This window comes from Novipirellula caenicola (assembly GCF_039545035.1).
GTDB lineage: Bacteria > Planctomycetota > Planctomycetia > Pirellulales > Pirellulaceae > Novipirellula > Novipirellula caenicola.
This window is the reverse complement of sequence record NZ_BAABRO010000003.1, coordinates 115,343-173,013: the sequence shown is the minus strand read 5'-3', so window position 1 is coordinate 173,013 and position 57,671 is coordinate 115,343. Positions and strand designations below refer to the sequence as shown.

General features: G+C 55.8%; 41 protein-coding genes (2 of these 41 running past the window's edge). 23 read left to right on the top strand and 18 right to left on the bottom strand.

The features are described from left to right. The 8 genes from ABEA92_RS08120 to ABEA92_RS08085 all read left to right on the top strand — a co-directional run. Nucleotides 1–174 carry the final stretch of an ABC transporter ATP-binding protein gene (locus tag ABEA92_RS08120; protein ID WP_345683321.1) on the top strand. The gene continues 1,110 nt to the left of window position 1, outside the view, so only the last 174 of its 1,284 coding nucleotides appear in the window; its start codon lies off the left edge, out of view; it ends in the stop codon at nucleotides 172–174. A gap of 41 nt (nucleotides 175–215) precedes the next feature. Then, the gene (locus tag ABEA92_RS08115; protein WP_345683320.1) at nucleotides 216–1,514 is read left to right on the top strand and encodes a glycosyltransferase family 4 protein; all 1,299 of its coding nucleotides are present in this window, start codon (nucleotides 216–218) and stop codon (nucleotides 1,512–1,514) included. 222 nt (nucleotides 1,515–1,736) lie between these two features. Beyond that, the gene (locus ABEA92_RS08110; protein ID WP_345683319.1) at nucleotides 1,737–2,999 is read left to right on the top strand and encodes a glycosyltransferase family 4 protein; all 1,263 of its coding nucleotides are present in this window, start codon (nucleotides 1,737–1,739) and stop codon (nucleotides 2,997–2,999) included. Nucleotides 3,000–3,049: 50 nt separating this feature from the next. Next, nucleotides 3,050–3,949, top strand: a complete 900-nt coding sequence (locus ABEA92_RS08105) for a hypothetical protein (protein WP_345683318.1) — start codon at nucleotides 3,050–3,052, stop codon at nucleotides 3,947–3,949. 12 nt (nucleotides 3,950–3,961) lie between these two features. Then, nucleotides 3,962–6,034, top strand: coding sequence for a hypothetical protein (locus ABEA92_RS08100; RefSeq protein ID WP_345683317.1), 2,073 nt, complete (start codon nucleotides 3,962–3,964; stop codon nucleotides 6,032–6,034). 60 nt (nucleotides 6,035–6,094) lie between these two features. Next, on the top strand, nucleotides 6,095–7,120 hold the full coding sequence (locus ABEA92_RS08095) for a glycosyltransferase family 2 protein (RefSeq protein WP_345683316.1): 1,026 nt from the start codon (nucleotides 6,095–6,097) through the stop codon (nucleotides 7,118–7,120). 166 nt (nucleotides 7,121–7,286) lie between these two features. Beyond that, entirely contained in the window at nucleotides 7,287–9,056 is a 1,770-nt protein-coding gene (locus ABEA92_RS08090; RefSeq protein WP_345683315.1) for an amino acid carrier protein, read from the top strand. Nucleotides 9,057–9,078: 22 nt separating this feature from the next. Continuing rightward, the gene (locus ABEA92_RS08085) at nucleotides 9,079–10,359 is read left to right on the top strand and encodes an alkaline phosphatase family protein (protein WP_345683314.1); all 1,281 of its coding nucleotides are present in this window, start codon (nucleotides 9,079–9,081) and stop codon (nucleotides 10,357–10,359) included. Between the two features lie 75 nt (nucleotides 10,360–10,434). Here ABEA92_RS08085 and dusB read toward each other — a convergent pair whose 3' ends face one another. The 3 genes from dusB to ABEA92_RS08070 all read right to left on the bottom strand — a co-directional run bounded on the left by dusB (nucleotide 10,435) and on the right by ABEA92_RS08070 (nucleotide 14,654). Beyond that, entirely contained in the window at nucleotides 10,435–11,448 is a 1,014-nt protein-coding gene (gene dusB, locus ABEA92_RS08080) for a tRNA dihydrouridine synthase DusB (RefSeq protein ID WP_345683313.1), read from the bottom strand. Between the two features lie 199 nt (nucleotides 11,449–11,647). Next, nucleotides 11,648–12,694, bottom strand: coding sequence for a transporter family protein (locus tag ABEA92_RS08075; protein ID WP_345683312.1), 1,047 nt, complete (start codon nucleotides 12,692–12,694; stop codon nucleotides 11,648–11,650). Between the two features lie 178 nt (nucleotides 12,695–12,872). Then, nucleotides 12,873–14,654: an ABC-F family ATP-binding cassette domain-containing protein gene (locus tag ABEA92_RS08070; protein ID WP_345683311.1), complete on the bottom strand. Its 1,782-nt coding sequence runs from the start codon at nucleotides 14,652–14,654 to the stop codon at nucleotides 12,873–12,875. A 375-nt stretch (nucleotides 14,655–15,029) separates the two neighbouring features. Here ABEA92_RS08070 and ABEA92_RS08065 point away from each other — a divergent pair, with 375 nt between their 5' ends. Beyond that, nucleotides 15,030–17,828, top strand: a complete 2,799-nt coding sequence (locus ABEA92_RS08065; protein ID WP_345683310.1) for a 2-oxoglutarate dehydrogenase E1 component — start codon at nucleotides 15,030–15,032, stop codon at nucleotides 17,826–17,828. A gap of 247 nt (nucleotides 17,829–18,075) precedes the next feature. On the opposite strand, the gene ABEA92_RS08060 is transcribed toward ABEA92_RS08065, so the two are convergent. Next, the gene (locus ABEA92_RS08060; protein ID WP_345683309.1) at nucleotides 18,076–19,740 is read right to left on the bottom strand and encodes a hypothetical protein; all 1,665 of its coding nucleotides are present in this window, start codon (nucleotides 19,738–19,740) and stop codon (nucleotides 18,076–18,078) included. Between the two features lie 104 nt (nucleotides 19,741–19,844). Here ABEA92_RS08060 and ABEA92_RS08055 point away from each other — a divergent pair, with 104 nt between their 5' ends. Further along, nucleotides 19,845–20,279 (top strand): thiol-disulfide oxidoreductase DCC family protein, encoded by a 435-nt coding sequence (locus tag ABEA92_RS08055; RefSeq protein ID WP_345683308.1) that lies wholly within the window; start codon nucleotides 19,845–19,847, stop codon nucleotides 20,277–20,279. 292 nt (nucleotides 20,280–20,571) lie between these two features. On the opposite strand, the gene ABEA92_RS08050 is transcribed toward ABEA92_RS08055, so the two are convergent. Beyond that, nucleotides 20,572–21,372 (bottom strand): phosphoribosylformylglycinamidine synthase subunit PurQ, encoded by an 801-nt coding sequence (locus ABEA92_RS08050; RefSeq protein ID WP_345683307.1) that lies wholly within the window; start codon nucleotides 21,370–21,372, stop codon nucleotides 20,572–20,574. A gap of 362 nt (nucleotides 21,373–21,734) precedes the next feature. On the opposite strand from ABEA92_RS08050, the gene ABEA92_RS08045 reads away from it, so the two are divergent. From ABEA92_RS08045 to ABEA92_RS08025, 5 genes are all read left to right on the top strand, one after another. After that, nucleotides 21,735–22,874, top strand: a complete 1,140-nt coding sequence (locus ABEA92_RS08045; RefSeq protein ID WP_345683306.1) for a DNA alkylation repair protein — start codon at nucleotides 21,735–21,737, stop codon at nucleotides 22,872–22,874. Nucleotides 22,875–23,116: 242 nt separating this feature from the next. Beyond that, entirely contained in the window at nucleotides 23,117–23,788 is a 672-nt protein-coding gene (locus ABEA92_RS08040) for an outer membrane protein assembly factor BamB family protein (RefSeq protein WP_345683305.1), read from the top strand. Continuing rightward, the gene (locus ABEA92_RS08035) at nucleotides 23,758–24,327 is read left to right on the top strand and encodes an outer membrane protein assembly factor BamB family protein (RefSeq protein ID WP_345683304.1); all 570 of its coding nucleotides are present in this window, start codon (nucleotides 23,758–23,760) and stop codon (nucleotides 24,325–24,327) included. The genes ABEA92_RS08040 and ABEA92_RS08035 overlap by 31 nt, the downstream gene beginning before the upstream one ends. A 368-nt stretch (nucleotides 24,328–24,695) precedes the next feature. Beyond that, complete coding sequence (locus ABEA92_RS08030; RefSeq protein ID WP_345683303.1) at nucleotides 24,696–27,800, top strand: PSD1 and planctomycete cytochrome C domain-containing protein; 3,105 nt, start codon at nucleotides 24,696–24,698, stop codon at nucleotides 27,798–27,800. A gap of 36 nt (nucleotides 27,801–27,836) precedes the next feature. Further along, nucleotides 27,837–29,231, top strand: coding sequence for a DUF1501 domain-containing protein (locus tag ABEA92_RS08025; RefSeq protein WP_345683302.1), 1,395 nt, complete (start codon nucleotides 27,837–27,839; stop codon nucleotides 29,229–29,231). 22 nt (nucleotides 29,232–29,253) lie between these two features. On the opposite strand, the gene aat is transcribed toward ABEA92_RS08025, so the two are convergent. The 4 genes from aat to ABEA92_RS08005 form a co-directional block, all read right to left on the bottom strand. After that, entirely contained in the window at nucleotides 29,254–29,913 is a 660-nt protein-coding gene (gene aat / locus ABEA92_RS08020; RefSeq protein WP_345683301.1) for a leucyl/phenylalanyl-tRNA--protein transferase, read from the bottom strand. Nucleotides 29,914–30,136: 223 nt separating this feature from the next. After that, complete coding sequence (locus ABEA92_RS08015) at nucleotides 30,137–31,417, bottom strand: twin-arginine translocation signal domain-containing protein (RefSeq protein ID WP_345683300.1); 1,281 nt, start codon at nucleotides 31,415–31,417, stop codon at nucleotides 30,137–30,139. A 142-nt stretch (nucleotides 31,418–31,559) separates the two neighbouring features. Continuing rightward, nucleotides 31,560–32,648, bottom strand: a complete 1,089-nt coding sequence (locus ABEA92_RS08010) for a lactonase family protein (protein WP_345683299.1) — start codon at nucleotides 32,646–32,648, stop codon at nucleotides 31,560–31,562. 286 nt (nucleotides 32,649–32,934) lie between these two features. Then, nucleotides 32,935–34,494: a sulfatase-like hydrolase/transferase gene (locus tag ABEA92_RS08005; RefSeq protein WP_345683298.1), complete on the bottom strand. Its 1,560-nt coding sequence runs from the start codon at nucleotides 34,492–34,494 to the stop codon at nucleotides 32,935–32,937. A 187-nt stretch (nucleotides 34,495–34,681) separates the two neighbouring features. Here ABEA92_RS08005 and ABEA92_RS08000 point away from each other — a divergent pair, with 187 nt between their 5' ends. Together ABEA92_RS08000 and ABEA92_RS07995 are read left to right on the top strand one after the other, a co-directional pair. Beyond that, entirely contained in the window at nucleotides 34,682–36,601 is a 1,920-nt protein-coding gene (locus ABEA92_RS08000; protein WP_345683297.1) for an OPT family oligopeptide transporter, read from the top strand. A gap of 317 nt (nucleotides 36,602–36,918) precedes the next feature. Next, nucleotides 36,919–38,013: a fatty acid desaturase family protein gene (locus ABEA92_RS07995; protein WP_345683296.1), complete on the top strand. Its 1,095-nt coding sequence runs from the start codon at nucleotides 36,919–36,921 to the stop codon at nucleotides 38,011–38,013. A gap of 160 nt (nucleotides 38,014–38,173) precedes the next feature. Here the strand turns inward: ABEA92_RS07995 and ABEA92_RS07990 are convergent, their stop codons facing one another. The 4 genes from ABEA92_RS07990 to ABEA92_RS07975 form a co-directional block, all read right to left on the bottom strand. Further along, nucleotides 38,174–39,571: a DUF1501 domain-containing protein gene (locus ABEA92_RS07990; protein ID WP_345683295.1), complete on the bottom strand. Its 1,398-nt coding sequence runs from the start codon at nucleotides 39,569–39,571 to the stop codon at nucleotides 38,174–38,176. A gap of 124 nt (nucleotides 39,572–39,695) precedes the next feature. After that, a complete protein-coding gene (locus ABEA92_RS07985; RefSeq protein ID WP_345683294.1) occupies nucleotides 39,696–42,560 on the bottom strand; it encodes a DUF1553 domain-containing protein in 2,865 nt (954 codons plus the stop codon). A gap of 8 nt (nucleotides 42,561–42,568) precedes the next feature. After that, complete coding sequence (locus ABEA92_RS07980; RefSeq protein WP_345683293.1) at nucleotides 42,569–44,287, bottom strand: LamG-like jellyroll fold domain-containing protein; 1,719 nt, start codon at nucleotides 44,285–44,287, stop codon at nucleotides 42,569–42,571. Further along, a complete protein-coding gene (locus ABEA92_RS07975) occupies nucleotides 44,284–44,910 on the bottom strand; it encodes a sigma-70 family RNA polymerase sigma factor (RefSeq protein ID WP_345683292.1) in 627 nt (208 codons plus the stop codon). The genes ABEA92_RS07980 and ABEA92_RS07975 overlap by 4 nt, the downstream gene beginning before the upstream one ends. A gap of 1,048 nt (nucleotides 44,911–45,958) precedes the next feature. Between ABEA92_RS07975 and ABEA92_RS07970 the strand changes: the two genes are divergently transcribed. The 3 genes from ABEA92_RS07970 to ABEA92_RS07960 are packed head-to-tail and all read left to right on the top strand — an operon-like array spanning nucleotide 45,959 to nucleotide 48,781. Further along, nucleotides 45,959–47,011, top strand: a complete 1,053-nt coding sequence (locus ABEA92_RS07970; RefSeq protein ID WP_345683291.1) for a DUF1559 family PulG-like putative transporter — start codon at nucleotides 45,959–45,961, stop codon at nucleotides 47,009–47,011. Next, complete coding sequence (locus ABEA92_RS07965) at nucleotides 47,008–47,424, top strand: hypothetical protein (protein ID WP_345683290.1); 417 nt, start codon at nucleotides 47,008–47,010, stop codon at nucleotides 47,422–47,424. The genes ABEA92_RS07970 and ABEA92_RS07965 overlap by 4 nt, the downstream gene beginning before the upstream one ends. Before the next feature lie 16 nt (nucleotides 47,425–47,440). Next, nucleotides 47,441–48,781 carry a hypothetical protein gene (locus tag ABEA92_RS07960; RefSeq protein WP_345683289.1) on the top strand — a complete coding sequence of 447 codons (1,341 nt, stop codon included), beginning with the start codon at nucleotides 47,441–47,443 and terminating at the stop codon, nucleotides 48,779–48,781. 275 nt (nucleotides 48,782–49,056) lie between these two features. Here the strand turns inward: ABEA92_RS07960 and ABEA92_RS07955 are convergent, their stop codons facing one another. Continuing rightward, on the bottom strand, nucleotides 49,057–50,280 hold the full coding sequence (locus tag ABEA92_RS07955) for a vWA domain-containing protein (protein ID WP_345683288.1): 1,224 nt from the start codon (nucleotides 50,278–50,280) through the stop codon (nucleotides 49,057–49,059). An 838-nt stretch (nucleotides 50,281–51,118) separates the two neighbouring features. On the opposite strand from ABEA92_RS07955, the gene ABEA92_RS07950 reads away from it, so the two are divergent. Beyond that, a complete protein-coding gene (locus ABEA92_RS07950; protein WP_345683287.1) occupies nucleotides 51,119–52,213 on the top strand; it encodes a DUF1559 family PulG-like putative transporter in 1,095 nt (364 codons plus the stop codon). Nucleotides 52,214–52,244: 31 nt separating this feature from the next. On the opposite strand, the gene ABEA92_RS07945 is transcribed toward ABEA92_RS07950, so the two are convergent. Together ABEA92_RS07945 and ABEA92_RS07940 are read right to left on the bottom strand one after the other, a co-directional pair. Then, complete coding sequence (locus tag ABEA92_RS07945; protein WP_345683286.1) at nucleotides 52,245–53,621, bottom strand: sporulation protein; 1,377 nt, start codon at nucleotides 53,619–53,621, stop codon at nucleotides 52,245–52,247. Beyond that, nucleotides 53,596–54,285 (bottom strand): hypothetical protein, encoded by a 690-nt coding sequence (locus ABEA92_RS07940; RefSeq protein ID WP_345683285.1) that lies wholly within the window; start codon nucleotides 54,283–54,285, stop codon nucleotides 53,596–53,598. The genes ABEA92_RS07945 and ABEA92_RS07940 overlap by 26 nt, the downstream gene beginning before the upstream one ends. Nucleotides 54,286–54,485: 200 nt before the next feature. Between ABEA92_RS07940 and ABEA92_RS07935 the strand changes: the two genes are divergently transcribed. Continuing rightward, a complete protein-coding gene (locus tag ABEA92_RS07935; protein ID WP_345683284.1) occupies nucleotides 54,486–54,923 on the top strand; it encodes a PH domain-containing protein in 438 nt (145 codons plus the stop codon). 7 nt (nucleotides 54,924–54,930) lie between these two features. Here the strand turns inward: ABEA92_RS07935 and ABEA92_RS07930 are convergent, their stop codons facing one another. Both ABEA92_RS07930 and ABEA92_RS07925 read right to left on the bottom strand, forming a co-directional pair. After that, on the bottom strand, nucleotides 54,931–56,070 hold the full coding sequence (locus ABEA92_RS07930) for a glycosyltransferase (RefSeq protein ID WP_345683283.1): 1,140 nt from the start codon (nucleotides 56,068–56,070) through the stop codon (nucleotides 54,931–54,933). Next, on the bottom strand, nucleotides 56,070–57,257 hold the full coding sequence (locus ABEA92_RS07925) for an endonuclease/exonuclease/phosphatase family protein (protein WP_345683282.1): 1,188 nt from the start codon (nucleotides 57,255–57,257) through the stop codon (nucleotides 56,070–56,072). Before ABEA92_RS07925 ends, ABEA92_RS07930 begins: the two co-directional genes overlap by 1 nt. 97 nt (nucleotides 57,258–57,354) lie before the next feature. On the opposite strand from ABEA92_RS07925, the gene treZ reads away from it, so the two are divergent. Then, on the top strand, nucleotides 57,355–57,671 hold the beginning of the coding sequence (gene treZ, locus ABEA92_RS07920; RefSeq protein WP_345683281.1) for a malto-oligosyltrehalose trehalohydrolase. Its footprint extends 1,528 nt past the window's final position; the window shows 317 of its 1,845 coding nt (coding positions 1–317); the start codon lies at nucleotides 57,355–57,357; its stop codon lies beyond the right edge, outside the window.

The following is a 57,671-nucleotide window of genomic DNA, read 5'->3' as shown; positions in this document are numbered from 1 at the left end:
ACCGTCGATCTAGGAGTGGACTGCGTACCGACCCATATCGAAGCCTTCCAAGACGAAGAGTGCATTCGATTCGATGTATCGGATGTCGAGGGACACGGCATCACCGCAGAACCGCTGCCGGGCGTGGTACGGCCTAAACTGAAATGGACCGTCGAAGAATGGGCTGGCTTCTGACCGAGCCAATCGCACTTGGACAAACCCTCAAAGGCATCTTTGTGACACCTCTACCATCGCCACCGCTCGCTCATGAACAGGATCGCAAACTGCGAGTCCTGTATGACTTGTCGGTGATGGGAGCGGCGAGAGTCACCAACAAGAGCAGAACCGGCGTCTTTCGTGTGGTCGAGCAAGTGGCCAAATACCTTCTTGGCCGGCAAGACATTGATGTTGCCTGGACCGCCTACGGCAACATCAACCACCTTGATGACGTCATCGAAATTGCCAGATCCGACCCCGAGTTTCACCGCGACGTCATCTCGATGCCGTTTGCACGGCACACGGTCGAGACCCTTTCTAAACCAATTCGCTACCTCGCCGCGACTCATGCATACCCGCTGGTCCGCCCCGCCCTGCCGTTGATCGAACGCTTACGCAATCAAACGACGTTTAACTCGAAACTTGCCAATGGATTCGACATCCTACACAGCCCGTTTAACGCTTTACCCGATCTGCCCCCACAACGCTCGCTCACTCGATTTTTAACCGTCTATGACCTGATCGCCATCAAATTCCCCCAGTTCTTTGAACCTGACGCGTGTGAACGCTTCCAACACACCATCAACGCCATTCGCAGCGAAGACTGGGTCCTATGCATCTCGGAATGGACACGAAACGATCTGCTCAACTACCGTCCTGATTTAGATCCCGAACAGGTCCGGGTGACGCCACTGGCCGCAGCGAACAACTTCTCGCGTTGTCACGATGCCGAGCAAATCGAAGCAACCAAACTCGCATTGGGAATCCCCCAACAAGCTCGATATTTCTTAAGCGTCAGCACTCTCGAGCCACGAAAAAACCTGCGACACCTCGTGTCTGTCTTTCAGCAAGTCCACCGTGAACTCGATGACCAAACCTACCTTGTCCTGGTGGGCACGAAAGGCTGGCACATCGAAGAATTCCTTAATGACATTGCCGCCGACACGTTAGGAAAAATCATCGTCACCGGCTATGTGGACGACGCCCAACTCGCCCCGCTGTACAGCGGAGCGATGGCATTTGTATACCCCTCGCTTTACGAAGGATTTGGCTTGCCGCCGCTTGAAGCGATGCAGTGCGGCACTCCAGTGATCACGTCGGACAACTCGTCGCTTCCCGAGGTCGTCGGAGACGCAGGAATCCTCGTTCCGGCGGAATCGACAGAAAGCCTGGCGAACGCGTTGATTCAACTTTTCCACGATGCTGACTTGCGGGACCGCCTGAGTGAAAAAGGGATCGCCCGAGCAGAAAAGTTTACCTGGCAACGATGCGGCGAATTGACAGTCCAGGCCTACAAGGACGCCATCAACAACCGCTGACCATGAAACCACCGTGCGTTGGCTATGAAAGACGTTGGCAACTCGAATTTATTTGCGGCAGTGTGTTTCTCTTCAAAAATATCGCGACATGAACATCCAAGTGCGACTCGGCGGCGTGGAAGGAAAACACTGGTCTGATCAATCACCCAAACAACCTGCCCATCCGCTACTAGCCCCTGCTAAACAAGTCGGCCCCTCATTTGAACGTCGCGTGATCTCGCAATGAAACTTCGTGTCCTTTTTGACATCTCCGTTCTCGGAGCCGCTCATGCACACCCGCATTCACGCACGGGAGTGTTTCGCTACGTCGATCGGCTCGCTCGCTTTCTGATCGAACAACCCGATCTCGATCTTCGCTGGACCCCCTATGGCAACACGGATCATACATGGGATGTATTGGACGCTCTCCGTAGTGACCCGGCACTGCAACGACCGATGACTGCATCACTAACGAAGCGACGATGCGTCGATTTCATTGCACGCCCCATCCATTACCTTGCCTCGACGCATGCATACCCTTTGGTACGTCCCTTCATCGACCCGTGCAAGAAGATGCAAGCACGTGCAACATTCTCGCAACACAACCTAAAAAACGCAGACATCATCCATAGCCCGTTTCATTCCTTTCCCACACTTGATTACTCGCGACCGCGGCCTGTTCGCTTTCTAACCGTACATGACCTGATTCCGCTCAAATTCCCCGAGCTGTTTGATCCCGCCATTGCGCTGACCCAGCAACAGACGTTGGCACAATTAACGACGCGTGACTGGATCATCTGCAACTCACAAAACACTCGCGACGACCTGCTCGATTTCTGCGAAACCGTCAATCCCGATCACGTTGTGGTCACCCCGTTGGCGGCCGCCGAACATTTCACTCGCTGCACCGACGCCCAGCAAATCGAGCAAGTCCGCCAAAAACTGCACATTCCGGGCGATGCCAAATACTTCCTCAGTGTCTGCACGCTCGAACCGCGAAAAAACCTTCGGCATCTGGTTTCGGTCTTTGAACAAATCCTCGACCGACTCGACAAGGACACCTACCTCGTATTAGTAGGAGCCAAGGGCTGGAAAATCGATTCGCTGATCCAATACCTCGCAAAATCGGGGAACCAGAACATTCTGACGCCGGGAAAAGTAGACGACGAAGACTTGGCTCCGCTGTATAGCGACGCGATCGCGTTCGTTTATCCGTCGCTCTACGAAGGCTTTGGGCTTCCGCCGCTAGAAGCCATGCAGTGCGGCACTCCAGTCATCTGTTCGGATAACTCGTCGCTGCCCGAGGTGGTTGGCGATGCCGGCATCCTGGTGGATGCCGAGCAACCTGACGAACTGGGTGATGCCATGACACGCGTTTACGCCGACCAACCCTTACGTCGTGCTCTATCCGCTGCGGGGATGGAACGGGCACAACGCTTTAGTTGGCAACAGTGTGGGCAGATGACGGTAAATGCCTATCAACGTGCGATCGAGTCGATAGAATAGCCCGATCCCTTTTGCGACCTCGATGCAAGACGCCCCTTGGTGAAACGATCATGAGAAATATTCTCGGAAAAATTGCAATTCGCCTGCCAGGCCTGCGGCACCAAATCCTGGCCTACGAGGCGCTCCGCGAAATCTCAGGAGTCCTGCAGGACATTCGCCAGGAGGTCGCATCGATGCGAAAAACCGAAGCCATTCGATGCATTGAGAACGAATGGTCTTCGAACGAGCGTTTCCGAGATCCCAAACGTCTGCTGAGTTTTGCGGCCCAAGTCAACTCGCAGAACGGCGAAGACGGGATGATCGCTGAAATCTTTCGGCGAATTGGCAGCGAATCGAAATGCTTTGTCGAGATCGGACTGCAGGACGGCCGCGAGAGCAACACCGCATTCTTAGTCGCCTGCGGATGGACCGGCTACTGGATCGATGGCGGCACCGCGATGCAACAAACCATCGAGCATCGTGATGACATCACCGACGATGACTTAAAAACGATCACCGCGATGGTAACGCGAGAGAACGTGACGGAGGTGTTCGCCGACGCAGGCATCCCAACCGAATTCGATTTTCTATCTCTCGACATTGACCAAAACACCTACTATGTGTGGGAGGGGCTTGCAACCTATCGTCCACGTGTGGTTGCAATTGAATACAACGCAACCGTCCCCCCCTACATCGATTGGAAAGCGAACTACTCGCCAACAAGGTCATGGGACGGAACGCAAAATTACGGCGCCAGCTTGAAGGCGCTCGAATTATTGGGGCATCAGCATGGATACCGATTGGTTGGCTGCGACTTCACAGGAACCAACGCCTTTTTCGTCCGCGAAGATCTCGTCGGTGACCACTTCCATCCTCCCTATACCGCGGAAAATCATTACGAGCCCTCACGCTACCCACTCATTCACCACAGGTCTCATCGCCGAGAAATTCTCGACCGGCCTGCGAATTGATTCGGTGACAACATGAGTGAGCTTCGCGCAAACATCGATTCACCGTGCTACCCGTCCTATTGGCGATGCTTTCTCTGCTGCTTCCTGCTGTCCGCTGCGATCCTGACCGTCACGGGATTCCGACACTACTTCGTCATCCCGCTGTTCGAAGATGGAGATTTCGCAGCCAATAGCCTTCAAATCGCGGACGCGATGAGGCTGGATGAGATCTACGGCAACTATTCACGCTGGGAATTTTCTCACCCCGGGCCAGCCTTCTTTTATGTTTATGCGATCGGCCAGCTTATTTTCCATTACACGCTGGGCATCTGTCCCGAGGAACACAATGCGCAGCTGTTCACGGGAATGTTGCTTCAGACCGCGTTTTGGTCACTCGCGATTTGCGTGATCTACGCCCATGCACGTCGCTGGAAACCGATCTTGATTATCGCCAGCCTAAGCTTCGTCCACTTCCAACTTTGCGAACAAGCATTCATTAGCATCTGGCCACCTCATCAATTGCTAATGCCATTCACATGCTTGCTGCTGTCGACCGCATCGATCGTGGCAGGAAGTCGACAATGGCTATGGTTGTTTGTTCTTTCGGCATGCTTTTGCATTCACGGACATGTTGCACAGCCGCTTTTTGTTCTTCCTTTAACCGCGGTCGCGATTGCCGCCGTCATCTATTGGCAGCGTCAGAACCGCTTGTCAAAAACAACAACCCGTTGGGCCCGAGTTCGCGATGCACTGTGGCAACGAGACGTCGGCGTGAGCGTCTTGATTACGATTCCCTTTCTCATTCCCTTGTTCGCCGACTGGCTGAAATTACGCGACAGCAATCTCGCTCGCATTCTCTTACACATTCGCTCTCACGATGAACCGGACCACTCCCTCGAACAATCGCTGAACTACTACTTGCAATTTTATCGATACTGGGACTTCCACGACGCACCTGAGTCCGCTGAGCTTGTCGATTTGCTGAGCTCGTTTCCGTGGATTTATAGCGGTTGGTTAGCCGTCATGCTGCTGACGCTTTTCGGACTTGGTTGGGCATGGAAACGTCGAACCGCGTCGCTGCGATGGCTACGATGGACCAGCAGCTTGCTATTGATTTCCATCCTTGCCCAAATCTTGACGCTCAAGTGGGGATGCATGATGGATGGCGAGATGTTCGCATTCAACGCATTCATTAATTATGCGTTGGTCTTTCTCAACATCTGCCTGTTCACAAGCGTTCTGCGATGCTTTCTGAACCAAACGACGCAGTGGATCGTTGCGATTGCCTGCTGCGTCGCCTTGCTAGTCGTGGCCGCCAAACCCATTCACGATGACCGCTGGATCTCGGATACCGGCTATCGCCCGATGCAGGGCCGCGATCTGGATTTGCAAAATGGCCACGTCCATTTGCCTGTCGACAGTTGGATCCATTTTCAATCGCCGCACCCTGCGGACGACTGGATCCTGATGACGGGGCAAGCCAATCAGTGGCGGAAAGATCAACTCAATGTCGTGGTGCCCGACAACCTAAGCATCTTCTTTGGCAACGAACGCACCATTCAATATTTCCTCGATCGAGAGCCCCCCCAACGACTGACGAATATTGAAGTCGACTCGAAGCCACACCTGGATTCAAGCCAAACATTCGACGGCAGCTTCAAGCAGACATCGCCGGTCGAGCTTAACGACGGCGAGTACACCCTTGCTCTGGAAACGCTGGCAACGATGCACTCTGGCGCATCGGTGCAAACGGATCCTCAGGCGGGGCCGTTTGTCCAAATGGGCGGCGCCCCGATGGTAGCGGTGATCCCCCTTCGCCCCACACAACAAGCCATAACGCTGAAGGTCGAACTGAGCCCTCCCACGAACGACTCGTTTTGGTTGACCCTTGACGTCGGAGAAACAGAGGCGGCACATCAAGTTGTCAAGCAACGCCAAACACTTAATCTGTCCCTTCAACCTGAATGGGTGAACCAGTCGATATCGGATTACGGATCACTGGTCATTCGTATCAAGCTTAGCACCCAGTCGACTCCTGCCACGTGGCTGTCCAAAAGGGCAACCATGGGATTTCGGATCCACCATTTTTCGTTAAGCACGGATTAGCGATTCCTCATACGCGTGCTTGCGACGCTGACAACTTCCTCTGTCGATGTTATTTCCACTGTGAATTTACCACCTACGAATCATCATGGCTGGCCTTGGCAGCCGGACTGCGAGTCGCAGCCCTCTCCACTGGCGACCGATCCACCGCGGATTACCGTTGTCACGCCGAGTTACAACCAGGGCGATTTTCTGGAGCAAACGATCCGCTCGGTACTGCTGCAAAACTATCCGAATCTGCAGTACATCGTGGTCGATGGGGGCAGCACCGACCAAAGTCACGCCATCCTAGATAAGTACCGCGACCATCTCTCGGTGCTCATTCGCGAACCCGATGAAGGACAATCCGACGCGATCGCGAAGGGACTCGCTCTCGCCGATGGGGAATTCTTTAACTGGATCAACTCGGATGACCTGCTGATGCCCGGCACGCTTTGGGAAGTGGCCTCACGCTGCCCCCCCGCCGCTGATCTTTACACGCTCTCGGTCGAAGTGTTTGGCGACGATGTGCAACCCTACCTGATGCACAACCGCAACTTGTCTGCCACGGCGATGCTGCGGGCGGACCGCTACTCCTTTAGCCAACCCGGGCTTTGGTTTCGCACAAAGTATATTCAAGATTGCGGAGGAATTGACCGTAACTTGAACTATGGCTTTGATTGGGACCTACTGGTTCGCTATCTCGCCAAGCACCCTCGCGTCCATTATTCGGCGAGCGTCGGCGCCCGTTTTCGGCTCCACGACGAGTCAAAAACAGTCGTCGAGTTCGGCAAGGATGACGAGGATGCCAATCGCTTCCTGCTAGAATCCGGACGGATCCGCGACAAATTGGAAGCGTCACTTAGCACTTCGCTGGCGAACGCGTCGCGATTGGGACGATTGCGAGCCCCGTGGAACGATTGGCTCGTCAAAAAACTTGACGACCGAGATTCGTCTCCTTTGGTTGCCGCCAGCAAAATTGGTTGGCGTGCCCTCAAGCAACCTCGCGTGACGTTCACTTGGCGAACCGCGGGAACGATCCTTCGCTTGCTGTCGCGTTACGTTCGTCCGAAATCCTCAATCGGACAACGCGCTAAGACACACCACTAACCCAGGCGACTGTCGTTCCGAGCCTCAGGCTGCGTCGCGGCCAAAATCACAAAGCCTCAAAATTTGTTACGATGTCGCTCGCGGTGCGATACATCGAGCGTTCGACGACGCTTGGTACGGTACGCCTTCGCGCCCCTCGCTTACGTTTTTCCACGAGTCACTATCGATGCCAAAAACAACTCTCGCTTTGCTCAGCACCCCCTTCGCTCGCTCGGTCCGACTCCTCCCCCTGCTTGCCTGTATCGCGGTTGCGTTAAGCGTACTCAGTTGCCCCTATGCTGCGATGGGGCAAGATTCCACCACCGCACAACAACAGACGCTCGCGGATACCGCTGCCGAGAACAGTGCTGGCGAAGACAACGCTTCCGAAGACACCGATAGCGAGAACGAGGTTACCGAGGACAACGATGCAGAGCCGACCGAGGCTGCGACGCAAAGCGAGGTCGCCGAGGAACCATCCACCGACGCAGACGAGCTGACGTGGATGCAGAAAATCGACGCGACGTTTGGCAAATACGTCGTCGCCAACGCTGCATACGTGATTTTTTATGATTTTGGCACGAAAGACCGATTTGGCGTCAGCATCCCGTTTGTCGTCGTGTGGCTGCTTTGCGGCGGAATTTTCCTGACGCTGCGAATGGGCTTTATCAACCTGCGAGCGTTTCGGCATGCGATCGACCTGACGCGAGGCATTTATGATACGCCCAATGAACCCGGCGAAGTCACACACTTTCAAGCCCTTGCTGCGGCCCTTTCGGCCACCGTCGGACTGGGCAACATCGCGGGTGTCGCGATCGCAATCGGAACCGGGGGACCCGGAGCGACGGTTTGGATCATCTTGGTGGGCTTTCTAGGAATGACCGCCAAATTTACCGAGTGCACACTGGGGCAACTCTACCGCGTCACCGATGATGACGGCCATGTCTTGGGTGGCCCGATGCGTTACCTGCGTTACGGACTAAAAGACATTGGATTTCCACGCTTGGGCCGCGTCTTGGCCGTGGTGTTCGCGTTACTTTGTATCGGAGCGAGCTTCGGAGGCGGCAATGCGTTTCAGGTAGGACAATCACTCGAAGCGATTCGCGGTGACGTCGCTATCTTGCAAAGCTATCCCTGGGTCTACGGACTGATCATGGCAGTCGCTGTCGGCGTGGTCATCATCGGGGGTATCCGCAGCATCGCAGCGGTCGCAGGAAGAATCGTCCCATTTATGTGCGTCGCCTATGTGATCGCCGCACTCTATATCCTGGGCACCAACGCCTCGGAGGTTCCCGCAGCGGCAGTCAAGATTGTCACCGAAGCGTTTTCGCTCAAAGCCGGCTGGGGCGCCTTCCTTGGCATCCTGGTGATTGGCATCAAACGAGCCGTGTTCAGTAACGAAGCGGGTGTGGGGTCAGCCGCGATCGCACACTCGGCGGCCAAGACCGACGAACCGATCAGCGAAGGTATCGTGGCACTGCTGGAACCGTTCATCGACACCGTGGTGGTTTGTACCATTACCGCGTTGGTGGTGGTGGTCACAGGGGTCTACGAGATGCCGGAAATGGAAGAGGTGATCGCCAACAACGAGGGCGCCCGTTTGACGCTCGAGGCCTTCGTGGTCGGCGGGCATGATTGGTTTCGCTACGTATTGTTCGCGGCGGTCGTGATGTTCGCCTACTCGACGTGCATCAGTTGGTCGTACTATGGCGAACGCAGCTGGGTTCAATTGTTTGGGGTTCGCAGCTCGATCATCTATAAATGTCTGTTCCTATCCTTTACGGTCCTCGGATCGATCATCACCCGAGGCAATATCCTCGACTTCAGCGACCTGATGATCTTGGGGATGAGCTTCCCTAACCTGCTGGGCGTCTTTTTGCTTAGCGGTGTCGTGAAACGGCAACTCGATTCGTATTGGAAGAAGTACCAAAACGGCGAGTTCCCGAGAATGAAATAATCGGATTGCGGAAGGATCGCTGATGAATCGCGTTTGCATTATCAACGTCGTCGGATTGACGCCCGAACTGCTGCCGCACGCTCCGAACGTCGCGGCCATCGGAACGGCATCGGCATGGAAAAGTCCGCTGCCCGCGGTCACGGCGACCTCGCAAGCGACGATGTTGACGGGCCTTGCTCCGCGTGACCATGGCATCGTCGGCAACGGCTGGTATTTCCGAGACACCCAAGAAGTACGTTTTTGGCAACAAGCCAACTCGTTGGTCCAAGGTCCGAAGTGTTACGACGGCGTCGAAACCGCCAAGATGTTTTGGTGGTTCAACCAGTCCTCGGGGGTTCGCTACAGCGCGACTCCGAAACCGCACTACGGTTGCGACGGATCGAAGGTCTTTGACATCCTGGACCATACCGATTGCGATCTGACGGCAAAACTCGGTCCGTTCCCGTTCTTTACTTTCTGGGGCCCCAACGCAGGACTGCCCTGCTCTCGCTGGATTGCCGACGCCACAGCGCTGGTGATGCGAGAGAAGCAGCCCGAGTTGACGATGGTCTACCTGCCGCATCTGGATTACGATTTCCAGCGGTACCCAGATCACGACGTGCAACGCGTTCGCGAAGTCGATGCCTGTGCAAAAACGGTCATCGACGCCGCCGCCGCGATCGACGCACAAGTGGTGGTCGTTTCCGAGTACGGATTGGTGCCGGTCGACCAACCGGTGATGATCAATCGCGAATTACGATCCGAGGGCTGGCTGGGCATTCGCAACGGACCATTCGGCGAAATGATGATCCCCGGCGAATGTGATGCGTTTGCGGTCTGCGACCATCAATTGGCTCACGTCTACGTCGCACGCCCTGAATTGATCCCCGAAGTCAAAGCCAAATTGGAATCGGTCGCGGGGATCGATCGCGTCGTCGACCCAGCAGAGATTGAACTCGATCACCCCCGCAGCGGCGAGTTGATCGCATTGGCGAAACCGAACGCTTGGTTTGCGTATTATTACTGGCTCGATGACCAGCAGGCACCCGACTTTGCTCGCACCGTCGACATTCATCGCAAACCAGGCTACGACCCTTGCGAATTGTTCATGACCAGCAAGTTTCGTGCGATCCGAAAGGTGCTGCGAAAGAAGCTGGGCTTTCGCTACTCGATGGACGTGATCCCGCTGGACGCGACACTGGTGCGTGGCAGCCATGGTCTGCATCCGCCCGCAGAGAAAGGCCCGCTGATCATCGGGCCTGGGGAATTACCAAACGACATGCGGATGTTTTCAAGCTATGTCAAGCAGCTGCGTCAGGGATAGGTAACGCAGCGTTCGCTATCGCCGCAGTGCCGGACCTTCGAATGTTCCGACCTACAAAAAAGGGCCGGCAAACAGCTATGCCGTCGGCGCCTCGACAGGGAAATGCTCATCGACGATCCGGTAAAACTCTTCGGGCGTTGACACGTTGGCAACTCCCGAGCGGAAATGACGAGCCCCCGGTTTGCCTTGGGCGTAACAACAGGCGTACTTTCGCATCAGCACCGTCCCCTTTTCTTCGCCGAACCGATCGACCACCAATTGATAGTGCTTCAGCATCACATCACGCTGCTGGGTCATCGTCGGCTCAGCCGGAATCGGATCGCCCCGCAGCGCCGCGGCAGCTTGCGAAAACAACCAAGGTCGCCCGAGACAAGCCCGCGCGATCATCACGCCGTCGACATTGTATTTTTCAAATGCCGCCACGACCTTTTCAGCCGAATCCAGATCCCCGTTTCCGATTAGCGGAATTGATTTCAGGCGACTTTTGATCTCGCTGATCTTGCCCCAATCGGCATTGCCGCGGAACATGTCTTGCGCGGTTCGCCCGTGCACGGTCAGTGCGGCCGCCCCGGCTTCCTCCACCACCTTGGCGACATCGTTGCAGTTGACGTTGTCGCGAGTGCAACCCAGCCGAATCTTCGCCGTGACCGGCGTCGGACTGCAGGCCTTCACCAGTTGGCTGATGATATCAAACATGCGTTTGGGATCACGCAGCAAGTAGCTACCGCTGTGCGCCTTCTGTGTCACTTGGCGAACGGGACAGCCAAAGTTGATATCGACGATGCTGACTCGGTACTCTTCGGCCAAACGCTTGCCGACCTTGGCCATCGTTTCGGGGTCGTTGTCCCAGATTTGGACGGCTAACGGACGAGGCTCTTCGGCCACCCCCCACAGGCGGTCGGGATGCTCGGCTTCGTTTTCATCCATCCACACGAATCCGCGAGCGTTGACCATTTCGGTGGCCAACAGCCCTGCACCGCCAAAATCGCGGACGATTTGGCGAAACGCGGCATTCGTGAATCCCGCCATTGGAGCTTGCAGAATGGGCGGATCGATGACGAGATCACCGATTTTTAACGGAGCAACCATAAACGTCGAGCGATGAGGAAAGGGAGTCGCGAAATCGAGCAAGGACGCAATGCCCTCGCTCTCTCAACCTCCACTTTACAAAGATATCGCCGCGAAGCGAATCGCCCCGTGCAAATCGGCTGAGCGTGAGGGGGGGGGGGCAGCCGAACTCTCATCCCTCAACTTGCCGAGCCTGCTACTTGCTGAGCCTGCTCGCCCTTTAGAACGATTTGGACCAGCTGGCGATAAAGGCGTAATCGGTTTCCAGCTGGATTCCGTTTAGGTCTTGGCTAATCGTGGGCACAAATTCCGCATTGAAATAGTGGCCATGAAACAGATACTGAGCTCCTAGACCGAGGTTGTACCAATAGCCGCCACGAAACTGCTCGACATTGGTGCTGATCAACGTGCCATTGGCGGCTGGATCCTGCCCATCGTATTCGGTCCGCCACAGGTGCTCGCCCCGTAGCGAGACCGACAAGTTATCGGTCAACAGCACGCTGGTCCAACTGTTGAAGCGGAATTCGTCACCAACGCTGTAGCCGCGATAGTTCTTTCCGATCGGCAAATCGGTTTGAAATTGAGCTCCCCAGCTGTACCAGTCGTGAAAGCGACGGTAAGTCAGCCCGGGACGTGCGTTGAACGTACCACTGCCTAAACGCATTGGGTACGGAAATGCGGTCGGCGATCCGGTCGGAGTCGAGGTTTCGCGAAAGATATCGCCGGTGGGAACCGAGCAACCGAGATTAAAAATCCAATCTTGGCATTCGTCGCTGTAGACTCGCAGCAACGCTCCGAAGGCCGTGTCGCCGAAACCGCTGTTATGAGTGGTAAAATCGGTATAGTTTGCCCGCGTGTGGTCCATCGTGATGCTCGGCAACATCGCCATCGTGTACAGCGTGACGTTTTCGGACGCACCGTACATGATGTGAGCCATGTGCATTTCCATGGTCATTTGGGTCGGAGTCGCACCTCGATTGGTGGTGACGCCGTCGACCGTGATGCCGGGCCCCGGGGGCCCGACGGGGGTAGCGGTTCCAAGAGCCGTCGCATCAGAAACTTTGTTTTCGCCAATTTGATTGTCTTCCATGTACATGTTCATGTACTTGTACTCGACCATCCACTCGCCTTTGTCATGAAGGTGAGCCCCCATGATCCCGGCCGGAGCATGCTTGTCGGCGAGCGCACGGCGATCAAAATTATCGGCCATCGAAACCGACGCCAAACACCCCAACGAGCAACAAGCGAGAGCAAAACGCAGTAACATCCGATGCACTTCCTGGCGAGTGAAATCATTTCAACAACCGACAATCACGGTTGCTAATGATTCCATCGGTATCTGCGCTCACCCGTGTCCGCTTGGACGATCGAAGTCGATACAAGCGACAACACTGCTACAACCCGCCCTTTGCCGCAGTGGCGAGATTGACACGAAGGCCGCTTCGCTACCATTCCTGGTCGGCACTGAGTTCGACCCAGCGTTCTTCGGCCTCGGAGAGCTCGACTTCCAATGCCTTGACCTGATTGTGCAGTTTGACTGCCGCATCGGGATCCGTTTCGGTTAACAGTTGATCGTTGAGCTTTCGCTTTTCGTCATCCAGACGGGCAATCTTCTTTTCGACGTTCTTGAGTTCTTTCTCGGCCTTGCGTTGATCGCGTTGCCCTTGCCGGCCACCGCCGCCCCCTTTGCTGGGTTTGCCATCTTTCGGCAATGGCGTTTTTCCACGCGCCAATTCGCTGTCGTCGACCTCTTTTTCGATCGCGGCTAGGTAGCTGTCGTAATCACCGAAGTGATTTTTTACGCTGCCATCCCGCACCTCGATCACACAAGTCGCCACACGCCGCATGAAGTGACGATCGTGGCTGGTAAAGATCACCGTGCCCTGATACTGCTCCAGCGCCCCGGCAAGCGCCTCGACCGTTTCGACATCCAAGTGGTTGCCTGGTTCGTCAAGCACCAGCACATTGGAGTTACTCAGCAGCAATCCGGCCATACAGAGCCTCGCTCGCTCGCCCCCGCTGAGCACTTTGACCTTCTTTTGAATTTGGTCATCACGGAACAACAGCGCCCCGGCCATCGCCAACAATTCTTGCCGCGTGGTACCGGGAAGCGAGTTGTATTCGAGATGCTCGATAACGGTCATCCGCTCATCCAAACTCGTATAGACGTGTTGCGCATAGGTACCAATCTCGGTCCCATGGCCCCACTTCATCTGTCCCGCCAACGGTTCGAGCGAATTGACCAACGTCCTCAGCAGTGTCGTTTTTCCTTGACCGTTGTCCCCCACGATCGCCGCGCGTTGACCATGCTCGATTTCCAGCGTGATGCCGTCGGCCACCGTGTGATCAGGATACCCGATCGCCAACTCGGTACAGCGGAACACGGTGCCTTGTCGGGGATCAACCCGAGGGGCCCGCATGTGCACGGTCGGTTCATCGCGTTCGATCTCGGTGGTCTGCAGCCGCTCGAGCTGCTTCGCCTTGCTCTTAGCTTGGCTGGCGGTCGATGCGTTAGCACGGTTCTTTTCGATAAACCGTTGCAACTGTTTTTGCTTTGCAATCACCGTCGCATTGACACGGCGGTCATGTTCGCGGCGTTCTTCGCGGTATTCGAGGTAGGCATCAATTTTGCCAGTGAACATCGTCAACTTGCCCCGCGAAAGCTCAAGCGTTTGCGAGCAGGTGGCCTTTAGAAACTCGCGATCATGGCTGACGATCAACGCCGCTTTGTTGAAGGCACGCAAAAAGTGCTCGAGCAGAATTTGAGTACGAAGGTCCAAAAAGTTCGTCGGCTCGTCGAGCATCAAGAGGTTCGGGTCGTGCAGCAGCAGTGCGGCCAACTTGACGCGTGTTTGCCAACCGCCGGAGAGCGCTTTGACCGGCCCCTCCAAATAGGCCCCCTTGAGTTCGAATTCGCCTGCGACTTCGCCACACCGCCATTCGGGTTGCCCGCTGTCCCGCATCAAGAAATCGAGTGCGGATTCACCAGGCTGAAAAGGGTCATGTTGGCGGAGGTAGCCAATACGGAGCGTCGGATGGGTGATGATTTCGCCTCGCTCGAGCTCTTCTTCCCCCAACAGCACTCGCATCAGTGTCGATTTGCCCGCTCCATTTCGGCCGATAAAACCGACCTTCACGTCATCGACCAACGAGACATCGGCCCCATCAAGGACGACTTGATCGCCGAATCGCTTGTGAGCATCACGGAGTTGGAGCAGTACAGCCATGTTGAAAAAAAATTTTTGGAGCGACAACGGAGGGACGATTGCGAGCAAATCGCATCAAATTCAAATTTGCTCGCGGCAACGAAAATCGGCGACTCGATAATCGCCGTAGGAGAGGGAATTTATCAGTCCAGCGGCAAATCCCAAAGTAGGAGGGAGCAAAGACGCAGGGATCGTGATCCGCGCCATCGAGGCCGACAATGGATGCCACAGGTCGACTTTGGCAACAACTCACTTACAACCACTAGGAACCTAGCGGACGATATTCTAAATTCTGAAGGTTAGAGACAATCATGGATTTCGGTAGGATCGAGGCGGTGAAACGGCCCTCCCCTACCCTCCCCTGCCCTCCAGCAACCAGACGGCGAATTTGCCGATATGAATAGCTACAGCTTGGACTACATTGACGACTTGTATGTCCAGTACGTTCGGGACCCTTCGAGTGTCTCGGATACTTGGCGTCAATATTTTGAGCAATTTCTTGTCGTATCGAACAAGAGCTCATTCACAAAGAACGGGGAAGTCACCGCAGCGTCCCCCGCGGCGGACGGAGCCACCGCCCCGCTGGATCGCCGAGGCTCCTCTGGCAACGAAGCCACCGATCAAGCGATCTGGATGTCGCGGATTCAAGACCGCGTCAACCAATTGGTGCGGGAATACCGAGTCCGCGGCCACTTGGCTGCCAAACTCGATCCGCTGGGGATCCTGAAATCGGATTCGCCGGAATTGAGCCCCCAGCTTTATGGGATTTCCGACCAAGACCTTGAGCGACCGCTCGACAGCACGGCGCTTGAGAACGTCAGCGGCAGCACCCTGCACGCCATTTTGACCAAGCTGCAGAACACGTACTGCCGCAGCATCGGCGCTCAATTCATGCACATCGACAATCGCAACATCCGCGATTGGCTGCAGAAACGGATGGAGACCACCGAAAACCGGCTCGAATTATCACACCAAGTGCAACGACGAATCTACGCTCGGCTCGCCGACGCGTCGATTTTCGAAGAATTTGTACGCCGCAAATTTGTCGGCGCGAAAACGTTCTCGCTCGAAGGCGCCGAAAGCCTGATTCCGATGTTGGACTTGGCGCTCGAGAAAGCGGGCCAACACCAAGTCAAAGAGGTGGTGATGGGGATGGCCCATCGCGGTCGCTTGAACGTGATGGCGAACATCCTGAAAAAACGGGCGATGAATATTTTCTGGTCGTTCGACGATCCCGACCCCGAACTCAGTCGCGGTGGCGGTGACGTCCGCTACCACCTCGGCTATAGCAGCGATTGGATCACCGCCACCGGCGACAAGATCCATATCTCGTTGTGCTTTAACCCCAGCCACCTGGAATATGTCAACACCGTCGCCCTGGGACGATGTCGCTGCAAACAGGACTATCGCAAAGACACCAAACGGTCCGAAGTGATGACGATCTTGATCCACGGTGACGCCGCATTCGCGGGTGAAGGCGTGGTCCAGGAAACGCTGAACCTGAGCGAATTGGAAGGCTATCGCACCGGCGGTACGCTGCATATCGTCATCAACAACCAAGTCGGTTTCACCACCGAACCACGCCAAGGCCGCAGCACGACCTATGCGACCGACATCGCAAAAATGCTGCAAATTCCGATCTTCCACGTCAACGGCGAAGACCCCGAAGCGGTTGCGCAAGTCGTCTCGCTGGCGATGGATTTTCGCAAAGAATTCCATCGAGACGTCGTCATCGACCTGTACGCCTATCGCCGTTGGGGGCACAACGAAGGGGACGAGCCTCGATTCACTCAACCGCGGATGTACGCCGAAATCGACCGTCGCGCCAGCGTGCGAGAGCAGTACCTCAACCGCTTGGTCGAAATTGGTGAGATCAGCGTCGAAGAAGGCGAAGAGATCCAAAAGAAGCGAACCGAGAAACTCGAAAGCGAGTTCGAGGCGAGCAAGAACGAACCCTTCGTTCCCGACACCCAAACGCTGGCAGCGAATTGGTCGGTTTACTACGGCGGCCTGGAACCCTCGGAGGTGACCGACACAACCGTCGACCAAGCCAAGCTCAGCGAACTGCTCGATTCGCTGACGCGATTGCCTGAAGGGTTTGCGGCCAACAAAAAACTGAAACGCCCGATGGCGCTTCGCCGCGAGATGGCACAAGGCAAGAAACCGCTCGATTGGGCGAGCGCCGAAGCCGCCGCGTTTGCAACCTTGTTGACCGAGGGATATCCGATTCGGATGACGGGCCAAGATGTCCAGCGGGGTACGTTCAGCCATCGCCACGCGGTGTTGCACGACACCAAGAACGGCGAAACCTACATGCCGCTGGCCAACCTTAGCCCGGACCAAGCGAGTGTGGAACTTTACAACAGCCCGCTAAGCGAGGCTGGTGTGCTTGGATTCGAGTACGGCTATTCGCTCGACCGCCCCGATGGGTTGTGCGCTTGGGAAGCTCAATTCGGTGACTTTTGGAATTGCGCCCAAGTCATCGTCGACCAATTTATCGCCAGCGCCGAAGACAAATGGAACCGGCTCAGCGGATTGGTAATGTTGTTGCCGCATGGTTTCGAAGGCCAAGGCCCCGAGCACTGCAGCGCTCGAATCGAACGCTTCCTCGCAATGAGTGCCGAACACAACATCCAAGTGGTCCAGCCTACGACGCCAGCTCAGCTTTTCCACCTTTTGCGACGCCAAGTGCTTCGCAAATGGCGAAAACCACTGATCCTGCTGTCGCCTAAGAGTTTGCTTCGCCACCCGTTGGTTGTCAGCCCGATCGAAGAGGTCGCTGGTGGCCAATTCCACAAAATCCTCGGCGACGACCAGATTCCGTTGGCAACATGCAAGCGATTGCTGATTTGCACAGGCAAGATCTACTACGACCTGCTGGAAACGCGAGAGGCCCGCGAGATCAAGGATGTGGCGATCATGCGGATCGAGCAGCTTTACCCGCTGCAAGCTGAAACGCTCACCGCGGCGCTCGAAGGATTGCCGGCCGGAACCGACATTCGCTGGGTGCAAGACGAACCGACGAACATGGGCGCGTGGCCCTACATCAAACTGAACTTCGGCGACATGGTTGCTGAAAAATACAAGTTCTCGGTGGTCTCGCGAGACGAATCGGCAAGCCCAAGCACCGGCAGCATGGCGGCTCACAAGATCGAGCAAGCCGAGTTGATCGACGCCGCGTTCGCGGATCGATAAGGCGGCATCCGCTTGAGAACGCCCGGAACAATAAATGCCGGGCGGTAGTGGACGAGGCAACGAGTCCTGCGGCTTCACTGAGCCAAAAAGGACTCGTCGCTTCGTCCACTATGGAAGTCGCCGCCAGCTGCTCTTCCGATGGTCCTTAGTGGCGTTGGTGGCGTGAGGCCAATGCGATCTACTTTGGCCCTAACCGAGTGGTTTTTATCGCGGAGCGGCGCGAGCCGCCCGGTAAATTTCGAACGTTTTACTCGCCATCGCGAAGACGGTCAAAGTACTGCTGAGCGTGCTCACGTTCGGATCGCGGCAACGTCTGGTTCTCCGACGGATCACTCTCTTTCGAAAGCGCCGCCTCGATCGATTGCTTGACGTCCTCTTGCGTAACCCCCTTGCGATTGGGGCCATCAGCGAACCCGGCAATGATCGCCTTGCCCTTTTTCACCTTGCCGCGGACCTGAGTTTCGTAGGTGTTGGTATCCACTTCGTCTTCGGGCCGATCGCCGGACCCACTGCCTTTTCCTGAACCATCGCCCTGCCCCTGCCCCTGCCCGTCGCCCATGCCCCCCATACCGCCGCCTTGACATTTTTCGCAGCCCGCACCTCCACAACCTTCACATCGCATTTGGTTCTTCGATTGCGATAGATCCTCTAGCGCCGACTGCAAATCTTCGAGCTCGGACATCTCCTGCTGCATCTCGCCCAACTGATCGGCCATCTGCTCCATCGCGTCGGCGGCTTGACCCGCGTCTCCCTGCTGCATCGCCTGTTGGGCCTGGCTCATCGCTTCGGCCATTTTTTGCATCTGCTGCATTTGAGCATCCTTTTGGCTCATCTCGTTCATCTTTTGCTGCATCTTCGCAGCATCCTCGCCACGCCCTTCCTTGCGAGCTTGGTCGATCTTTTGCTGCAATTCTTGCTTCTTCTTCTCGTGCTCTTTGACCGCTTTTTCCAGCTGCTCCTTCATCTGAGAAACCTGCTTCTTCAGCTGCGATTTCTCTTCCTCGCTCAGCTTTCCATCACGCATTTTGTTGGCCAACTGCTTGACCAAATCTTTGGCGTTGCCGAATTCACCCTTCTCGATCGACTTGGCGATCTTGTCGGCCGGCCCCGACTCGAGTCCTTTCATTTGCGACATTGCACGCCGCATTTGATCTGGGGAACCGAGTTGTTCACGGCGTTCTTCGAGTTGCTTTTTCAGATCGTTCAGCGCGATCATCGCTTCTTTGCGATCCATGCTTTCGCGTTTGGCAATCTTATCGAGATCCGCTTCCATCTTTTCAAACAACTCTTCCGCCTCCTTTAGCCCTTCGGCCGAAGCTTTGCGTTTTTGTTGTTGAATCCGTTTTTTTAGCTGAGTCGCCGCCGCCTTCACTTGCGTGACTTCGGCAATATCGATTTTGGGAGTGCTGTCTGCGTTCGTTTGGGTTGCCGGCTCGAGCAACGCCAACACGATCACCAAGACAGGAATCAGCGAGATCGGCAGCCAACCCAATCGCGTCGGCTGCAGCGAGAACTTTTCAGCCAGCTCGATCTTAGCTGCCTTTTTCTCGGCATCGTCGACCAGCGCCAATCCAAAATCGCTGTTACGCGAGCTGGCGTCCAAACTAATCGAGCTGCTCAAGCGTTCGCGAAGCCCAAAGCGACGGTCCACTTCGGCAGCAACCGCTTGTTTTGACGGTGCGGTGACGATCGCGTGCACGGCCGCCGCGATGACTGCCACCACACCGACTGCGATCATCCACCCATTGGTCCACAGCGAGTAATCGACATCCATCACTTGTATCGCAGGCACCGCGATTGCGATGACCGCCACCAAGATGGCGGCAAACAACGTCCAACATAGATTACGGCCAAATTGGGCCAAAATCAGACGTCGGCGGGCACTCACGACTCGCGATTCGATTTGGTTCATTACATATTTCCTGCGTTGAAAGAGGCTCTCCCCCTTAGTATAGCGCATCGGGCTGCCTAAAATGAGAGCGAACCCGTGCATTCCGCTTTCCACCTAGGGCTCAAGTGCCTAAAAACTCGCCAAAACTGCCTGATCCAGACGAAAATCCCGATGCTGATGTCGTGATCTACGATGGGCAGTGCAATTTCTGCACGTCACAAGTGTCCAATTTGCGGCGACTCGATTGGGGTGGTTCGCGATTGACCTACCTGTCACTGCACGACAAACGGGTGGCCGAGCGGTACCCGGACCTAAAGTACGACGATTTGATGAAGCAGATGTACGTCGTCGACCAAGATGGCGGCCGCCATGGTGGCGCCGATGCGGTCCGTTATCTGACGCGGCGACTGCCCACGATTTGGATCGCCGCGCCGATTCTGCATATTCCCGGATCAGCGGGGCTGTGGCGTTGGATGTACAACCAAGTCGCCAAACGACGCTACAAGATCGCCGGAAAATCGTGTGAAAACGATGCCTGCGAGATTCATTTCAAACAGTGACCCTCGCTGCAAACGACACTGGCAGGGCCCCTTCGCAACGATTTCGGACGCCACCGAACTCAAGCGAGAGTTCAACACTCAAGCGAGAGTTTCCAACCTGACCGGCCATTCACGAAAGCCGTTGACGGGCTGTTGATCTAGTGAAGATTCCTGCAGCGAGGGGTGCGTGATGGACTTCCTAGTCCGTCAATGATGTATTCGACGGACTAGGAAGTCCATCGTACGACTAAATCAACAGCCCGTTGACGACTTCCGCTACGAGTCCTCTCGCCACCTGAAGCTCACACGGTTCTTAAGCAAACCACTCGACGGCATTCTTGAACATCGGCATCCCGTCACCAAATTCGGGCTGCTCGTCACGACGCGTCCAAAACGGATGCTGAGTCGCTTCGATGTGTCGCTCGGGGTGTGGCATCAAACCAAAGACACGGCCTGTGGCGTCACACACTCCGGCGACATTGGCGTCGGCGCCGTTGGGATTGGCAGGAAACGGCAGCACGTCGCCTTGGATTCCGCCAGCTTCGCCGTCGGCGTAGCGAATCGCCAGCCGTCCTTCGGCTTGCATTGTCTGCAACACTTCGTCGCTGGCCGCTACAAATTTGCCTTCGGCGTGGGCCATCGGCAGGTACATCCGCTCGATGCCTTTCAAGAAAACGCAAGGCGTCTTGTCGACGACAAGGTGCACCCAGCGGTCTTCGAATCGGCCATGGTCATTCCAAGTCAGCGTCGCTGGAGCATCGACCGGCGAGGAAAGGCCTTCGGTCAAAACGCCCAATCGCATCAAGACTTGCATGCCATTGCAAATCCCCAGCACCAAACGATCCCCTTTACCATGCACAAAGGAATCGACCAGATCCGACAGGTGCTGACGCAGCTTCGTTGCCAAAATCCGGCCGGCGGCGATATCGTCGCCGTAGCTGAAACCGCCTGGCAAACACAAAATTTGGTAGCGGTCTTTCAGTGCTGGATTCTCGATCAAACGGTTCACGTGCACGCGTTCCGCAACCGCCCCCGCCTGCTCAAACGCAAACGCAGTTTCTTCATCACAATTGGTACCGGGAGCACGGAGGACCAAAACGCGAGGTTGAGGCATGATCGATTCAGGGGTAAAACGGCGAAAAAACAGCCAAAGGACATACGGATATTGCGAAGTTTAGACACCCAGACCGAAATTGAGAACCACGTCAAATCCCTTCGACTGCCCCACGATGTCTCCGGATTCCATTACTTTTACAGCCTCACGGCTAAAGCCCGCCGCTGGCGGCCAAACCGGCATCATTCCTGAGACCGCTGAACCATCCCCGCCTAACGCGAAGTATGAGTTTTGAGGCTGCGCCATTAGCGTGTTTCCCAGCAAATCCCAACCCGACGCGTCGGCCCCCGCGTTTAGCGACCACGTTGCCCCCATCCGCAAAGATTCCCGGAAAACCCCGCCGCAAAGGAAACCGCCCCATCATGGCTACCCCGCAGAAAGGCACCGGCTTCAGTTTGAAGGACCAACTGTTCAACCAGGACCGCGTCTCGTATCTCGCGTCCTGCTTCGAAACCGCGGACGCGCGGTTTGACGCGACCGGATTCGTCGCCGAGACGATGAAGGACTTGAAAAAGCTGGAACTCAAAGAGCGAATCGTTCATATCGCCAGCACGCTGGAGCGATACTTGGCATCGGATTACAAGGTGGCAGCAAAGCAAATCGCCGCCGCGCTGCCACCGCCGCTGGATCCAACCAAACGCGATGACGATTTTGGCGACTTTATTTTCGCACCGCTGGGAGAGTACGTCGTTCGCAATGGACTCGAAAAACGACACCTAAAACTGTCGCTCAGGACGATCAAGGCAATCACGCAGCGGTTTTCGATGGAGGACGCAATACGCGCATTCATCAACACGCACCCGACCGAAACGCTAAGCACGCTGGAAAAATGGTCAACCGATCGAAACTATCATGTACGGCGTCTGGTCAGCGAAGGCACCCGACCGCGGCTTCCGTGGTCCGGCCGACTGTCGATCGATACAACCACCGCAATTCCGCTGCTGAACACATTGCATGCTGACCCCACTCGCTATGTCACTCGATCGGTTTCCAATCATCTCAATGACATTGCCAAGACGCACCCCGATTTGGTTTTGGAAACGCTGAAGCAGTGGCAACAGATTGGGCAGCAAGACGCATCGGAGCTTCAATGGATGTGCAAACACGCGCTGCGAACCTTGGTCAAACAAGGGGATCGCAAAGCCTTGGCACTTCTCGGATTCAGCCCCAACCCCAAGATTACGGTGACGGATTTTGCCATCCACACGCCTCAGGTTCGTCCAGGCGACGCGATCGAATTCACGTTTGAGATAACGGGCCGCAAAAACGAATCGTTGCTGATCGACTATGTGATCGATTTCGTCAAAGCCAATGGAAGCACGTCGCCTAAAGTCCACAAGATCAAACAGCTTCAGATCAAGAAGGGCGAGACAATCTCGTTGAAAAAGCGTCATGTGTTACGAGACGCCGCCACGACGTATTCCCTTTACCCAGGCATTCACTACGTCACGCTGCAGATCAATGGCCAATCCTTCGGGACTCAGTCCTTTGACTTGCAATAAATCTCCACGTACGCACGTGCCCCATCGGCTGACGCCCATGGCTACAGCATGTCGCCACTTCGTGGCTGTTCGGCGACGCAGCGTGATACACCGAGCATGTCGTCGCTTCCCTCGGGCTTGCCCCGGCGGGAGCGCCGATTTCTCCATTGACCGCGAACCTTGATAGAATCATGGCATCGCGTTTGGGTTGTCCCCCCTGCCCTACCCTTTCCGCCTCTCTCACCTATCGGTACCGAGCAACCATGATTCGCATCACCGTTTCCTGGATTTTCCTGTACTGTTTCGCATTTCATGCCACCGCCGCCGAATCGTCGTGGACTCAGTGGCTGGGCGATGGCCGTGACGGCGTCTCAGAGGAATCCGGCTGGTCGGTCGATTGGCCCAAATCGGGACTTTCGGTTGCTTGGCAACGCGAGATCGGCATCGGTTTTAGTAGCGTGTCGATCGCCAACGGTCGGCTGTTCACGATGGGGCACAACGACGGCGAGGAAACGGTTTATTGTCTGAACCAAACCAGCGGCGAAACGATCTGGAGCCACAGCTACCCGTCCGCATTGGTCGACAACCTCTACGAAGGCGGCCCCGGAGCAACGCCGACGATTGATGGCGACCACGTCTATACGCTTGGCAAAGAGGGACAACTGTTCTGCTTAGACGCGGACGACGGCTCCGTCCTCTGGCAGCGAGAACTCCAAAAGGACCTCGACGTCGAATTGCCCGAGTGGGGTTTCAACAGTTCGCCCACCCTTGTGAACAACCAAGTCATCGTGCAGGGCGGACGAGTTGCATCGTATAACAAAACCAACGGCGAACTGATCTGGAAGTCGCCCAAACACACCGCAGGTTATGGATGTGCCGAAGTTTTTAACAAGACGGCAAAACAATGCTCGCGACGCTGGATTCGGATGGGTTGAGAATCCTCGACGCCAGCAACGGAAAACAAATCGACGCCTTCCCCTGGCCTTCGCCGTTTCGCACCAATTCAACCACGCCGATCGTCCAGGACGACACGATCTATATCTCGACCGGCTATGGCGTTGGCTGCGGCAAATTTCGGCTGACCGATGGCAAGCTGGAATTGATTTACGACAACCGCGAGATGCGAAATCACTTCAACAACAGCATCCTGTATCAAGGCAATCTGTACGGATTCGATGGCAATTCGAATCTCGGGCGTGTCGTGCAACTGATTTGCATGGACCATGAGACGGGCGACGTGCTTTGGCAGCAGCGTGGACTCGGTTGCGGTTCGCTGATGGTCGCCGATGGAAAATTGGTAGTACTCAGCGAGGATGGCCAACTGGTGATCGCCGAGGCGACGGGCAAGGAATACAAAGAACTCGCGCGAGCCGAGATTCTTGATGGCCGCTGCTGGACCGTCCCTGTCCTGCTTGACGGCCACGTTTACGCCCGCAACGCCCAAGGTCGGCTTGTCGCCGTGACGCTTCCGTAGGTCATGCCGCAGATTCGTCTTAGGCCTGCTAAACCGCGCACACCCGAGCGTTTTCTGAAACAACCACACGCCATCGACGCAGCGCGATGGCGTTTTCGATTTCGGTACCGCGAGAGCTGCAAAACCGCCCGATTTCCTCGACCCGCCACATTATTCGCCCTCGGTAGAGTGCGAATGCGATACAATCACGAAGATGTATAGAGTAGGTCCAGGCGGCTGAGCGACTGTTTTTAAGGAAGCAGGTCACTCTCTGCCCTCGAACCATCGACTTGCCGCCCCCGGCAAGTTGCCCACCAAGTGCGTCGCCCAACCTTCCCCCGCCATCGGCGCACGCCCCTGCCAAACCGTTACGAAGAAAGTGGATAGAGATGCAATCAATCCATCAACAGCGTCGACGTAACCGAGCGTTTGTCCGTTTCGCTTGTGGGATGATTGGATGGGCGTTTCTTTGCTTACCGCAGCCCACGGCGAGTCATGCGGACGACTTCTTTGAATCCCAGATCCGTCCGCTGCTGGTCACTCACTGCATTGAATGCCACGGCCCAAAGAAACAAGAATCAGGACTCAGGCTCGATTCACGCGACGGATGGCTTCGCGGCGGAGACAGTGGCGCAGCGATCATCCCCGGCGATCCCGACAACAGTCTGCTGATCCAGGCGGTTAACGATTCGGGTGACGCGGCGCAGATGCCGCCCGACGGAGACAAACTCACCTCGGCTCAGATTGCCAACCTAGTCAGCTGGGTCAAACAAGGCGCCATCGATCCGCGTGTCGAGACACCCGACAGTGGATCCGCGACCGACGCGATGGATCTCGAATCGGCAAAACAGTTCTGGTCGTTTCAACCGTTGTCAAAGCCATCATGCCCCAAGGTCAACGACACACGCTGGATGGCCAATCCGGTCGATGCCTTCGTTCGAGCGGAACTTGATAAACAAGCGTTAACTTCAGTTGGCGAAGCGGACAAACGCACCTTGATCCGTCGCGCCACATTCGATTTGACCGGGTTACCGCCGACGCCGACGGAGATCCAGCAATTCTTGAACGATTCGTCGCCCGACGCGTTCGCATCGCTGGTGGACCGACTGCTGCAGTCGCCCGCTTATGGTGAACGTTGGGGACGGCATTGGTTGGATGTCGCGCGTTACGCGGACACCGCGGGCGATGGCGCGGACTATCCAGTTCGAGAAGCAGGCAAGTATCGTGATTGGGTGGTCAATGCGATGAACCGCGACCAACCGTTTGACGAGTTTATTCGCGAACAAATTGCGGGCGACATTTTGGCCTCTGCCGGCCCTGCGGACCGCTACGCCGAACGAGTCACCGCGACCGGTTTTCTTGCCATCGGAAAACGTTACGGGTACGCCCCCGAGCCTGATTATCAATACCTCGATTTTGCCGACGTGATCGATTCGGTGGGACGCTCGATCTTGGGGTTATCACTGGGCTGTGCCCGCTGTCACGATCACAAATTTGATCCAGTGTCGGCAGAGGATTACTATGCGTTGTACGGCATTTTTGAGAGCACAAAATGGGCATTTCCCGGCGGCGAGGTCCACAAGCGGCCCGCCCACTTTCCTCCCTTGGTGCCCGCCGCCGAGGCCGCGCGGCTTGATAAAGCCAAGGCCGACAAACTCGCACGTTTGGATGAGGAAATCGCGAGGGGAAAGCAAGACCGAGCGGCGCTCGATGGCAAATCGTTTGCTGGCGGCGTCGACCTCGGGTTCGAGGAACAGCCGCTTGGAAAACCACCCGCCAAGTCCTGGCTCTCCTCTGGGCCGAACACCATTCACGCCGATGCCCAAAGTCCCTTCACTCACATTCACCCGGTAGGCACACGTGGTGTCCGTGTGGGAACAAGTCGATCTCACGATGGTATCCGCTACGTTTTTGATCAGGCCTTGCGTGCGAAACCGGGAAAACACATTCACTTTACGATCGACTTTCGCACCGCGGCGGACGCGACACAACAAGCCGCCTATCGCTTCTTTCTGGGACGCGGCGTGGTCCAATCGTTGGCCGTCGAGTGCAGTGTGACCGCCACCGAGTTTGCGATTCGCAGTGGTGGACAGTGGGATGTCATTCGCACGCTCGAACCAGGAACCTGGTACACGTTGCGAATCACCTTGGACCATGAAAAGAAAACCTATGCGGGCATCGTCGGCACGATCGACGACCTTAGTGAATTCGACGACAAACCACTCAGCCCCAATTGGGATGGGATCGTCGATACATTCATTTGTGATGGGATCGGGCATGTCAGCGGCCCCGCACCGACGCGTGACATTGACAACCTTGGGCTGCAAGAGACCGCATTTGGGATCCCGGGCAGCGGTCCTGTGGTGATCCCCGAACCGGCCCCAGGCACGGAACAGCGATTGGCGGAACTGGATGCTCAATTGGCAGCAGCGACCAAACAACGCGACACGATTGCCGCGACACCCGCGTACGCCGTCGCTTACGGTGTCAGCGAGGGCACACCAACCAACACACGGATACAACAACGTGGTGAACCTGAGCGACTCGGCGACGAAGTCCCACGACGTTTTTTAAAGGTCCTGGGCGGCGACGCGCTGCCGCCCGATGCGTCTGGCAGCGGACGGTTGGAACTAGCCAATTGGTTGACTCGCCCTTCGAACCCACTCACCGCACGCGTGTTTGTAAACCGGGTTTGGCAATGGCACTTTGGCCAAGGCTTGGTGACCACGCCAAGCGACTTTGGGGCTCGTGGCGAACGCCCGAGTCATCCCGAATTACTCGACTGGTTGACGTCAGAGTTCATTGAATCGGGTTGGTCGATCAAGTCACTGCATCGCCAGATCATGAATTCACGCACCTACATGCTTGCGAGTGACGATCACGCCAAAAACTTTACGGCCGACCCAAACAATCGTTGGCTATGGCGTTACTCGCGACGACCGCTTGACGCGGAATCGATTCGCGACGCGATGCTCGCCATCAGCGGCCAACTTGACCGCACCGTTCCACAATCCCATCCGTTTCCCCCGGTCGATCATTGGGCCTTTACCATCCACCGGCCGTTTCATGCGGTTTATGAATCCAATCACCGCAGTATTTACCTGATGGTCCAGCGAAACCGACGTCATCCATTCCTGGCGATGTTTGACGCAGCCGATCCGAACACCAGCGTGGCGAAACGGTTGCCGACAACGACACCGACTCAGTCATTGTTCCTGATGAACTCAGCATTCGTCCACGAACAATCCGAGGCATTTGCCAAGCGGCTGATAGCCACCCCAGGCGACGATGCTTCGCGAATCCGTCTTGCCTACGAAAGCGTGCTAGGCCGCGAGGCGACCGACGCCGAGGTCAACGAGACGCTGTCGTTTCTGGATATCTACCACCGCAAACTGGCAACAGCCGACAGTTCAGAACCAGCAAATTCGATCGTCGCCTGGGCCGCGTTTGCACGCGTGTTGTTATCCAGCAATGAATTCCTGTACGTGGACTAGCCAGCGAACTCGGCTCCCTTTTTCCCAAGAACCGCAATGAACCTTCCTCTGCAAACGAATCGTCGCGAATTTTTACACCGCGCCTCGGGCGGCTTTGGTGCGTTAGCGTTGGCGGGAATGTGGAACGAAATCCAAGCCGCAGCGATCGACCCGCTGGCTGCCAAACCAGGTCATTTCCGCGCCACCGCTGATCGTGTGATCTTCATTTTCTCGACCGGCGGTGTCTCTCATGTCGACACCCTGGATTACAAACCTCGGCTGACCGCCGACCATGGCAAGTCGATCACCGCATCGCGGTGGCTGAACAAAACGGGCCAATTTGAAAGGTTCTTGATCAAACCACGATGGGGTTTCAAACGATACGGTCAAAGCGGCACCTGGGTCAGCGACCTGTTCCCACACTTGGGGTCGGTGATCGACGACGTGTGCGTGCTGAACGCCATGCACTGCGAGAGCGACGGTCACGACAAAGCAACGCTGGCGGCTCATACGGGATCAGCCCAATTCGCCAGACCGAGTGCCGGGGCGTGGGTCAGCTATGGATTGGGGACCGAGAACCAAAACCTGCCATCGTTCATGGTGCTTGCTCCTGCGGCTCCCTATGCGGGTGCACAAACCTGGGGCAGCGATTTTCTGCCTGCCTGTCACCAGGGAACGCACGTCATGCCGGGCGACCAACCGCTTCCAAACATTCACGCCAAAGTTCCTGCTGAACTGCAGCAGATGGAACTTGCGATGCTAGAAAAATTGAATCGTGCGCATTTGCAACAACGCGAAGCCGATCAGGCTCTTGATGCACGCATCCGCTCGTTTGAAACCGCCTTCGGGATGCAGCGTGAAGCCCCCGAAGCATTCGATCTGTCGGGCGAATCCGAAGCGACGATGAAGATGTATGGTTTGCAACGAGGCGCCACCAGCGGATTTGGATGGCAATGCCTGGTTGCTCGTCGATTGGCTGAACGCGGCGTGCGTTTTTTGGAGTTGATTGATGTTGGGTCGAGTTCGAACTGGGATTCGCACGGCAACATGGGCGACCATCAGCGGTTGGCCAAAGCGATCGACCAACCGATTGCCGGATTGCTAACCGATCTGAAACAACGAGGCATGCTCGACCGGACGCTGGTGGTGTGGACTACAGAGTTTGGCCGCACGCCGTTTCACCAGAAAGCGGACCATCCCGGCCGTGAACATCACAACCACTGCTTCTCGTCCTGGATGGCCGGCGGCGGAGTGAAGGGAGGGATGGTGCACGGTGCGTCGGATGAACACGGCATCATGACGGCCGAAGGAGCGGTCCATACGCACGATCTGCATGCCACGATCCTGCATCTACTGGGCATCGACCACGAGCGATTGACCTATCGTTACGCCGGTCGCGACTTTCGCTTGACCGACGTGCACGGACGCGTGCCAAAGGAAATTCTAGCGTGAATGGTGAAATCCGATTCACTGCTCACTTGCCCAGCGCCGACTTTACCAATCGCACAAACGCATCGCGAGAAATCATTTCGGCCCCCATCGACAACAAATGCTCACTCGGGAATTGGCAATCAATCACATCGAACCGTTCGTTCTGAGCGACCGAGATCAGCGCCAACTTGGACGCATTGGCTTGACGATGAAACATGGACTCGCCGCAAAAGACGTTGCCGATCGTGACGCCGTAAATGCCGCCGACTAATTCTTCGCCGCTCCAGATCTCGCACGATTGGGCGTCCCCGCTGAGATGCAATTGCTGATACGCTTGGATCATTTCCGGCAGGATCCAGGTGCCGGGATTACCGTCGCGAGGCATCGCACATTGGCGAATGACTTGTTCGAACGCTTGGTTCCAAGTCACGCGAAGCGTTTGCCGACGGATCAGCCGGGCCATACTCTTTGAGACATGGATCGCGTCGGCAAAGATCACCGCACGTGGATCGGGCGACCACCACAGGATCGGCCCCTGTTCGTCATACCAAGGAAAGATGGCGTTGCGGTACGCACTGAGCAAACGATCGCTACTAAGATCGCCTCCGACGGCCAGCAACCCATCGACCCCGTCAGCGCAAACTGCAGCCTCCAAAGGGGGAAACCAACTCGGGTCATCGTTTCGCAGGGCAGCAATCTCCATCTGCCCATGCTATCCCGGCAAGGACTCCGGAATCAACCGGCCAATCCAAACGCCTCCACCTCGGCCGCATTGGTCCTAAATCTCAAACCGTTCCCTCTTTTAACCGATTGTATTTCCGTACTTTTCACGCAAGTGGTTTCGTTGCCAAGCAAGGTTACGGATGAGGTACGAAGTGGAGGTTAAAAAATGGCGGGTTAGAAAATGAGAAAGACAGACCGATTACTCACGGTTTGGGTTTGATGAACAGCACTTCGCCTCGCTCGATCCATCCCTTTCGCAGATCGACTCGGAACCATCCATCGCTGTTCTTTTTGTGAAATCGGGTGGGGGATCGTTTGCCGAATTCTTTCAAGTCGTATTGAGCCCACGTCTTGCCCATGTCCGTTGAAATGATAAAGCCCGTGTCATAAGGCGAAGCGGGGGCGTAATGCGCCGACAAAATCACGTCGTCTTCGATGATCATGTTCGCCGACTCGTATTTCGGATTGAACATCATCGTGTGTTTTTCCACATTAGCCAGATCGGCAGGATCGCAGTGGAAAAGCCCGCGGTCGTGTGGCATCGTGCCGTTTTGGCCATTGGCATCAGCAGCCCAGTAGAGTCGGCCGTCGACGAAGTTGATGCCGCCCGATTTGAAACGCGAGTTGGAATTGACCGACACCAATACTTTCCAATCCCATCGATCACTCCGAGCGTCATAGGTGCCACGCAACCAATGGCACTCGTGCACATCGTCGCGGTCGTGGTCGCCGGTGCAGGCGTAAAATGCGTTCTCGGCTGGGTTGTAGGCGACCGAGTGGATGTGCCGGGCCACCACCGGATTATCCGGGTTGCCCAATCGATCACCTTCTTTGGATCCCGGTTGTTGGAACGTTGGGTTCTTCCCAAACGCGTAGGCAATTTTGACAGTTTCACCTTGGTCGGTCGAGTAGTAAATATTGACTGGAACCGCGCCGCCAAGCACGTTGCAGTAGTTGCCCCAAACCAACATTTCCGTACCGTTCACGTCCCAGGCATGCTCGCCATCGAGCGGATGGAAGTACCACCCTGGGGCGTTTGGGTCCAGTGGCGTGTGCGGTAGGTAATCGCTGCCATCAATATCTTTGACGATGATTTGCTTGTGTGTCTTCAGATTATCGGTGCTGAGATAGAGCTTCGTCCGCGTGGCAAAGACGACGTTTCCATTACCAAGAATGCAGCTAAACGTGATGTTGTCGGCATTGCGAAACACTGCCTCATGTGGCCACGTTTTCCCGTTGTCCTCAGACAAATAGATTTTGCCTAACCCGAATCCAAACGCCTTATTTTCCCGCTGCGAATCGATGTAAGGATGCTCCGGCGCAAGCCGATACCAGAAATGGTCGGTTTCACCAACCTCCGACCCAGCCGCGTAAAGCGGACGGCTAGGTAAGAACAAACCGCCAGCAGTAGCGGCGGTGGCGGTGGCAAGAAATTGTCTGCGAGTTGCAGCAGACGGCAAGCCCGATTTGGCTTTAGAATTCATTGCTTGGATACTCATCTTTAGATGTCGTTGAGGACGCTGGGACAGGCCATTCGGTAAATGCATTGATTCACGGTTCTGATAACTCGACGCATCCGTTTTGAGGTTGTGATTATCCATCACTTTCAACTGCGTGTTGAACGGTTTAGGTTGCCGGCAACCAACACAGACAGGAGGGCATGGAGACCGAAACCGGATCACCAACGGCGGTCAATCCACCGTTCGTTGAATCGATTCGAAACACCCTCACGTTGTTGCCGGTCATGTTCGCGCAGAGCAACCAGCGGCCATCGGGCGTGATCAACAAATTCTGTGGGCCGCCCCCCAAACTCGACTTGATCCCAACCCGACTCAACCGGCCGTCGGAACCGATGCGATAGATCGCGATGCTGTCGTGACCACGATTGGTACCGTACAAAAACTGGCCATCCGGCGTGATCTTCAAATCCGCACAATGGCTCGTACCAGAGAAACCTTCAGGCAAGGTCGAGATCGTTTGCTGAAGGGTTAGCCTGCCCGAGTCCGCGGCATAGGAGAAGTAGGTCACCGTGTTTTTCAGCTCGTTAATGACGTACACTCGGTTGCCGCTCGGATCGAAGGTCAAGTGGCGAGGTCCCGAACCGGGTGGCAAGCTGGCGAAGGGCTGCACGTCGTTTACGACCAGGTTGCCGGTAGCCGCATCGAGTCGATAGATCAGCACTTTGTCGAGCCCCAAGTCGGCCGCCAGTGCAAAGCGGTTGTCCGGACTGATCACGATGCTATGTGCGAACGGCCCCTGCTGACGTTTGGGATCCATGCTGGATCCTTCGTGTTGGATAAACGAGGCGGCTTCTTTGAGTGATCCATCCTCGCGTACCGGTAGTGCTGCCACGCTGCCGGAAGCATAGTTCGCAACCAGCACCGATTTTCCGCTGGCGTCCACATCGAGATAGCACGACGCGGTACCGCGCGCCGATTGTCGGTTCAAGCGAGTTAACTTTCCCGTCTCGGCTTCGATAGAGTAGGCCGCAATCGATTCATCTTCGTCGCCACCGAATTGGTCCGTATCAATGGCATACAAGAATTGCCCGTTGGGCGAAAGTGCCATGAAGAACGGTTGACCGATACCGGTGCTTCGGTTTAGCGGTTCTAATACTCCCGTTTGCGTATCGAAGCGAAAGGCATGGATCGCGCCCTCATCACCCGACTTAAACGCCGAGATAAAAACCACCGGTTCGCTGGCAGAGCCCAACACGGAGATTAAAAGAAGACCGAAGAGGGAAAGCATGGATGGACGCATTTCGATTCCTACATTACTTAGAGGATAAAAATCGCGGAAACAATCGACTCTCGGCTTTACGAACAAGACTTTGGTAGTGGACGAGGCTACGAATCACGAGAAATCACGTTTCACTGAGGGACTTGTAGCCTCGTCCACTACTTAGCTTGTTGCTGAGGGACTCGTAGCCTCGTCCACTACGTAGCTTGCTGAGGGACTCGTAGCCTCGTCCACTACGGGATTGGTTGTTGCTTTGATCCGTTTACGGCAACTGCGGGCGGAGTTCGTTTCCCGCATCGTCCACGGGATAGACAGCGTTGTGTTTTTCGAGTTCCGCAATCAACCCCGTCATCATCCGCCGCAGCACTTGCGGATGCGAATCCGCAAGATTGTTTGATTCAAAGGGATCGTCTTTCAAATTGAACAGCTCGTAGTGGCCGCCATCGAACTGGATGAAGCCGCCGGTGGTCTTTTCCTCGGGCAAGGTGTGGTAGATCACCTTCCAATCGCCATCACGCCACGTGGTAAAGTAGTTACTGCGATGCGGTCCGTGAGGGTAGTGCATCAAGAAGGTTTGCGGACGATCCGAGTCGGATTTTCCCGTGAGCAGCGTTTGCAACGGAGCCCCGTCGACCACGTGACTTGAAGGAACCTCACACCCGGTCAACTGTGTGATCGTCGGAAACAGATCTTGAACGGCAGCAATCTGGCTCTGAATTGCTCCGGCGGGAATCGGCAGCTTGCTTTGCAAAGCGTTGTCCGAATTGGGTTTCGCCCAAGCGGCGATCAAGGGAACTCGCATGCCGCCTTCGTAATGGGCTCCCTTCTTGCCTCGCAGTGGCGCCGCGCAAGCAACTTGGTGCTGATGTCCAAGCGGTGCATCCGAGCCATTATCGCCAAGGAACAGCACCAGCGTGTTTTCGGCAACGCCAAGTTCTTCCAAGTGATCAAGCATATCGCCAAGCGATTTGTCCATCCCTTCGATCAGCGTCGCAAAGGCTTGGGCGTTCTTTGGTTTGCCCGAATCCTTGTAGTGGTCGGCAAAGCGAGGATCCGAATCAAACGGGGCATGGACGGCATAATGAGCAAAATACAGATAGAACGGCTCGCCACTTTGCACCGTTTCAGTGACTTGTTTTTTAGCTTCGATCGTCAACGCCTCGCTCAAGAACGTGTCGCTGCCGTGATACTTTTCTAAGTGCGGCACGGCATGATGAGCACGTTTGGTTCCGTGACCATAGTTCTTTTCACCATAGTAGCTTCCAGGGGCCCCAAAAGCGGCGCCGGCGATGTTCACGTCGAACCCAAGATTTAGCGGTTCGGCACCTTCATGATCCTTGGGGCCAAAGTGGGCTTTGCCAACATGAATCGTGCGATAACCGCAATCACTCAAGACGCCGGGCAGCGTGACATCGGTCTCTTTTAATCCTTCCCAATTCCAATTCGGTGCACCATGAGGGCCCGCATTGTCCTTTTCGGGATTGATCCAGTTCGTTGCACGATGGCGAGCGGCATTTTGTCCGGTCATGATCGAATTTCGCGTCGGCGAACAAACACTCATGGCACAGAACTGGTTAAAACGAATGCCTTGATCCGCCAACCGCTGCATCGCGGGAGTGCGGTAATAATCGTTCAGCGGATAGCGTTTAGGATTTCCCTCGGCGTCCGTCAAAAATGGCACCGACGTATCCATCACTCCCATGTCATCCACAAGAAATACCATCACGTTGGGGCGATTGAGTTGGGGGGATTGAGCCGCCGCCGACGCAATCGTTACCAGGACAGCAAGGCAAGACAACAGAAATCGATGCAGTGTATTCATCAGGGGACGGGAACCTTGGGAGTGAGGCGTTCGTGAGCCGAAAACGGATACGATAGGGGGGAAGGAAGGAAAGGCAGGTTGGAATCCGCAAACGGAATTCGGAGCCTCTTACTTTAACGGACGCGAAGTGGCGTGTGGGTGAAGAACCGTCAAATCACAAATTCAAAACTGCGAAGAAGAAAATTCGATGAACGATCCGACGAGCCTCGATCCCAATATGCCTCCTGCCACCCCCACGAATGGTTCGTTCGGCGGTGGCGAATTGACGCTGCGTGTGATCGTGCTGGGGTTACTGTTGTCAGTGGTGATGGGAGCCGCCAATGTCTACGTCGGGCTAAAAGCTGGCATGACCGTGTCGGCATCGATTCCGGCTGCGGTGATGGCGATGTTGATGTTCCGGTTGCTGTTCCGTCAATCCACGGTACTCGAGGCGAACCAAGTCCAAACGTGTGCTTCGGCCGGTGAGTCGCTGGCCGCAGGCATCATCTTTACGATGCCCGCGATGATCTTGATCGGGTATTGGCAATCGTTTGATTTTTGGACTGTATCGATGGTCGCACTGACCGGCGGACTGTTGGGCATCTTGTTCATGATTCCGATGCGACGGGTTTTCGTCGCCAACAATCCCGAATTGCCTTTCCCCGAAGGCGTCGCCTGTGCGGCTGTACTCAAAGCCGGCGAAAGCGGCAATGATCAACAGGATGCTGCGCGAGGCTTGATCATCGGCGGCATTGTCGGCGCGATTTTTAAAGTCGCCGCAGGTTTTCTGGGGATCGTTCAAGACTCGTTGCAAGTGGCGAAAACAGTCGGTGATCGCATCTTTTATTTCGGAGGCGACTTGTCACCGATGTTGGTCGCGGTCGGTTTTATTGTTCGTTTGCACGTGGCGATCTTGATCTTCATTGGCGGCACGTTGGGGTGGCTGATTGGCATCCCACTGCTTGGCGGCGGCAGTGAATATGCAGACCCGATCGATGGCGCATGGACGATCTGGAGCAGCGAAATTCGCTACGTCGGTGTCGGCGCGATGGTGGTCGGGGGAATCGGTTCTCTGTTTGCTGTGCGATCCGGTTTGATTGCTGCGGTTCGCGAGCTTTCGCAGGGGCTGCGGGGACATACCGCTGTACGAGCTCAAAGCGAACGCGACATTCCATCGGGACTGATTCTGACGCTTGGAATCGCTTGCACCCTCATGCTGGCGATGTTGAACTACCGCTTTACCGGCGACGTGGGCGTCACGATCCTATCGACCTCGGTGATGTTAGCGATGGGGTTCTTTTTCACCGCCGTGGCCAGCTACATCGTCGGGCTGGTGGGCAATTCCAACAGCCCCGTCTCGGGAATGACAATCACGGCGGTCTTGGCCGCGGGCGGATTGCTATGGCTGTTCAATTACTCGGGCGCCCAAGGGATGGTCGCCACGCTTGGCATCGCTGCGGTGGTTTGCTGCGTTGCCTGTACCAGTGGCGATGTTTGCAACGATCTGAAAACGGGTTCGATCGTGGGGGCGGCCCCGTTTCGACAACAGATCATGCAGATTGGCGGCGTTGGGGTTGCTGCGTTTGTGATGGCCCCGGTGCTGACGCTGCTACACAACAATACGCCCGGCGGGATTGGTGGCGAAAAATTGTCGGCTCCGCAAGCCAGCTTGTTCGCGAGTTTGGCACGTGGATTCGCGGGCGAAGGCGAGTTGCCGTGGAATTTGATCGGCGTGGGGGCCGGCGTGGGCGTGGTGATTTTGATCATCGATGAAATTTTGAAACGACGAACGAAATATCGTGCCCACCTGATGCCGATCGCCGTCGGAATGTATTTGCCCTTCGGATTGGCCACCCCCATTTTGATCGGGGGCATCCTCGCAAAAATATGCACTCGCACCACACCGTCGCCGGATCACGACCGTGTACTGCACCGAGGCATTTTGTTCTCGTCCGGCGTGATTGCTGGCGAAGCTTTGACCGCGGTGGGACTCGCGGGTCTGGCCGCATTCGGAATCACCGCGATGAACTTCGAACTTTCGTCCAGCGTGCTCACCACGCTGACGTTGGCGGTCGCGGTCGCGATTGTCGCCCTTTTTCTGATCATGACGCGGCCCCGTTCCGCGTGATTCGTCCCGCACTTCTCGATTCCGATTCACTAGCAGCATCCGCGGCAGTCGTCCGCGGTAGTCATCTGCGGTAGTCGTCCGGCGAGCTTGGAAACGCGTTTGCCGCATTCGTCTTTGGGGGGAAGCCCTTCCAAGCGGATAATTCGGATCAACTTGAACTTATTTCATGCCGAAATAGACTTAAAATGGGACATAGGTGGACGCGTCCCGACCGAGCCAGCCTTGCCGACAGATTGTCACGCATCTGGCTCGACTCGCGACGCGAAAGAACCCAATCACCCCTATTTGGCCTCGCAAATTTTGACAGCCGTATACCAATGCCAACCAACGCAACCAGTTCCGCTGAATTCTCGTTCACCGAAAGCCGTCACCTGATTGGCGATCTATTTCGGCCGCATGCCTGGATCTATTGGGTCGACTTTGTCTTGACGTATGCGGCGGGGGCCTACTGTTTCACCCAAGTATCGGGGGGCCCGATCTACGCGCGTCATCAGGGATTTCAGGGGACGTTCCACCAAACGTTTTTCTTTTTTGCTTCGGTGCTGCTGTTCTATCGTGCTTCGTTGTTCATTCACGAAGTCGTGCACCAACGCAACAACGAACGGCTGAAGTGGTTCCGGATCGTGTGGAATTTGGTATGCGGAATCCCGTTTCTGATCCCCTCGTTCGTGTACTACACGCACATTGATCATCATCGCCGCAAACACTATGGCACCGATCAAGATGGCGAATACCTGCCGCTAGAACACCAACAAGGCTGGCAGATCCTGTTCTACCTTTCGTGGTGTTTGATCATTCCCATCGTCGCCGTGGTCCGCTTTCTCATCCTCACCCCTCTGGCCTGGGTGATCCCTGGATTCCGATCGTTTGTCCATCAACATGCGTCGTCGATGGTGATGGATCCGACCTACATTCGACCGCTGCCGACGAAGAAGACGCTGAAGATCATCTACATCCAAGAGTTTGGCTGTTTCCTTTGGAGCTTGGCGATCGTCGTGATCGCACCGTTGGCGGTGGGGCAATGGCCGACGCCGTTCCTGATTCATGCCTACCTGTTGTCGGTCTGCATCATCTTTTTGAATTCAATTCGCACGATTGGATCGCACCGCTGGTCCAACGCGGGCGACGAGATGACGTTTTTGGATCAACTGCTTGATTCGGTCAACTATCCACACAATGCTTGGATCACCGAATTGTGGGGCCCGGTGGGAACTCGCTTTCACGCGCTGCATCATTTGTTTCCCTCGCTGCCCTACCACGCGTTGCCCGAGGCACACCGGCGGTTGATGAAATCGCTACCCGCGAATTCACCTTATCGGCAAACCGAAGAACGATCGCTGACCGCTGCGATCATCAATTTGGTCAGACGAAATCGTCAAACGACGATGCACGCCGCAAGCCATCACGCGTAACGCGTAGAGAGCGCCGCCGATCGTTTGTGGTTCGAAGTTTGGATCGCGGGGGACGTTGATTGCAATACTACGGATTTTGCAATGTGGGATAGGCTTCCAGCCTGTCGAGGATGCTGATGACAGACTGGAAGCCTATCCCACATTTTGGAGCGATCAACGGCTAGGCGATCAGTTCGTGGATCACTTCGCCGCCAAACTGGCTTAACTGTTTGTAGCGGCCGCCGTGAAAGTAGGTCAGCTTGTTGTCATCGAGTCCCAACAAGTGCAACAGCGTGACGTGCAAGTCGCGGATCGGGTGAACGCACTCGACGGCCGACGAACCGAGTTCATCGGTCGCACCCACGATGCCTGGTTTGACTCCGCCACCCGCCATCAACATCGTCATCGCTTGATTGTTGTGACCGCGTCCAAGCGAATAAACGCCGCCGCGTTTGTTGTTATCGGGCGTACGTCCAAATTCGCCGGTCCAAATCACCAACGTGTCTTCTAACATTCCACGTTGCTTCAGATCGCGGATCAGCGCGGCCATTCCCTTATCGACACTCTTGATCCGTGCGGTGTGACCCCGCTCGAGATAATCGTGGCTGTCCCAACCGCCGCTGAAGATTTGCACAAAGCGAACACCGCTTTCAACCAAGCGACGCGCCATCAAGCATTGACGTCCGAATGTCTCGGTTTCCGAATCATTCAGTCCGTACATCTCCAGCGTCTTCGCATCTTCCTTGGCCAGATCGATCACCCCGGGTACTTCGGTCTGCATTCGGAACGCCAACTCGTAGCTTTCCATTCGCGCGTTGAGCTTCTCGTCTTCGGCGCCCAACGACGCCAAATGCTGAGCGTTCAGCTGTGCCAACTCATCGAGCGCTCGCCGCTGATGCTCGCGTGATTTGAACTGCTGCGGTGCAAGGTCCAAGATCGGCGAGCCTTGCGGACGCAACCGAGTGCCTTGGTAGTAAGGCGGCAAGAAACCGTTACTCCAGTTACCCGGTCCGCCTTGAGGCAACGCCATTTCGGTCATCACCACGTATCCCGGCAAATTCTGGTTCTCGGTCCCCAGACCGTAGGTCGACCAAGCTCCTAATGCCGGGTCGCCTCCCAAACGGCTGCCGGTGTTCATGTGGAACAACGCCTCGGGGTGGTTTAGCGATTCCGCTTGGCAACCGCGGTAGTTGCACAACTCGTTGGCCACGTAGGGGTCGGAAAGGTATTTCCATTGATCGCACATGTCGATCCCGTTGTCGCCAACCTTGTTGAACCCAAACGGGCTGCCGACAAAGAACTTGAATCCCGTTTCTTGACCTGCGGTCAACTTGGATTCGGATTTATGCAGTCGAGTCAACTCGGGCTTGGGATCAAAGGTATCCATGTGCCCCGGGCCGCCTTCCATGAACAACATGATGACGTTCTTGGCTTTGGCCGGATGCATCGGTGGTTTCGGAGCCAGCGGCCCAGCAGACGTCGCTTTCGCCGTTTCAGCCGCCATCAAGTCGGTCAAGGCAACGCTGCCCAAGGTTGCCCCAAGACCGTACAAAAAGGATCGTCGGTTTGCGTTTAACATGGCATTAACTCTTCGAAAGGAAATAAATCGGGGCAATGCAGGTGATTGCGATCGCGAGGGGGGGAATGATGGCATGACAGGCTAGAAGCCTATCCCACATTGACAGGCTGGAAGCCTATCCCACTTAGTCGACGTACATGAACTCGTTGGTATTGAGTAACAGCAAGCACATGTCGGCCAGTGCACGCGTTTGGTCCGAAACATCCGCTGCTTTTTTATCGCGTTCGTAACGTTCAAAGACCGGCAAGATCTCTTCGTACTGGAACGGTTGGCCCGAAAACTCTTCGACCAACGACTGAGTGATGACCGTCGGATATTCGACCGGCTCAGGATCGACCGATTGATGATACACATGCATGTCTTTGACATAACGCGATAGCTGTTGTTGTTCATCGTCGGTCGCGTGACGACCTAGGGTCAAACGAAACGCACGGTCGATTTGTTCGGCTAGCGTCTTGCACTCGCGTTCCAACCGCAGCGCCAAGGCAATCGAACGATCCGTCATCGTGTCACTATTGAGCAGCGTAAAGACTTGCGGTGTCACCGAAGCCGTCTCGCGCAACTCACACGAATCGTTTGGATTCGGTTGGTTAAACAATTCGGTGAACGGATCCGCGAGTCCCCGCACATGGTACGCATAGATCGTTCGGCGGTTTCGCAACTCGGGGGTCCGCGATGGTTGATAGGACGGCGCCAACGAGAACTGGATCATTCGCGGCTGCAGCGCCACTTCCATATTGATCTCGGGACTGATCGGCAAACCACCGTCACATTGTTGCAGTTCGCCCGTAATCAACAAAATCGAATCTCGCAATTCCTCGGCACTCAGACGGCGGCGAGGGAAATAGGAGAGCAATTTGTTGTCGGGATCACTTTCAGCAATCTGTTCGGCATCCACCGGAATCGTCGAACGTTTGTAGACGTCGGACATCATGATTTTGCGATGCATCCGCTTGATCGTCCAACCGTTCTCGACAAAGTCGCCAGCGAGATAATCAAGCAAATCCGGGTGCGACGGCTTGGCGCCCTTGCCACCAAAATTGTTTGCGTTTGCAGCCAAGCCGACTCCGAAATGGTACTGCCAAATACGATTGACGATCGAGCGCTGGGCCAATGCGTTCTCAGGATGCGCGATCCAGCGAGCGAGCCCCAATCGTCGGCCATCCACCGAATCGGTTAGCAAATAAGGATCATCCGTCTGGGGATCAACCGGTACCGAAACCGCACTCAATACGCCTGGTGACACAGGGTCCCCCAATGCCGTCAGTGCACCGCCAACCAAGATGTGATTAACAAGTGATTCTTTTTTCTTGTCCGGAGTGATTCGCAATTTGCGAGCCCCGTTCCAAGGCAATTTTGCAAACTCGGCATTGTAGACGCTTTGCGCCATCGGCTTGTAACGTTCAAGCCGGCGAGTCCAGATCCATTCATCCTGCTCGCGAACTTTTAACTGACCTTGCTCGACGTGATCCAGCCCGACGTGCCGTTCCGGCTTCTCTTCGTCGGGCAGATTCTTTCGCTGCTCTTCGTCCTTGTACGGCAGATTGTGCTCTTCGAACCATTTGCGTGCTGCGGCTTCGCGTTTGTTCACCAAGCGTGTCTTTTCCGCAACCGCAAAATCGAGCATCTTCTGGACATGAGCGCGTCCTTCCTCGAACTGCTCGCGGCTCTCGACATCCAACAACGGCACGTTGCGCTCGGCCATATGCGTCGCCGCAAATGCCGCGTACATGCGGTAGTAATCTCGTGTCGGGAGTGGGTCGAATTTATGATCGTGACATTTGCAGCACCGCATCGTGGTGGACAAAAAGGTCTGTCCGGTAATGTTGACAAGGTCATCCAAGAAAATTTGGCGAGCCTCGTCCGCTTCGATCATCGCGTTATCCCAAGGCCCGAGTCGCAAAAAGCCTGTGGCGATAATCCACTCGGCTTCTTCCGGCGTGTAGTCACCATTGAGCTGAGCTTTCTTGACGGCCACTTCGTTGCCTTTACTGCGAGCTCGCACCGATTCGTCGGCCAGTTCATCACCGGCAATTTGCTCGACCACGAACTCGTTGTACGGTTTGTCGTTGTTGAACGAGCGAATCACGTAGTCGCGATATCGCCACATGTTGGAGCGTTCAAAATCGTTCGCCATCCCACCGGTATCGGCATAGCGAGTCACGTCAAACCAATGTCGAGCCCAGTGCTCGCCATAGGCCGGACTGTCAAGCAATCGATCCACCAATTCGCTCCAAGCGGCCTGCGGATCGGTATTCCAAGCGGCGACAAACGCGTCGACCTCTTCGGGCATTGGCAACAACCCGGTCAGGTCCAAAGTGGCGCGACGCACGAGGTCTTCGGGACTCGCTTCGCCGGCAGCCTTCAGGTCCGCCTGGACAAGTTTTCTGTCGATGAAAAAATCGATCGCCTCGGCAGCATCCACCGATGCAGGCAACAACTCGTTTTTGTCTTTTAGGGGCGCAAACGACCAAAGGTCTTCGGGTTTGTAGCGTCGATGAGTCCATTCGCTTGACGTCCCACCACTGGTCGTAACGATCACGCCTTCGTCGGTCACCGCTTGCTGGCGTTCCTCCTCGCGATAACGTGCTTGAGCCGCTTCATCAGGCCAAGGAGCTCCGTTTTCGATCCAGCGGCGAACAACGGCAATTTGCTGTTCGGTCAAACGGTCATTTTCTTTGGGAGGCATCTCTAGCGTGGTCCACGTGATCGCGTCGATCAGCGTCCCTTCGTCCGGTTTGCCGGGAACGACCGAGGGTTCTTCGGATTCACCACCACGCATCATATCGGCACGCGTCAGCACACTGAATTCGCCTTTGAGGTCATCGGGGTCCGCGCCATGGCAACCAAGACACTTGTCTTTCAGCAGCGGCAACACCTTCAACGTGAACTCGCGCTCCGCCGACTCATCGGCCAGCAGCGTGCTGGTCAACCCGACGCCGATTACCAGCGCCGCCAACAGAGGAACAATTCGAATGTTACGGATCATGTCACACATCAATAGGGATCTCCCACCTTATAAATTTCGCTGATTTCTTGCGGCGACAATGCTCCCGAGAACATTGCAAATTCGTCCATCACCCCATTCAGATTCCGCACCACAAACGTGGCATCGGTGCGATACATCGGTTGGCTCCAATTGCAGATCGAGGCTGGGCCAATCTTGATCACCTCGGATAACGACTCCGCAGGAATCGCTTCACGACTGACCGGTTTTCCATTTAGATAGTGAATCACTTGTTGAGCATCGACGTCATAGACCGTCGCCAACATGATCCAGCGACCGCTGAGCGAGGTGTCCCAAATGGGTTCGGAGTAATAAATTTTGTGCGAAAAGCTTTGTTCTTCTTGCGACTCCGCTAGCGGTGCCTTCACCGAAAAGAACATGCGGCCGTCGTCCATGATTTGCCAATGCGGCTCGCGTTCTTCGTGACCATCGGTCAGAAACAACGAGTTGTACCAACGGTCCAGGCTGTTGATTTTCACCCAACAATACAGAGTCAAGCCTCGGTGCGAGCCTGGAACATCCAAACGCACCCGGCTGCCAGTCCGGCTGAAATCCAGCGCGGCTCCGCTACGCCCCCAGCGGTCGGTGACCCGCTGGGCGGCGACCACCGCACCATCCGATGCAACGTCGCGGCGTCCGGCGGCAAGGTTGACCAATTGTCGAGACCATTCTGCACTTGGATCCACTTGATAATGAGCAATCAGCCGAGGATCGGTCCGCATCCGTTCGCTGGCAGCTTGCCACTGCTGCAAACGATTCGACTGCGACTGAGCAAGCTCTTTTTGAAACGCGACGGGGCCAACGAGATTCAGATCCGCTGTTTGAGTTTGCGAAACTTGGCCATCGGACATTAGTTCCACCGACTCGCCCTCCAAAAGCCGCAGCGAATCCGCCACCGCGGTCATTCCTTGCGGCCGCAATTCGACTTCGCCATCCACGACTTGCACACTCGAGCGATCGTCGGTGACATCCACCGCAAACTCAGTCCCCAAGTCAACGACTTCGCCAGCAGCCGTCTTGATACGAAAACCGTGAGCAGCATTGGGCACCTGAGCTCGCGCCCGTCCACGAGTCATACTGATTTGCATGGGCGAGTCGATTGAAAAAATCGCCTCACCCTGAACGACCACCTGCACACCACTGAACAATTCGAGGTGCACCAAACCAGATTTCAAATGCAATTCGCCCCCGGGCAACAAACCACCGCTACCGATGGCGACTCCCTCCCAAACGGCCTCGCTTTGACCACTTAAAATGGCAAACCCGCTCGCCGATGGCTCACTCTCGGGACGGCTCACTCGCTCGGAATTCGTGGCCGCGTTGGGATCCCAAGCGACAAGATCTTGCGGTTCGCTGGCACCACGAATCAATGGCACCACGACAAACACACTGGCCGCGATGGCAAGCAAGGTACCAGCCAACAGCATCATACGGGATGATTTGATTCGAGCCGCAGAAGTGTCGTTCGTCGCGTGCTCAATCGCTGGATCCGTCGCAGTATCGAGGACCGCGGCCGCGTGGACGCTCGGATCCAATAACGACTCGGCGGCTTCGCGTTCAAGTAGCACGCCCAACTGCAACCGTCGGTAATATTCTTGTCGCACTTCTGCATCGACGATCAACTCAGCTTCGAGTCTGAGAAAATCGGCTTCGCTGATGTCACCATCCAGAAGCGAATCGAGCAATGTAGATCGTTCGTCAGGGGTCATTCCATTTCTCCTGTCGCAACCAGTCGCTGTTCAATACAATCTGCCAACTTGGTCCGCAGCCGATGCAGCGTCACCTTGATTCCACCCACCGAGCGACCAACACGTTTTGAAAACTCGGCCAACGATTCAGCCGACGCATAACGACACATCAACAGTTCACGGCTCTCGGGTTTGAGCGACTTCATGCATTCCCGCAGCGCAGCATGTCGCTGCAACAGATCATCATCCAGAGCGACCAATTCATCCGCCACCGTGACCTCGAGCTCGTCGGAAAATCGCAAACGAGCATCCCGGGCCTGTTGTTTTCGATGGTTCAACACTTCAAAACGGGCAATCGCAAAGGCCCAGGCTTTGAAATTGGTTCCGGGCTCGAAATCGGCTCGTTTTTCCCAGATCTTCGTATTGGTTTGCTGAATCACATCGCTCGCCGCATGATCGCCCGGCATCAATGCACGGACGTACAGCATCAAAGGCAGTTGACATTCAGTCAGCTGTCCCACAAACGTCGCTTCATCGGCAGAGTGAGAATTGGGCGTGTGCATACCCATAAATGCCGCCTCAGAGAAAAGGTTAACAAGAAAAAAGTCGCCGCTGCGAATTTTCTTGGCGAAAGAGGAAGTCACTATTGTAGAACAGAAAACTCTGCAAACACGCGTTTCCAGCAATCATCAAGGACAAACCGAGGCGTCGATCTGGAGCAATCACGCCATCACGCGTGAACGGATAATTTGCCCCATAACATCCATCGCAGTCGGGCAATATGGTTGACTTGACGAACCGAATGCCTCGCACTAACGTAACGAAACTGTCCTTGGTCGGACCCCATTTTTCTTCCTGAACTCTCGCCACGAATGCCGCTGTGCTTTCGATAATCCGACCCTTTCTTGCTGCTGTCTTGTGCAGCATCATCGCTCTGGGACATGCCCCTGCATGGCTGCATGTTGCGACATACCATGACGGTGTGACGTGCGACAGTGGATTGCCAGACTGTGGATCGGCACTCAGTGGATCAGCAGGGGAAAGCAAATCCCAATGTGTTGACTTGGCCCGCGCCGACGAGTCGGGATCCGTTCACGCGGGTTGCTCAAACGGATGCCATCATCACGATGACGAACCGGTCACGACAACGGATGCTCCGGACGACCATCAGCACAGCCCAGCTCATCACGACCACGACCGCTGCCTGATTTGCCAATCGCTCACTGCCCCCTGTGGCTTCACTTGGGAGCACGAAACCGCGGTGCTCAGCGATGTTGACGTCGAGCAAGCGGAAAATCAACGCGGCTTCATCCTCGTTTCAGCCTTTCTCGTCGTCGCCGCGCCCCGCGGTCCTCCTGCTATCGCTTGAGCCATCTGGCTCGCGAATTTCTTTTGCATCCTGTTGTTCGTGTCCTGCACTGCGTGTTACTCAAGTCACGTTTTGCCGATACACGTTGCGGCTGCCCCTGCGTCATATCGCTGACGATCCCTCACACGCCGGCAATCCGGGCTTGCGTGACATCTGCCCGCGATGTTTCGCGAGGCCGCTGATTCAATCAATCGTTTCGCTTCGACTCGAGGTGGCGTCGAGCCACTTTGACTGAGCCAGCGACGCGAGCGGCTGAAGCTGCGCGCCGCTAGCACACTGGGGCCTTGCACCTATCCAATCCACTTCCACATCAATCGACAAAAATGAGATATCACCCCCCAAATCGTCGCCGGCGCCGAGCCGCCTTCACCCTGGTTGAGCTGCTGGTGGTCATTGCGATCATCGGTGTCTTGGTGGCGCTATTATTGCCTGCGGTGCAAGCCGCACGCGAGGCTGCAAGAAGAATGTCTTGCAGCAATAACCTGAAACAGATCGCGTTAGCGGTTCACAACTATGAAAGTACGTTCAAAGTCATTCCCGCGATGACGGGTTCGAGCAGTTTTTCAGTGCAAGCCCGAGTGCTACCGTACATCGAGCAGGCAGGGCTGAGCGACCTGATCAACTTTGAGGAACCACTACTCGTGGGGCCTGCTTGGATGGCTCGTTTCAATCCCAAGCAGCGTGATGCGATCACGTCGGTCGTGCCCACCTTTCTCTGTCCAAGCGACGTCGGAGACCCCAATTTTGCAACGGTTTTTGCAGACGGCAGCGAAGGGACGTGCGGCGGGTTGAGCTACATGTTCAGCTACGGCAGTGGCACCGACACGCATTACGACGATCGCTACCGCACCGACGGCATGGTCTGGACCGATTCGTGGGCAGGATTCCGAGATTGTCTCGATGGCACGTCCAATACCGTGCTGATTGCCGAGACGGTGCTCGGGGACCAAACCAGCGGCGTCAGCGAAGCCACGCCCGAAGGTCCACACCGCCGCATCGCCAATTGGGGCAGCACCACGGGCAACGTGGCTCCTAACCCCGGGTTTCTCGATGATGGAACGCTCATCTCCAATCCCGATCTGGACACCATCTACCCGGCTCGCATTACGTCCTACAGTGGCAATCGAGGCCAATCGTGGATTCGTGGTGTGCCGTATGCCACCGTGATCAATGGCTACATGACCCCCAACCACCGTATTCCCGACATCGGAATCCACGGCCGCGGTTTCTTTGCGTCGCGGTCCTATCACTCCGGTGGAAGCATGCACGCGATGTTGGACGGCAGCATCCATTTCCTGACCGATTCGATCGATCGCGACCTGTACCATGCCCTGTTCTCGCGTGATGGACGCGAAGTGGTGGAGGTGCCGAAATGAAAACGCTCGCCTCCACTCTGTTGATTCCTTCACTGCTTACGTGCTCTGGGTGCGGTTCATTGCAACCGGATCCGAGCGAAACCGATGGCGTCCGCGTTGCGGTGACCTACGGTTCCGATCGACTGGCCGATGTGCATGTACGCTTGCACGGCTCGGCAACCGGTCCCGTGCTAGCCCAGGCGATTTCGTCGACCGATGGGATCGCTCGCTTTGACCACATACCGAGTCCGCAGCCCGATGAATACTTCGTCTCGCTTTCCTCACTCAGCGATGGCGGCTGGATTCTCGACGCCAAGTATCTGAAGCCCGACGTCAGCGGCTTGAAACTAAAGCCGCTTGCCGAGGGCGACGTCCACTCCATCAGCCTTCCCCGCGGTGCCGTTCGCCCGCTTACCCCAATCAACCACCGTTAAAATGCGATACCTCACCATGAAAACCCTACTACAATTGGCCGGCGCTTGCTTGATCCCGACAATCGCGACGGCAACCGCAAACGCCGAGGGCCGAACCGTCGCTCGGCTGTTTTGGCAAGACAACCACGACGCTGCCGTGAACTACGGCGACCTGAAAAAGTACGCCCAAGGATGGACGCTGCAGCCGCAGCCCATCCCCGATTTTCCATCGTTGGACACCGCCGAGCAAATGCTGGTGCAGATGCAAACGGATGCGGGCATCATCGTGCTGGGCATTCACGACCATGCCGCAGGCACCGTTGGTAGCGGCTGGATTGCGATCGACTCGGGCGCGGTCGAAGAATCCCACGGCGACCATTCCCACGTGCGGCTGAAACACCAACCAAGCGTGATGCACACCAGGATCGATACCGATCAGGGCAACCCCGCACACGTTTACAAGTATGGAAAATCGTTCGTGCTAGCCAACGACAGCAATAATGGATTTACCATCACCAATGCGTCACGTTTACGAAAAGCAAAAAGCCTAGAAACGGCCACGACGTTCCACGAAGGAGGCCATGGGCACATCACGCTCGCCGCGATCGAAGACAAAGTGGTCTATGCCACCTGGATCGATCGCGAGGGCGACGATTCCGGACGCGTCGACGTCGTCGGACTCGGTGATAACGAAGGCAAACGGTACTCGATCCACTGTCCCACCGGAGGTCTGCACGGGGCGACCGTCAATTCAGGCAAAGTGTTCCTGGCGCCAAGCGACGGCATCTGCTGGGTTCACGCGGACTTGGATCTCAGTTCGACGGCGGATTCCATTGTGGTCAACCACCTTTCGCTCGGCAAAGACGCCGACGACACTCCGCTTCGCACCGGAGCTTTTGCAAACCTGGATCAACTTGTATTGTTTACCGCTGGCAAAGGCAACGATGCTCGGCTTTGCTGGATCGACGCGGCTAGCGACAATCCCACGGTGGCGACGCTCCCCATCGAACTAGCCGATGGCGAGACGTTGACGACGCCCTTGGCGGTGAAAGCTCGCGGCGGCAAGCGATTGGCAATCATGTTTCGTGAAAACAAATTGTCGCCCGCGGATGATTGCCTTTTGATTGTCGATCTCGACCCGAATGCAGATAAAGATTGCTCCGACGCCACCGTCGCTGCGGATCTTTCGATCGGAGGCAATCTAATCGAAGGTCACTCGGGCCATCACGAGGCAGTCGTCCTGCCGAGCCGGCGTGAAGTGATCATCAGCAATCCAGCCGATGGAACCCTTTCGCTGATCTCGCTAGTCGAACATCGTGTCTTGGAAAGATTTTCGGTAGGCGGAAATCCATCGCGAATTGTCGCGATCGGAGACTAACGCTTGTCTGCTTTTGTCCTGCCGCGTGAGGCGTCGTCAGCCATCGGTCCGACCACCTCCGGTTGTCGTGTCTCGCGCGGTGGGATTTTTCACACTCCACATCCCCCATTCCATTTCGTCGAATCCACCGCGTTTTTTTGCGATAAGTTCAACTCGTCCAACCTGGGTCCTGCCCGACACGCAGGCTAGGGAACGGAGATGCCACGTGGCTAGGGGGTGGACGAAACTCTTGGCGAGTTTCGCTACGGGAAGGAGGCTCGCTGCAGGGCATCCTGCTATTTTTCGAGTTCAAAACCCGATGCTTCCAATTGCTTTTGCACGGTGCCCGAGAACGCGTCTCCGAACGTGGCCTCTTCGGATGGCTCAGCTAACTTGGCTTGCTCGGCCGCGACATAGGCTTGACGCTCCTTGTTCAACTCCGCCAACTTGGCCTTGATCTCGGCGCGACGTTTTGACATCGCTTCGACGCGTTTGAGCCGTTCGGAAGGCGAGAGCGACTGAAGTTCTTCAGGCAGTTCTACCACGTCGATCTTGGCAATCGCATCCTCATCTTCTTCATAAGTGTCGACCAAATCACGCCCCACGTTGCGATACAGTGAACTGGATTTCGTGGCGGCACGGATACTGAGACCGCCGAAACCACTGGCATTGCGATCTTGCAATGCCTGATTTGATTCGTAACTCTCTCGTTTGCTCTTGGATCCATACCATAGATACGTTTTGTTCAATTCGTTATTGAGTTTGATGATAATCGTGTCTTGCGGTGCCTTGATGTGCACGACCTTCTCATCCTGATTGATATTCAAATACTCGCCTTCGGCAATATCGGCGCCGTCTTTCCATTTCCCGTTGATACCTTGTTGATAGTCGCCACAGTGGATCGTGTTGACGACAACGCCCGCACCAATTGCCTTTTTACAAGCCGAGCGGTAATCAACCGAGCCTTGCGTGAACGGTTCGTTACCGGCGATGAAGATTGCTTTGTAGGCGTTCGGCTCGCTGCTCCAATCGAGTCGCTTGATCGCTTCCTTGATCACTGCGCCACAATACTCGTCACCGCCATTGGTGCGGAGCGCGAAAAGCGCTTCGGAAACCTTGTCCAAATCATCGGTCAGCTTCACGACTTGGCGGATGTAATCTTCGCTGGCGGGCAAACCTGAATTGCCATACTCAAACACGGCGACGCGAAGCAGTGGCGTTTTGCCTCGCTTCTTGGCTTTGGCGAATTCTTGCACGATATTCCAAAGTTGACTTTTGGCTTGCCCGATCAAACCGTCCATCGAATTGGATGTGTCAAGCAGTATTGCCACGTCGACCGAAGGCCGAGTCCCTGAAAAGGGAGCCTTCTTTTTCGAATCGGACGTTTTGGAATCCGACTTTTTATCCTTGTCTTTTTCGATCGTGATCGTGACACCTTGGGCGCCAACGACAGGAATCATTTGCTGGCTAAAGCCAATTAGAATCGCCAGCGGCAGCACGAGCTTTAGAGTCGCTTGCATCGGATTTCTCCAAGAAAAGAAGGGGGGAGCAGCCTACGTCCGAATCCGGAAAACGAGTCGCGGTGGGAGGAATCCAATCGCAAAAGGTGGCACAAACGCCACCTCGCGTTGCCCATCCGGATTTCTTCCATTCTACGCGTTGACGATCCGGCTCGAAGCTAGAAAGCAGGTTTTCGCAAACCGACGGGGCCTCCTACGCTCTGTCTGAAAACCGTAGCGGAAGTCGCGGGCGGGCTGTTGATTGAGTCGTACGACGGACTTCCTAGTCCGTCGAATCCACCATTGACGGACGAGGAAGTCCATCATACTACCCTTGCCGCACGAAACTTCACTAAATCAACTGCCCGTCAATCCTTTCGGCTGCATGGCATAACCCATTGGGAAATCGAAATTCTTCACGAATTCCGCTACCAAGTTTCCGCCGCCAATGCCTTCTCAGACAGTGCCTAGCCGCCGATACCTAACGCTGTGCAGTATTCCGTAACGGAATCTCGTCAAGCGTTTCGGCGATAAGCGTCATGGAACGAAAGTCTTGGCGACTTTCGCTACGTCGAACTTGCACAAACCCTATAAGGAAAAAGATGCTTCACGGCGTTTCCCCAATCCGCCTCGTCAACCATAACCCGACGAAGGAAAATCCCGGGAGCATCCGGATGCAACGGGTTGACTCGCCAAAAGCGAACAAGTAAACTTCGGCCCATGCCTTGTTGAGAACCATTCTCAAAAGACCCGTCAAGCCAGCCATTCTGTAGAGCCAGCCAGACCCCCAATCGTTTTGTTCCCCACGCCGGTGGCGAACATCATTCCGTCTGACACTCCCTCTCTATGGACCCTACCTATGGCTACCCACGCCCCTGCCGCATCGTCGTCGCGTCGCGGATTCACGCTCGTTGAGCTTCTTGTTGTCATTGCCATCATTGGCGTTTTGGTTGGGCTGTTGCTGCCTGCGGTGCAGGCTGCACGCGAAGCCGCGCGTCGAATTCAATGCAAAAACAACGTCAAACAAATTGCGTTGGGGATGTCGATGTTCGAGCATACGTTTGGCCATTACCCTTACTCGCGAACAGGCTCGCTGTGGCGAATCTTGGCGTTTGTCGAACAACGTGAACTGGCGGAAACATTTAGCGCTGCCAAACATCCCAACTTTGATAACCCTGCAGCCGACGAATACAAATGGGGTTACAACGGAGTGATTACAACCGACTGGAGTAACAAGCCATTGCTAACCGAGGCAGCGGGCACGGAACTAGGCGTGTTTCAATGTCCGAGCCGAACCGGTTCGGGAACGCTATTCGAAGACGATATCGTCATGGGCGTCGCCGATTACACAACACCGCGGATCCCCTCGCTTCGCCCCGAAGGCCACCCACTGTATTACCAAAGCGGCGAACCTCAGATGCAATTCAGTACGGCCATGACTCCCGCTTCGGGCTCACGAAACCGCAACCCTAATAACAAAGGCGGCAAAGCACGTGACATCACCGATGGAATGAGCCATACGTTGATGTACTACGAATGCATCGGGACCCCCGAATTATTTGTCCGAGGCCGGATAGCGGCAACGACCGGTGGCGCGGGACTGACGTGGGCAGGCGGTGGCGATGGAGTCAAAATGCGTGCTTACAAAGCAGACAACATGACCGCGGACACGTCGAACTCCAATCGTGGCATCTCGACATCGTCAACTCCGTCGATCCCCGACACCCCAACGGATTGCAGCAAAACCTCTGCTTGGGAAGCGACGATTGATACTTGCGGGACCTACCGTGCGCTCAATCACACCAACAAGAGCCAACCCTACAGCTTCCACTCGAGTGCAGTGAACATCGGACTCTGCGATGGTTCCTCGCGAACGATCACCGACACCATCGACATTGGCGTTTTCCTGAATCTGATGCTCCGCAACGACGGGCAATTGCCAGGCGAATATTGAGTTCGCCGGGGATACCGCTCGCGGCCTCGAGCTATTCGGTATCCAGTTTGATTTGCAACCGACGATGACGGTCGTCCCAACCGACGATCGTCCCTTGGCCGACCCAGCGATCGCGTCCAACCTGTTCGAAATCGTCGGCCAATTGATGGGGGACATACAACACCAACGGCAAAGGTGGGTCACCGTAGTGAGCCCACACGGCGTAACCGTCTTTGAAGACGTGCGGGTCTTCGTCGCCCGCGTACAACAACCGTCGCTCGACAAATGCTTCGATCCGAAACGAAAGCCCTGTCACGGCATCGACGAGTGTGGCGAGTTGCTCAGGCTCGTCCCGCAGCGACCACAGATGATTGGCGGTCTCGGCAAAGGTGATCCCATCGGCATTGTCGCGTGCGGCCGGCAGCCCCATCGATGCCACCGGACGTTCCATCGGTTTGCCCGATGGCAACACTTGCAGTGCGATCTCTTTGGACCAATCGGGCCAACGCGGGATGTCGATGCGAAGCGTGGTCGCCCAAATCAAATCGTTGCTCGGCAAATCGAGCGTGTACGGCGCATCCTCGGGTAACGTGACCGAAATGGGAAAGCGACGTTCTTGGCCCGCCGCCAATGTCGTCGCCGACTGCAGCTCGGTCACCCGTTCAAAGAAAACGTGTTTATGCGTTGTTTTGTTGCTGCCGCTGCCACTGACGCAAACCTCACGAGCCTCGAAATTCAACGTGATCGCATTGATGTTGACGTTCTTGCGAGGGCGAAGCACTAGCTCGCCTGTGACCTGGTCCCCAGGCGCCACCACGGTGGGCGAGACTTCGTAGACCACCTCGCCCAATAGATACTTCGGCAACAAGACCTTAATCGCATAGCCGATGGCGATTAGCAGCGGAAAGATACCGACGCAAATCAGCGAAAAGGGGTTTTGGACCATGAAGAACATGAATCCCGAACACCAAACCAACATGAACACGCCGATAAAAATCCCGGCAAAGACGGATCGGTTCGCTGGCTTTTTCGTGACGGCAGCTTCGGGTCCACAGGTCGGACGCATCAGAATCGGCACTGAGGCTTTCGGATCAAATCCCCAAGGGATTTTCACCCGTGCGTCAATGTAGTGATCGACGTTCAAATAGTGCCCGTGATAGCTGGGCGGCCAATCGCCCACAGGCAATTCAAACGGGTACTCGACGACTTGGCCGGCCACCCATTCACCTTGGAACAACGTCGTGCTGGCGAACGTCCCCGAGGCCACGTTGCCGCGTCCATGCGTCTTCCAAACCGATTCGACGATCAATCCGCTGCACTTGACGTCCTGGTCGACGTTCACGCGAACCTTGCCGCGAACGGTGCCACCTCCCTCGTATAGAAAGTTGGCCCCCTCGGCTAACTCAATCGATAAATCGCATTTCGCCATCGCTGTATACCTGGTGTTGAACTTGATCGTAGAGGTAACCTTCGATGCCGCGGATATCGCTTCCAAACCGCGATACCAACGCATCCGCATCCCGTATTGATAATCTGGGGATCGGACCAGGCCCTAAACGAGAGGCCTCGATTCTACGATTCGCGGACTCGGCAACCAATCGTGCGTTATTTGTATCACCTAAACGATAGGTGGTGACACCGTACCCTGCTTTTTTCAGTGGTCGAGTCAAATCGCGATGGGTCGCCAACACCAATGGCAATCCGGTGGCAAAGACACGATGCATGACCTTTCGTGGCAACCGCTGAGCCTCGTCGATCAACAGCGGAACGCCTTCGGCGATCGCACCACAGGGCAACTGTTCGTCGAGATAAACATACGAGGCATCGGGAAAATGACGCAGCAGTGCCAACATTCGCGTCGTTTTTCCGCGACCACACTCGCCAATCAATTGCAGTGCCCGCTGCGATCCTTGCACATGCGACGCCAACTCCGCCACATCGACCACCGCCAACTCGGCCCGCTCTTCTCGCGTCAACTCACCAAACGGATTTCGCCACAAATTGCACCACGCCCATGGCAAACCGGCACGAGCGTCATGCTGCGGATCGAAGGAAGCCGCTGGACCGTTCGTGGAAGTGTTTGAGTTCGTCACGGTTGCTGAAAAAACCTTGAGCGTGCAGAATTTAGGACTGTCCGAACGAGGACGGTCGTCGCAACGCTCGCATCGACCATCCATTGACATCCGCTTCGGGCGTACCAAGCTGGGCCCCCATCCTCTCACAAGTGGCACAGCGGTGAAACATGACCGGCGTTCTGGATGATGAAAACCAAGAAAAAGCTCCCTCGACCGCAATGAACGAATCTTCTTCTGCGATAAAAACGCCAATTCGATACGAGTCGGCGATCGATCTGTGGCTACTGATGCTGCTGATGCTCTCGCCTGTCGTGGCGGCGGTGATTGGCGTTTACTTGATACTAGAAGGACGACCTGGGGACGCGTCGCTGTTATTTCTAGTCGGCGCGGCCACGCTGTTTGTGCAAGGTATTTTTGTCGTCCCGTGTCGTTATACGATTCTCGAAGATGCGGTCTCGATACGATGCGGAATCCTGTGTTACCAGATTCCGATCGCCGAGATTCAAACGATCGAAAAATCGTCGAGTTTGAAAAGTGCTCCGGCGTTATCGCTTCGCCGCGTCCGAATTCAAACGGCAAAGCGTGACTACCTGATCTCGCCCAAAGACCGCGATGGATTCATTGCCACTATCAAGCAAATGGCGAAGTTGGAATGAATCGACATCACGACGAAAACAAGGATTCAATTCGCCGCGTCGTTTGATTCACATCATGAAAATCGCGGACGTACCGCAGTGCCGTATTGGCTCGCAACTTCGCCGCTTCACGATCGCGGACGAAATCGCGAATGGCACTGGCTAGCGATAATGGTTTACCGGGATCGGCCATCAACATCGTTGGCTCTTGATCCATCAACTCGATCGTTCCTCCGGCACGCGTGGCGATTACAGGAGTCCCAAGGGCCATCGCTTCTAAAACCACGTTGGGCATCCCTTCGAATCGCGACGGCAACACGAGCGCATCCGCTGCGGCGATATGAGCAGCCGAATTTGCGTCGACTCCGACGAAGTCGATGCGATGACGCTTGACTTTCGCAGTCGCCAATTGCTGCAGTTCCGATCGCAGCGGTCCGTCACCGACCATCACGAGCCGCAGCAGCGGAACCCCCGCGGGCCAATCCGCCTCGGCATGCGCCACCGCGTGAATCAAATCCGCATGCCCCTTTTCCGAGGTCATCCGCCCGACACAGACCATCGTGACGTGGTCTGATTGATGCGGTGTGGCGTGGGCCGCTTTCAAAAGCAGATCATCGCGATCGACAGGATTGGGCACCACCGTGACGGAATCGGGAAACAGCTTGTAATACTTTTCTGCGGACCGAGCAGCCACTCGGCTGACGGCCACCACCGTGCGGGCCTGGCGATAGGCAGATGACAATCGCCATCGTTTCCAGCGAACAAAACGTTTTTCGACCAATGGCAGCGCACGATCAGGCGGGCTGACGATCGTCGAGATCCGTGGAATCCCCAGTCGTTGGCAGGCCGGTGCCGCGATCAAACTCATTGCAAAGGTGCGATCATAAACCACGTCGATCTTTTCTTTGATCAACAGCTCTCGCAGATGAGCGATCTGTTGACGCAAAATACGACCGGGGAAATAGACTTGGCTCGGCCGCTGGACGTCTGCAAACGAATGCACTGGAACATCACGAGGGACTTCCGACATCAAGTCGCCCGCTCGCTCGATCACGTACAGATGTGGTTCGAATCGTGCTCGATCCAAATGCCGCAGCAACAGCAGTGTTTGCCGTTCGCTGCCACCCCCACGCATTGAACTGATCATCAACAGGACACGTTTACGCATCAAGGCACCTCGACTTCGACCCACACCAAGCGGTGGTCACTTGCCGAAATCAGTTCACGCTGCGGATCTTGGCGCCGGGGCCAAAACACGCCCGCGTTGATCACGTTCAATTGACTGCTGGGCAATACATAGTCGACGCGGAAATGACCGCTGCTGCCAAAGTCGGCGGTGTCCAGCGCCGGATCACCGACATGCTTGGCATTGGCGTTGTTTTTTGCGGTTTGCTCCGCAGCCCCCGTAGAACGTGGCTGGGGATCTTGCACTCGAACATGATCCAGCAAGCGGCAGATCGCGTCTTGGCGTCCGTCACCGTCGGCTGGATCCGCATTCAAATCGCCAACAATCACAAAGGCGGCGTCGGTCGCCAATCCACCGGTATTTCCGTGATCGTCTCGCAAATAGACCGCGTCCGGGTTGTCGATATAGTCCAGCCAAAATCGGATCTCATCGTGATTGCGGCAACCATTGCGATCCTCGGCACCATCAAACACCGGCGGCGTCGGATGGCTTGCCAACAAATGAATCGTGGCATCACCGATTTGAATCGGCACATCCAAGTGATTTTTGCTCGATAAACGCAGTTTTGACCACACACGGTCCTCGTAATACGGCTTTTGCGTTTCGGGATCACAAGGTCGCTTGGCGGCGGGCAATTCGGACCACAAGAAATGCTGGAAGCTGCGGATGTTTTTTTGGTCGATCGGAAAGCGACTAAAAATCGCCATCGAATATTGCCCAGGATAGACTCCGTAACCCCAGGCATCGGTGGCTTCGCCGTGAGTGGCGTTACCGTTCAAATCCAATCCCGAATCGATCCCGGTGTTGCTCGGTGCTGCGTAAATGTAGGGATACTCGATCGAACTGCGGCCCGATTTGGCGATCGCAAAATATTCTTCGGCCAGCAATCGAGCGGTTGCCGCGGTGGGCTCGTAATCAATTTCGTTTACCAGCAATACATCGGGGCGCACCGTTTGCACAATTGCTGCAAGCCTGATTGCTTGGGGATCACGTCCATCGATCAGCCGCTCGTAAACCTCGCCTGGCTTTGTGCCATACAGAGAAACGTTAAATGTCGCGACGCGAATTTTCGCTGGCATCGTGGTGGAAACGGGCTCGGCGGCAGAACAGTGGGGTGCAGAAACCGCCAGCAAAACGAGCAGGCTGCCGCACAGGAACCTGTGAACCAAAGTCGTAAACATAAGGGGATTGCATCGCGGAAACTGACGATCGAAGTTAGTAGCCGCAGTGTAACCGTTTTTCTCTTGCACTTGATCCATTGTGACCATGAAACATTCGCTATCTTCGCAATTTGAATCCTCACTTATTGACTGGGCAAACACTGCCCCCCACCAAACGCTCGGTGCGACGCTGGTCGGAAACAACCAGACCCGCTTTGTCGTCTGGGCGCCCGAGCGCGACCAAGTCGAAGTCGAGCTGGTCGAGCAAGACCGAAGAATTAAATTGCAAAAAAATGACGATGGTTACCACGTGGGACTTGTCGAGGATTGTGGTCCATCAACGCGTTATTTCTATCGCTGTGACGGTGGTCCACAGCGGCCTGATCCTGTGTCCCGTTATCAACCGCTCGGGGTGCATGGACC

Bases quoted from the DNA above. Each gene is read 5' to 3' on its own strand.
- ABEA92_RS07945 (WP_345683286.1), bottom strand. From the start codon at position 53,621: ATGGCGAAATGCGATTTATCGATTGAGTTAGCCGAGGGGGCCAACTTT.
- ABEA92_RS07970 (WP_345683291.1), top strand. From the start codon at position 45,959: ATGAGATATCACCCCCCAAATCGTCGCCGGCGCCGAGCCGCCTTCACC.
- ABEA92_RS07950 (WP_345683287.1), top strand. From the start codon at position 51,119: ATGGCTACCCACGCCCCTGCCGCATCGTCGTCGCGTCGCGGATTCACG.
- ABEA92_RS08030 (WP_345683303.1), top strand. From the start codon at position 24,696: ATGCAATCAATCCATCAACAGCGTCGACGTAACCGAGCGTTTGTCCGT.
- ABEA92_RS08060 (WP_345683309.1), bottom strand. From the start codon at position 19,740: ATGAACCAAATCGAATCGCGAGTCGTGAGTGCCCGCCGACGTCTGATT.
- ABEA92_RS08025 (WP_345683302.1), top strand. From the start codon at position 27,837: ATGAACCTTCCTCTGCAAACGAATCGTCGCGAATTTTTACACCGCGCC.
- ABEA92_RS08110 (WP_345683319.1), top strand. From the start codon at position 1,737: ATGAAACTTCGTGTCCTTTTTGACATCTCCGTTCTCGGAGCCGCTCAT.
- ABEA92_RS08005 (WP_345683298.1), bottom strand. From the start codon at position 34,494: ATGAATACACTGCATCGATTTCTGTTGTCTTGCCTTGCTGTCCTGGTA.
- ABEA92_RS07930 (WP_345683283.1), bottom strand. From the start codon at position 56,070: ATGCGTAAACGTGTCCTGTTGATGATCAGTTCAATGCGTGGGGGTGGC.
- ABEA92_RS07955 (WP_345683288.1), bottom strand. From the start codon at position 50,280: ATGCAAGCGACTCTAAAGCTCGTGCTGCCGCTGGCGATTCTAATTGGC.
- ABEA92_RS07995 (WP_345683296.1), top strand. From the start codon at position 36,919: ATGCCAACCAACGCAACCAGTTCCGCTGAATTCTCGTTCACCGAAAGC.
- ABEA92_RS07985 (WP_345683294.1), bottom strand. From the start codon at position 42,560: ATGATCCGTAACATTCGAATTGTTCCTCTGTTGGCGGCGCTGGTAATC.
- ABEA92_RS08105 (WP_345683318.1), top strand. From the start codon at position 3,050: ATGAGAAATATTCTCGGAAAAATTGCAATTCGCCTGCCAGGCCTGCGG.
- ABEA92_RS08050 (WP_345683307.1), bottom strand. From the start codon at position 21,372: ATGCCTCAACCTCGCGTTTTGGTCCTCCGTGCTCCCGGTACCAATTGT.
- dusB (WP_345683313.1), bottom strand. From the start codon at position 11,448: ATGGTTGCTCCGTTAAAAATCGGTGATCTCGTCATCGATCCGCCCATT.
- ABEA92_RS08065 (WP_345683310.1), top strand. From the start codon at position 15,030: ATGAATAGCTACAGCTTGGACTACATTGACGACTTGTATGTCCAGTAC.
- ABEA92_RS07935 (WP_345683284.1), top strand. From the start codon at position 54,486: ATGAACGAATCTTCTTCTGCGATAAAAACGCCAATTCGATACGAGTCG.
- ABEA92_RS08045 (WP_345683306.1), top strand. From the start codon at position 21,735: ATGGCTACCCCGCAGAAAGGCACCGGCTTCAGTTTGAAGGACCAACTG.
- ABEA92_RS08075 (WP_345683312.1), bottom strand. From the start codon at position 12,694: ATGTTACTGCGTTTTGCTCTCGCTTGTTGCTCGTTGGGGTGTTTGGCG.
- ABEA92_RS07990 (WP_345683295.1), bottom strand. From the start codon at position 39,571: ATGTTAAACGCAAACCGACGATCCTTTTTGTACGGTCTTGGGGCAACC.
- ABEA92_RS08000 (WP_345683297.1), top strand. From the start codon at position 34,682: ATGAACGATCCGACGAGCCTCGATCCCAATATGCCTCCTGCCACCCCC.
- aat (WP_345683301.1), bottom strand. From the start codon at position 29,913: ATGGAGATTGCTGCCCTGCGAAACGATGACCCGAGTTGGTTTCCCCCT.
- ABEA92_RS07960 (WP_345683289.1), top strand. From the start codon at position 47,441: ATGAAAACCCTACTACAATTGGCCGGCGCTTGCTTGATCCCGACAATC.
- ABEA92_RS08085 (WP_345683314.1), top strand. From the start codon at position 9,079: ATGAATCGCGTTTGCATTATCAACGTCGTCGGATTGACGCCCGAACTG.
- ABEA92_RS08090 (WP_345683315.1), top strand. From the start codon at position 7,287: ATGCCAAAAACAACTCTCGCTTTGCTCAGCACCCCCTTCGCTCGCTCG.
- ABEA92_RS07980 (WP_345683293.1), bottom strand. From the start codon at position 44,287: ATGACCCCTGACGAACGATCTACATTGCTCGATTCGCTTCTGGATGGT.
- ABEA92_RS07965 (WP_345683290.1), top strand. From the start codon at position 47,008: ATGAAAACGCTCGCCTCCACTCTGTTGATTCCTTCACTGCTTACGTGC.
- ABEA92_RS08100 (WP_345683317.1), top strand. From the start codon at position 3,962: ATGAGTGAGCTTCGCGCAAACATCGATTCACCGTGCTACCCGTCCTAT.
- ABEA92_RS08035 (WP_345683304.1), top strand. From the start codon at position 23,758: ATGCTCGCGACGCTGGATTCGGATGGGTTGAGAATCCTCGACGCCAGC.
- ABEA92_RS08070 (WP_345683311.1), bottom strand. From the start codon at position 14,654: ATGGCTGTACTGCTCCAACTCCGTGATGCTCACAAGCGATTCGGCGAT.
- ABEA92_RS08040 (WP_345683305.1), top strand. From the start codon at position 23,117: ATGATTCGCATCACCGTTTCCTGGATTTTCCTGTACTGTTTCGCATTT.
- ABEA92_RS08015 (WP_345683300.1), bottom strand. From the start codon at position 31,417: ATGAATTCTAAAGCCAAATCGGGCTTGCCGTCTGCTGCAACTCGCAGA.